Annotated in this window: 49 protein-coding genes and 1 pseudogene (1 of these 50 running past the window's edge); 4 read left to right on the forward strand and 46 right to left on the reverse strand. The window is 46.1% G+C overall.

The window, feature by feature from the left end:
* Nucleotides 1–49: 49 nt before the first annotated feature.
* From ACESZH_RS18270 to galE, 15 genes are all read right to left on the reverse strand, one after another.
* Nucleotides 50–592 carry a hypothetical protein gene (locus tag ACESZH_RS18270; protein ID WP_373218253.1) on the reverse strand — a complete coding sequence of 181 codons (543 nt, stop codon included), beginning with the start codon at nucleotides 590–592 and terminating at the stop codon, nucleotides 50–52.
* A 151-nt stretch (nucleotides 593–743) separates the two neighbouring features.
* Nucleotides 744–1430, reverse strand: coding sequence for a D-lyxose/D-mannose family sugar isomerase (locus ACESZH_RS18275; RefSeq protein ID WP_373218251.1), 687 nt, complete (start codon nucleotides 1428–1430; stop codon nucleotides 744–746).
* Nucleotides 1431–1445: 15 nt separating this feature from the next.
* Nucleotides 1446–2591 carry an ROK family protein gene (locus tag ACESZH_RS18280; protein WP_373218249.1) on the reverse strand — a complete coding sequence of 382 codons (1146 nt, stop codon included), beginning with the start codon at nucleotides 2589–2591 and terminating at the stop codon, nucleotides 1446–1448.
* 2 nt (nucleotides 2592–2593) lie between these two features.
* Entirely contained in the window at nucleotides 2594–5722 is a 3129-nt protein-coding gene (locus tag ACESZH_RS18285) for an alpha-mannosidase (RefSeq protein ID WP_373218247.1), read from the reverse strand.
* A gap of 20 nt (nucleotides 5723–5742) precedes the next feature.
* Nucleotides 5743–6597, reverse strand: coding sequence for a carbohydrate ABC transporter permease (locus tag ACESZH_RS18290; RefSeq protein WP_373218245.1), 855 nt, complete (start codon nucleotides 6595–6597; stop codon nucleotides 5743–5745).
* A 9-nt stretch (nucleotides 6598–6606) separates the two neighbouring features.
* A complete protein-coding gene (locus ACESZH_RS18295; protein WP_373218243.1) occupies nucleotides 6607–7503 on the reverse strand; it encodes a carbohydrate ABC transporter permease in 897 nt (298 codons plus the stop codon).
* A 74-nt stretch (nucleotides 7504–7577) separates the two neighbouring features.
* Entirely contained in the window at nucleotides 7578–8891 is a 1314-nt protein-coding gene (locus tag ACESZH_RS18300; RefSeq protein WP_373218242.1) for a sugar ABC transporter substrate-binding protein, read from the reverse strand.
* A gap of 198 nt (nucleotides 8892–9089) precedes the next feature.
* Nucleotides 9090–10574, reverse strand: a complete 1485-nt coding sequence (locus ACESZH_RS18305; protein ID WP_373218240.1) for a C69 family dipeptidase — start codon at nucleotides 10572–10574, stop codon at nucleotides 9090–9092.
* 99 nt (nucleotides 10575–10673) lie between these two features.
* Complete coding sequence (locus tag ACESZH_RS18310) at nucleotides 10674–11510, reverse strand: hypothetical protein (protein WP_373218238.1); 837 nt, start codon at nucleotides 11508–11510, stop codon at nucleotides 10674–10676.
* Nucleotides 11511–11866: 356 nt separating this feature from the next.
* Nucleotides 11867–12259: an RNHCP domain-containing protein gene (locus ACESZH_RS18315; protein WP_373218237.1), complete on the reverse strand. Its 393-nt coding sequence runs from the start codon at nucleotides 12257–12259 to the stop codon at nucleotides 11867–11869.
* A gap of 207 nt (nucleotides 12260–12466) precedes the next feature.
* Nucleotides 12467–12925 carry a GNAT family N-acetyltransferase gene (locus tag ACESZH_RS18320; protein WP_373218235.1) on the reverse strand — a complete coding sequence of 153 codons (459 nt, stop codon included), beginning with the start codon at nucleotides 12923–12925 and terminating at the stop codon, nucleotides 12467–12469.
* A 49-nt stretch (nucleotides 12926–12974) separates the two neighbouring features.
* Nucleotides 12975–13244 carry a CD3324 family protein gene (locus ACESZH_RS18325; protein WP_373218233.1) on the reverse strand — a complete coding sequence of 90 codons (270 nt, stop codon included), beginning with the start codon at nucleotides 13242–13244 and terminating at the stop codon, nucleotides 12975–12977.
* A 291-nt stretch (nucleotides 13245–13535) separates the two neighbouring features.
* On the reverse strand, nucleotides 13536–14900 hold the full coding sequence (locus ACESZH_RS18330) for an MATE family efflux transporter (RefSeq protein WP_373218231.1): 1365 nt from the start codon (nucleotides 14898–14900) through the stop codon (nucleotides 13536–13538).
* 29 nt (nucleotides 14901–14929) lie between these two features.
* The gene (locus tag ACESZH_RS18335) at nucleotides 14930–15643 is read right to left on the reverse strand and encodes a tetratricopeptide repeat protein (RefSeq protein WP_373218230.1); all 714 of its coding nucleotides are present in this window, start codon (nucleotides 15641–15643) and stop codon (nucleotides 14930–14932) included.
* 201 nt (nucleotides 15644–15844) lie between these two features.
* Entirely contained in the window at nucleotides 15845–16861 is a 1017-nt protein-coding gene (gene galE / locus ACESZH_RS18340; protein ID WP_373218228.1) for a UDP-glucose 4-epimerase GalE, read from the reverse strand.
* A 166-nt stretch (nucleotides 16862–17027) separates the two neighbouring features.
* Between galE and ACESZH_RS18345 the strand changes: the two genes are divergently transcribed.
* The gene (locus ACESZH_RS18345) at nucleotides 17028–17912 is read left to right on the forward strand and encodes a helix-turn-helix domain-containing protein (RefSeq protein WP_373218227.1); all 885 of its coding nucleotides are present in this window, start codon (nucleotides 17028–17030) and stop codon (nucleotides 17910–17912) included.
* Here ACESZH_RS18345 and ACESZH_RS18350 read toward each other — a convergent pair.
* From ACESZH_RS18350 to ACESZH_RS18430, 17 genes and pseudogenes are all read right to left on the reverse strand, one after another.
* Nucleotides 17910–18098: pseudogene (locus tag ACESZH_RS18350) on the reverse strand (type II toxin-antitoxin system HicB family antitoxin); the annotation flags it as partial. The gene ACESZH_RS18345 and the pseudogene ACESZH_RS18350 overlap by 3 nt on opposite strands.
* A 223-nt stretch (nucleotides 18099–18321) precedes the next feature.
* Complete coding sequence (locus tag ACESZH_RS18355) at nucleotides 18322–19713, reverse strand: GH32 C-terminal domain-containing protein (RefSeq protein ID WP_373218225.1); 1392 nt, start codon at nucleotides 19711–19713, stop codon at nucleotides 18322–18324.
* Nucleotides 19714–19737: 24 nt separating this feature from the next.
* Nucleotides 19738–20577, reverse strand: a complete 840-nt coding sequence (locus ACESZH_RS18360) for a carbohydrate ABC transporter permease (RefSeq protein ID WP_373218224.1) — start codon at nucleotides 20575–20577, stop codon at nucleotides 19738–19740.
* Nucleotides 20577–21458, reverse strand: a complete 882-nt coding sequence (locus tag ACESZH_RS18365; RefSeq protein ID WP_373218222.1) for a carbohydrate ABC transporter permease — start codon at nucleotides 21456–21458, stop codon at nucleotides 20577–20579. The genes ACESZH_RS18360 and ACESZH_RS18365 overlap by 1 nt, the downstream gene beginning before the upstream one ends.
* A gap of 95 nt (nucleotides 21459–21553) precedes the next feature.
* Nucleotides 21554–22834 (reverse strand): ABC transporter substrate-binding protein, encoded by a 1281-nt coding sequence (locus tag ACESZH_RS18370; RefSeq protein WP_373218220.1) that lies wholly within the window; start codon nucleotides 22832–22834, stop codon nucleotides 21554–21556.
* Between the two features lie 162 nt (nucleotides 22835–22996).
* Complete coding sequence (locus ACESZH_RS18375; protein WP_373218218.1) at nucleotides 22997–24610, reverse strand: response regulator; 1614 nt, start codon at nucleotides 24608–24610, stop codon at nucleotides 22997–22999.
* Nucleotides 24582–26387 (reverse strand): sensor histidine kinase, encoded by a 1806-nt coding sequence (locus tag ACESZH_RS18380; protein ID WP_373218216.1) that lies wholly within the window; start codon nucleotides 26385–26387, stop codon nucleotides 24582–24584. The genes ACESZH_RS18375 and ACESZH_RS18380 overlap by 29 nt, the downstream gene beginning before the upstream one ends.
* 16 nt (nucleotides 26388–26403) lie before the next feature.
* Nucleotides 26404–27321 carry a substrate-binding domain-containing protein gene (locus ACESZH_RS18385; protein WP_373218214.1) on the reverse strand — a complete coding sequence of 306 codons (918 nt, stop codon included), beginning with the start codon at nucleotides 27319–27321 and terminating at the stop codon, nucleotides 26404–26406.
* A 28-nt stretch (nucleotides 27322–27349) separates the two neighbouring features.
* Entirely contained in the window at nucleotides 27350–28564 is a 1215-nt protein-coding gene (locus ACESZH_RS18390) for a response regulator (protein ID WP_373218212.1), read from the reverse strand.
* A gap of 8 nt (nucleotides 28565–28572) precedes the next feature.
* Complete coding sequence (locus ACESZH_RS18395; protein ID WP_373218210.1) at nucleotides 28573–30354, reverse strand: sensor histidine kinase; 1782 nt, start codon at nucleotides 30352–30354, stop codon at nucleotides 28573–28575.
* A 122-nt stretch (nucleotides 30355–30476) separates the two neighbouring features.
* Nucleotides 30477–31466: a substrate-binding domain-containing protein gene (locus tag ACESZH_RS18400; protein ID WP_373218208.1), complete on the reverse strand. Its 990-nt coding sequence runs from the start codon at nucleotides 31464–31466 to the stop codon at nucleotides 30477–30479.
* A gap of 145 nt (nucleotides 31467–31611) precedes the next feature.
* A complete protein-coding gene (locus ACESZH_RS18405; RefSeq protein ID WP_373218206.1) occupies nucleotides 31612–32595 on the reverse strand; it encodes an ABC transporter permease in 984 nt (327 codons plus the stop codon).
* A 13-nt stretch (nucleotides 32596–32608) separates the two neighbouring features.
* The gene (locus tag ACESZH_RS18410; protein WP_373218204.1) at nucleotides 32609–34114 is read right to left on the reverse strand and encodes a sugar ABC transporter ATP-binding protein; all 1506 of its coding nucleotides are present in this window, start codon (nucleotides 34112–34114) and stop codon (nucleotides 32609–32611) included.
* 251 nt (nucleotides 34115–34365) lie between these two features.
* Nucleotides 34366–35253 carry a MetQ/NlpA family ABC transporter substrate-binding protein gene (locus tag ACESZH_RS18415; RefSeq protein WP_373218203.1) on the reverse strand — a complete coding sequence of 296 codons (888 nt, stop codon included), beginning with the start codon at nucleotides 35251–35253 and terminating at the stop codon, nucleotides 34366–34368.
* A 98-nt stretch (nucleotides 35254–35351) separates the two neighbouring features.
* A complete protein-coding gene (locus ACESZH_RS18420) occupies nucleotides 35352–36014 on the reverse strand; it encodes a methionine ABC transporter permease (protein WP_373218201.1) in 663 nt (220 codons plus the stop codon).
* A 1-nt stretch (nucleotide 36015) separates the two neighbouring features.
* Nucleotides 36016–37038 carry a methionine ABC transporter ATP-binding protein gene (locus ACESZH_RS18425; protein ID WP_373218200.1) on the reverse strand — a complete coding sequence of 341 codons (1023 nt, stop codon included), beginning with the start codon at nucleotides 37036–37038 and terminating at the stop codon, nucleotides 36016–36018.
* Between the two features lie 154 nt (nucleotides 37039–37192).
* On the reverse strand, nucleotides 37193–38104 hold the full coding sequence (locus tag ACESZH_RS18430) for a LysR family transcriptional regulator (protein ID WP_373218198.1): 912 nt from the start codon (nucleotides 38102–38104) through the stop codon (nucleotides 37193–37195).
* Between the two features lie 218 nt (nucleotides 38105–38322).
* On the opposite strand from ACESZH_RS18430, the gene ACESZH_RS18435 reads away from it, so the two are divergent.
* Together ACESZH_RS18435 and ACESZH_RS18440 are read left to right on the forward strand one after the other, a co-directional pair.
* Nucleotides 38323–38967 (forward strand): phosphoribosyltransferase, encoded by a 645-nt coding sequence (locus ACESZH_RS18435; protein WP_373218195.1) that lies wholly within the window; start codon nucleotides 38323–38325, stop codon nucleotides 38965–38967.
* A 1-nt stretch (nucleotide 38968) separates the two neighbouring features.
* On the forward strand, nucleotides 38969–39970 hold the full coding sequence (locus tag ACESZH_RS18440) for an asparaginase (protein WP_373218193.1): 1002 nt from the start codon (nucleotides 38969–38971) through the stop codon (nucleotides 39968–39970).
* A 48-nt stretch (nucleotides 39971–40018) separates the two neighbouring features.
* On the opposite strand, the gene ACESZH_RS18445 is transcribed toward ACESZH_RS18440, so the two are convergent.
* The 7 genes from ACESZH_RS18445 to ACESZH_RS18475 all read right to left on the reverse strand — a co-directional run bounded on the left by ACESZH_RS18445 (nucleotide 40019) and on the right by ACESZH_RS18475 (nucleotide 49510).
* Nucleotides 40019–41089 (reverse strand): galactose ABC transporter substrate-binding protein, encoded by a 1071-nt coding sequence (locus tag ACESZH_RS18445; protein ID WP_373218191.1) that lies wholly within the window; start codon nucleotides 41087–41089, stop codon nucleotides 40019–40021.
* A gap of 15 nt (nucleotides 41090–41104) precedes the next feature.
* The gene (locus ACESZH_RS18450) at nucleotides 41105–42103 is read right to left on the reverse strand and encodes a substrate-binding domain-containing protein (protein WP_373218189.1); all 999 of its coding nucleotides are present in this window, start codon (nucleotides 42101–42103) and stop codon (nucleotides 41105–41107) included.
* Complete coding sequence (locus ACESZH_RS18455; protein WP_373218188.1) at nucleotides 42103–43923, reverse strand: sensor histidine kinase; 1821 nt, start codon at nucleotides 43921–43923, stop codon at nucleotides 42103–42105. Before ACESZH_RS18455 ends, ACESZH_RS18450 begins: the two co-directional genes overlap by 1 nt.
* Before the next feature lie 5 nt (nucleotides 43924–43928).
* On the reverse strand, nucleotides 43929–45584 hold the full coding sequence (locus ACESZH_RS18460) for a response regulator (RefSeq protein ID WP_373218187.1): 1656 nt from the start codon (nucleotides 45582–45584) through the stop codon (nucleotides 43929–43931).
* A gap of 242 nt (nucleotides 45585–45826) precedes the next feature.
* Nucleotides 45827–46816 carry a beta-methylgalactoside transporter gene (locus ACESZH_RS18465; RefSeq protein ID WP_373218185.1) on the reverse strand — a complete coding sequence of 330 codons (990 nt, stop codon included), beginning with the start codon at nucleotides 46814–46816 and terminating at the stop codon, nucleotides 45827–45829.
* An 18-nt stretch (nucleotides 46817–46834) separates the two neighbouring features.
* Nucleotides 46835–48340: a sugar ABC transporter ATP-binding protein gene (locus ACESZH_RS18470; protein WP_373218183.1), complete on the reverse strand. Its 1506-nt coding sequence runs from the start codon at nucleotides 48338–48340 to the stop codon at nucleotides 46835–46837.
* A gap of 108 nt (nucleotides 48341–48448) precedes the next feature.
* The gene (locus ACESZH_RS18475; RefSeq protein WP_373218181.1) at nucleotides 48449–49510 is read right to left on the reverse strand and encodes a substrate-binding domain-containing protein; all 1062 of its coding nucleotides are present in this window, start codon (nucleotides 49508–49510) and stop codon (nucleotides 48449–48451) included.
* 307 nt (nucleotides 49511–49817) lie between these two features.
* Between ACESZH_RS18475 and ACESZH_RS18480 the strand changes: the two genes are divergently transcribed.
* Nucleotides 49818–50996 (forward strand): DUF4317 domain-containing protein, encoded by a 1179-nt coding sequence (locus tag ACESZH_RS18480; protein WP_373218179.1) that lies wholly within the window; start codon nucleotides 49818–49820, stop codon nucleotides 50994–50996.
* 430 nt (nucleotides 50997–51426) lie between these two features.
* Here the strand turns inward: ACESZH_RS18480 and ACESZH_RS18485 are convergent, their stop codons facing one another.
* From ACESZH_RS18485 to ACESZH_RS18515, 7 genes are all read right to left on the reverse strand, one after another.
* Nucleotides 51427–52335, reverse strand: a complete 909-nt coding sequence (locus ACESZH_RS18485) for a dihydrodipicolinate synthase family protein (protein ID WP_373218177.1) — start codon at nucleotides 52333–52335, stop codon at nucleotides 51427–51429.
* Between the two features lie 4 nt (nucleotides 52336–52339).
* On the reverse strand, nucleotides 52340–53065 hold the full coding sequence (locus ACESZH_RS18490) for an N-acyl homoserine lactonase family protein (RefSeq protein WP_373218176.1): 726 nt from the start codon (nucleotides 53063–53065) through the stop codon (nucleotides 52340–52342).
* A gap of 17 nt (nucleotides 53066–53082) precedes the next feature.
* Nucleotides 53083–54258 carry a mandelate racemase/muconate lactonizing enzyme family protein gene (locus ACESZH_RS18495; protein ID WP_373218174.1) on the reverse strand — a complete coding sequence of 392 codons (1176 nt, stop codon included), beginning with the start codon at nucleotides 54256–54258 and terminating at the stop codon, nucleotides 53083–53085.
* Complete coding sequence (locus ACESZH_RS18500) at nucleotides 54255–55232, reverse strand: Gfo/Idh/MocA family protein (protein ID WP_373218172.1); 978 nt, start codon at nucleotides 55230–55232, stop codon at nucleotides 54255–54257. The genes ACESZH_RS18495 and ACESZH_RS18500 overlap by 4 nt, the downstream gene beginning before the upstream one ends.
* Nucleotides 55233–55235: 3 nt before the next feature.
* Nucleotides 55236–56078 (reverse strand): carbohydrate ABC transporter permease, encoded by an 843-nt coding sequence (locus tag ACESZH_RS18505; RefSeq protein WP_373218171.1) that lies wholly within the window; start codon nucleotides 56076–56078, stop codon nucleotides 55236–55238.
* Between the two features lie 6 nt (nucleotides 56079–56084).
* Nucleotides 56085–56960, reverse strand: a complete 876-nt coding sequence (locus ACESZH_RS18510) for a carbohydrate ABC transporter permease (RefSeq protein WP_373218169.1) — start codon at nucleotides 56958–56960, stop codon at nucleotides 56085–56087.
* Between the two features lie 65 nt (nucleotides 56961–57025).
* Nucleotides 57026–57671, reverse strand: the end of a protein-coding gene (locus tag ACESZH_RS18515) for a sugar ABC transporter substrate-binding protein (protein WP_373218167.1). Its footprint extends 677 nt past the window's final position; the window shows 646 of its 1323 coding nt (coding positions 678–1323); the start codon falls outside the window, past its right edge — the gene reads right to left on this strand; it ends in the stop codon at nucleotides 57026–57028.

Below are 57671 nucleotides of genomic sequence, written 5' to 3' on the forward strand. Positions count from 1 at the left end.
TTCTTTTAATTATTCCATATATTAGAAATATTTTCCATAGAAATATTACTCAAAAATTAATGCAATTTTGTACTAGTGCCGATTTGCAATTTGTAAAATAACCCGGATTGGAAGAAATGATTTCCTTCAAGTATTCTGATTCATGTTTTAACAGGTTCTGGTTCTGCTCACGGTAAATCCCCGGCACCATATCATAGATCCAGTTTCCATGGCCTCTGTAAACACATTTATGGTCTTCCACCGGGTCGATCTTAAGAATAATGTCCATAAATTCCGCCAGCGTTTTCGCTGCGTATACTCGGACTTCATTCAATCTCTTTTTGCTGTCCTCCTGTCTGTATACAGTTAATATCCGGTCACCAGTAAGCTTGATTCTTTTGCTCCCGTATGTTATCTGTGCGTTTCTGAAATCCTCATCCTCGCTCATGTACTCCTCAAGCTTAGCTGAAAAACCCGGGAAAACATACTTGCTTTCATCCACCACACAAATTTTATTATTAAATATCCTCCCTGCAAATATCTCAATAGATCTGTAAAATTTTTCTTCTTGTTCCTGATAGTATTTTTCCAGTTCATCATAGCCTACATTCATAATTTTACTCCTTATTCATGCTGTCCATGTACGCTTCCTCATCTTTTTAAGTATATCACACTATCCTCAGATTGAATACCTGTCTCATAAAATTGCAGCGGCAGGATCCTTATCTCAAAAGTAATCCTGCCGCTGCAATTTTTCGCTCATATTATTCTTCCGGTGCCGGGGGATATTCGTTGCAAAGCAAACGATAAGGCGGTTCATCCTCTTCTATTGCCGGAAATCTTCCCATTTCCTCATAGAAACGGTTATCCGTATTGTCATCATTGCACTGGGACACCTCGCCGATCAGCACATCTCCGGTGCCCGGCTTTACGTCAAAATCATGATACTGGTGAGGCCATATGGTAATGCTCTCTCCGGGCTTTAATTCCACACCGGTTCCAGCCGGAACATAGTAGGATCTCCCGTCGGAGTTTACCAATACATCCGTATCCGCCAGTTTTCCCTCTCCATCGTCATTATATACGTGGATGATCAGAGTGCCTCCGCCCCGGTTAATAATATCTTCACTTTTTACCCAGTGGAAGTGCATAGGGGAATGCTGACCTTCCTTCAGCATCAGATACTTCTCCGCATAGACCTTTTTATATTTTTCCATATGCTGATTGCCGTTACGCAGGGTGATCAGCGCAAAGCCAAGCTTTTCCCAGTTTCCCAGTCCGTAATCCGTAATATCCCAGCCAAGCATATTGTCACGGATCTCATCGTATTCGTGACCTTTTGTCTTCCATTCCTCCGGAGTCCAGTTACAGAAGGGTGGCAGTTGTCCGCCAAGTTCCCTGATCAGATTTTCCATATATTTGATGCAATTGTTAATTTCAGATCTTTTCATGTGATCGCCTCCTCTTTAATTTTTCAGCCACTTCGCTACCAGCAATTCCGCCCCTGCCAAGACATTGGCCCTCTCAGGCAGGGCAGATGCCAGTATCTCAATCTCTCTCTTTTTAAATACACGTTTACTGATGATATCTTTCATTTTCTCTGCCAAATACTCAAAACGATACGCCAGGCTTCCGGATAATACCACTGCGTCAAATCCCACAACATTCGCAGCCGATACAATAGCTTCCGCCAGATATTCTGCTTCCTCCTCAAGTACTCTGGAAGCAGTCGGCTCCTTCAAAGCTGCCATATCCACGATCTTTTTCCAACTGTCAAGCTGTATATTTTCCCTTTTGGCCCGGTCTACGATGTTTTCAATAGCCGCAAAAAGCTCCACGCACCCACGGTTTCCGCATTGGCACAAAGGGCCGTGTATATCAATGGAAATATGTCCGAATCCGTTCATATCCCGGAAGCGTTGTCCCTGGTGGATCAGCCCGCTTCCCAAACCGCAGTCCGCACAAACCTCCAAAAAGCTGTCATATTTTCCGCGGATACCATAAACATTTTCCGCCAATGCCAGAGCAATAATATCGTTTTCAAGAAGTACCTGACATCCAAATTTATTTTTTAATCTTTCCACAATGGGAACATTTTGAAACCTGCTGAAATTGGGCGGATTCAAGATTATCCCCTCTTCTGAATCAAGCGGTCCGGGCGCAGAGATCCCAATTCCCAAAAATTCTCCCGGCATAGGAGTGTCCTCCATTATTTTCCCGATGCACTCCTCCATTACCTCCATCGCCCCGTCTGTTTCCCTGGGCATTGCTTCCATCCAAAATTCCCGGTATCCGAAAATCTGACCTTTCAGATCCATCATGCCCATTCGCAGGCAATCTCGCTTTAAGGAAATGCCCAGGGCATATGCAGCATCCGGATTTATCTCAATCGCAATCGACGGACGTCCCCCTCGTGCTGCCTGATGCGCACCTTCACGAAGGATCCCATCCTCGATCAATTGATTGATAATAATAGAAATACTTGCCCTGGTAAGCCCCATCCTCCTGGAAAGCTCTATCCTTGAGCAGGCTTCCAGATGCAGCATTTGGAGTATCTGGCTCCGGTTGCTCATTTTTACTTCATTTGCATTCAGACCGCTGATCTTAACCATAATTATATTGAATCTCCAATTCGGAATAATAATGTAATAACTTCATAAGGATGAATGGTAAGCCGAATGTCCTTTTCCTTACAAAATTCTCCGACCGGTTCTTCCATCAGATTGGCTTCAGCCCACTCCTGGTACCCGAATCCTGCTTTGACCACCAAAGCTGTCTGTGCTCCGGCAAATTCATGGAAACGCATTACCAGGTATTGTCCATCCTCAGAACATTTTACGGCATCTACAGACACTGTTTCAACATTGAATTTTACAAAATATGGCAAATTCAGCATTCCTTTTACACAGTGGAGAGGGTTATTCAGATAAAAGGCACTTTTCTCCGTATCACTGTGTGCCACATCGCCTCTGTGGGGATACAGAGAGTAGGTAAACTCATGTCTTCCCTGATCCTGAAGATAGTCTGGATTCGTAGCTGTTTTGATTAATGTCAGGCGTATCTGATCATCTTTCACATCACATCCGTATTTGGAATCATTTAAGAGTGCCACACCATAATTTGCGTCTGATAAATCCACCCATTTGTGCAAACAGGTTTCAAATTTAGCAATATCCCAGGAAGTATTCCAATTGTTCGCCCTGCGCACATTTCCGTATTGGATATCATAGGTAGCATAGGTGGTCCTGATGTCTGCCGGGAATGCCACTTTCAGCAATTGGTGCGTCTCGTGCATATCCACAACTGTCCCGAAATCAATTCTCCGGTCTTTCGCATACACCTGCAGATCCTGCCAGATACACGAATCTCCGTATTTCCAGACCAGCTGGAGCACTGCGCTCAAAGGCCCGTTTTCTGTCATCTTCATTTCAACCAGGTCTTCCACCTCGTGGACCTTCTCCTGGTAAAACAAATTGATGTTCCACGCGTCGCAGATCACCGGCTTGTCCTCAAAGAACTGCAGTACATTTGCCCTGTGTCCCGGTTTCACCACCTGCCGCTGGTTCTCCAAGTCATAAAGCGCTTCGATCTGCCCCTTTTTGTTCAGATAGATTTCATAATACGGCGTATGCAAAACAGAGCCATCCCAGCTAAAGGGTACTTCTGTCTCCTGTGCTGGCTCTCCCAGCCTCCGTTTTTCAACTGGTGTAATACTCATTGGTTCTGTTTTTGCCCATATGTATGTCTTATTGCCAATAACCTGCGTCTGACATTTCTCCCCGCCGATGTAATAGGCTTCTCCCTCTTCCAGAGCTTCCGCTTCCGCAAGCCCTTCATATACCCAGGAGCCGTTATTGATCACAGAAATGCCCTCGCCCTCTGACATAGCTGCAATTGCATTCTGCTCTACTGTCTTTGCAATCTCTTCCGCCTGCTGGTATTCCTTTTGAGAATCCTCATAAACCTCGCGGATCGCAGAGCCCGGTATCACATCATGAAACTGGTTGCATAGGATCAGCTTCCAGCCTTCCGTCAAATCTTCCTGCCACTTCCTTGCCAGCGCACCTTTTTTCAATGCCGCCATGCTGGCAATCCATTCGCTCTCCCTGTAAAGGAATTCCAGATATCGGTTCATCCGTTTATTATAGGCATGGCTTGTATAGGTACCGCGATGATTTTCCAGATAAAGCTCTCCGTCCCATTCAGGGAAATAATTACGGGTCCCATCCACCCTCTCCTGAAGCCGCTCAAAATAGTCCCCCACATTCCCATGCTGAATATGCGGCAGCCCCGGAATACGGTCTATGATCCTCCTCTGTTCCAGCTCCTCGCGGTTTACGCCGCCTCCTCCATCGCCGTAGCCATACGCCATCAGCAATTCATTTGTCAGGCCTTTGTTCCGGTAATTATTCCAGATCCCATTTACGGAACCGGGCACCATCTCTCCATTATATGTGTAATACCAGCTTCCCTGTTCTTCCGCCGCCGCAGGCGTAGTAATGAAATGCGTCAGGATCTTTGTCCCGTCAATACCCACCCAGCAGAAGGTATCATATGGCATCTGATTACATTCATTCCAGCTTATCTTTGTGGTAACAAAGGTATCTAAATTACTTTTTTTCAGGATCTGAGGCAGCGCCCAGGAATATCCGAATACATCCGGCAGCCAGAGGTACCGCATGGTTTTGCCGAATTCTTTTTTCGTAAAAGCATTTCCCAGCAAGATCTGTCTTGTCAAAGATTCACCGCTTGGAATATTGCAGTCCGCCTCGATCCACATACCGCCGTCAATCTCCCAGCGCCCCTCCTTGACTCTCTGACGGATACCCTCGTAGATTTCAGGAAAATCCTTTTTCAGCCACTCGTAAAGCTGAGGCTGCGACTGCAGAAAGGTGTATTCCGGGTACATTTCCATCAGCCTGAGTACCGTAGAAAATGATCTGGCACATTTTTCCCGTGTGTGCTTATAACGCCAAAGCCATGCCACATCAATATGTGTATGGCCAATACAGATCAGATCCACTAACGCTTTTCCATCCATTCCGGCAAGCGCCTCATCCAACTGCTTCCAGGCATCCGCAACAGAATCATAGAATGCTTCGCTGCCTTCTCTTCTCCAGTCAATGAGCAGAAATGTCTGATCCAGAATACTGAGAAGCCTGCTTCTTTGAGGATCATTTGCAGACAGAAGAGGTATTGTTTCCAGGATCATTTTTCCGGTATAATACAGACCGTCCACTGCTTCATCCATCCATGCACTGTAAGCGGTTTTAAACTGGTGGGTCAGTTCACGGGGCACACCGCCGCCTTCCAGCCCTGACCATAGGCGAAAGATCAATGAAACCGTCTTTCCTGCATATTCTTTTGGAAAGAAAACTTCCTGATGGTGGGTATCAACGCCCTGATATGGCTGTCCCTCTACATACAAAAGCGCTTCAAATCCATAGTTGGAGCATGGACCTGTCAGTCCAAAATCAAATACTCCCACCAACGGATGCTCCTTCCATTCCTCTGGAAAAGAAAGCTCACATCTCAGCCACAGATACCTGTCACGTCCTGTCCATGTCTGGCCCAGAGATGCCGTTTTCCAATTTTCTTCTTCTCCGGGAAGGGGAGGACGGATCTCATCCGGCGCACATTCCAGGATCCTGAGATTTTCCGCCTGCCTCGCCTCTCTCATTCGGAATTCTCCCAGAGCCTCCACGCGGCTTTTCAGCTTATCTTCTTCAAAAAAAATATTCATGTTTCCTCCTATTGGCCGCCCTAACCTTTCACAGCTCCTGCGCTTAATCCTTCTACCATGTATTTCTGCGCAAACGAAAACAGGAAGATGGTCGGAATCAATGCCAGTATAGAGCCTGCTGCCATCTCGCCCCATTTTACATCGTATTTCAGGATCAGGGAATTCAAGCCTACCGTGATAGTCTTATACTTTTCTTCGTCAATATAGTACGTTGCCATAAAGAGTTCGTTCCAACTGTTGATAAAATCAAAGATCAGCGTTGCTGCAATTCCAGGCTTCATCAGTGGAAGGGAAATCTTCCAGATTGCCTGCAGCCGGTTGCAGCCATCTATCCTTGCCGCCTCTTCCAGCGAATACGGCACTCCCGCAAAAAATCCCCTCAGTGTCACCACAGAAAATGGAATACACATATTCACATACAGCACAGGCAATACAAAATAGGTGTTGCGCAAATGCAGCTTTGTCAGGATCTGGTACATAGGCGCCAGAGTGGTAAAAATGGGGATCATCTGTGTTACCAGGAAGAAAACAAGAATCAGATTTTTCCCTTTAAAGTCATATCTTGCAAGAATATATGCCGCCCCAAGGGCGATAATTACAGCTACAAAGCTTGCCGCGGCAGAATAGAAAAACGAGTTTTTCACATAAGTGATAAAATTACCTTTCCACAAAACCTCAATATAATTTACCAGACTTGCCTTTTGGGGCCAGTAAGTAACCGGAAAGGCATAGATATCGGTCATGGAATCCTTTAATGAAGTGTTCAGCATCCAGTAAAAGGGAAACATTACAACGATCAGATAGCAAAGCAGAAAAATCCCTTTTACAAATCCGTTTCTTTTTTCCCGCGCACGACGTTTGCTCAAAGTATTCATATCTGCCTCCTATTCTGTGTCACTCAGGTTCAGCCTGCTTACATAAACCGCCGCAAATACGGTAAGGATCACAACGCAGACAACGCCTGTTGCACTTGCCATTCCATAGTCATAGGAGTCTATGTATTTCAGCATCAACGTGGTAATGATCTCCGTTGACCCGGATGGTCCTCCTTTTGTCATGGTATAAATGATCTCCGCAAAATTAAAGATCCAGATCACACGCAAAAGAAGAGTCAGCTTCAAGACTGACGAAATGCTCGGAACCGTAATGCTCCGGAACTTCTGAAACGCAGTAGCGCCGTCCACATCCGCCGCTTCATATAAGTTCTTATCGATCCCGCGCAGGGCCGCAGAAATCATGATCGTAAAGTAAGGAACCCCATACCAGATATTTGTCACAATACAGCACGCCATTGCCGTCTCTTTCTGTGCAAGCCAGCCTACAGGTTCGCTGATCATTCCGATCCTCATAAGAATATCGTTGAATACTCCGGAGGTACCATTGAACATCCATCTCCACATAAGCGCGATAACAAATCCCGAAACTGCCCACGGAAAGAAGATCAATCCCTGATAAAGGGAGCTTCCGAAAAATTTTTTACGGAGCACAAGCGCAAGCCCGAATCCGATGACAAACTGGAACAGCAAAGAAATCGCCACCCATTTCAGGGTATTTCCGGCTGTTGTGTAAAACTCATTTGTCAGCGATCTTTTAAACAGCTTTGTAAAATTTGCAAAATTGTTCCAGTAAATATTGTTGATATTGGTCAGTTTGTAGTTTTGAAATGCCATGCCAATGCCTTTCAGCATGGGATAATAGGTAAGGCACAGCGGGATGAGCAGCGCCGGCAAAAGCATCAGTATGATAAATTTTCTGCTCTTTCTCTTGTATTTATTTCCCATCGTCCACACTCCTTTTCCTGAGGCACAAGTTTAAATAAGGGAGCAGAACCGCTCTGGCCCTGCTCCCTGCCTCATTACCAGATCTTTCCTTCTGCCTCAAAGGCTTCTGTCCAAAATTCATCCAGCCATCCAAGAAGGTCGTCTGCAGAAATCTCATCGCTTAAATATTTCTGAAGAACTGTATCAACCTCTGATTTGTAGGTTGCATATGCTTCATAATCCATACATGGATATACGAAATGGTATGTGTCGTCTTCTGCATATTTCAGATAAGTCTGGTATTCATCACCCTGGAAATAATCAGAAGACTCAAATGCTGTTGTATGAATGGGAAGTGTACCATTCTGTGCCGCGAACTCGGTGTTATTTTCCGCACTGCTCAGGAACATGATAAAATCTGCAGCTTCGTCAGGATGCTCGCTGTTTGTGGTAAGTCCCCAGCCGCCATATCCGTTGGGGAGGCATACATCGCCAGCGTCTCCCGCAGGAAGCGGAATGACATCCCACTGGTCATCTTCCAGGTCACTTACCATCGTAGGAACAGCATCGGAATCCTGAAGAAGGATGGCTGCTGTACCGCTGATGAAGCCCTGCACCTGCTCTGAGAATCCCCATGCAATGGAGTCTGCAGGAGATGCGTTCTGGAACAGCTCTTTAAAATCTTCTACTGCTGCCTTGGCTTCCGGAAGTGTAAAGATCGTGGTTCCTTCATCATCAATAAAATATCCTGCATTGTCGCTGATAATCTTATCATGGCCTACGGCTGCGTAGATCATCAAGTTCATGTTCTCATAGCATCCGCTAACTCCGCGGAAAGAAAATCCATATTTGCTGCTGGCAGAATCGGTAAGCTGTGTCGCAGCATCGATCAGTTCTCTCCAGGTAGTAGGATACTCGATCCCTGCCTCCTCAAAAATATCCTGACGAATGAACACTGCTCTTTCATAAAATCCAAAAGGCATATAGTACGGTTCGTCATCACAAATTACCATAGCTGCATTGGCTGCACCGCTTAAGGTATCCTTTTCATCCCATGCGTCAATGTAATCCTGAAGGTTTACCAGCCAACCGTTTGTAACATAGGTTCTCAGCGTATGATCCCGTATTTCAATAATATCCACGGCATCTCCGCCTGAAAGCATCTGTGCGATCTTGGAATCAGCAGATTCCTGTGCCGGTGAAATGATGTTGATCTTCGTATTGGGATTTAATTCCTCATATTTGTCAGCCATGGAACGAAGCAGCTCCGTACGCTCCGGGCTTGTCAGGGATTCTACCATAGTAATGGTAATCTCTTCCTCAGCAGCAGATGCTGTCACAGGCATGGATACAGCTCCAACCAACATTGCTCCGGCGAGCAGCCCCGATAACACTTTCTTTCCTTTCATAGTGAACCTCCTTTTCTTCTGTGATTTGGTTAATTTGCACATGTTTTCTGTTTTTATGTCTATTATCATATCAGAAATCATCATCTTTGTCAGTTTAATTAACAAAGTATATTATAAAAAATATACAATTTCGTCCAATAAAGTCAAAAAAAGCAGGCCAGGATTTTCTCCTGACCTGTTTTTTGACTATCTAAGACATCACGCATCTGACCTGGAATATGCGTTTTTCATCTGGCAGCTCAGCTCGAACAGAACCTTGTCCAGGGTGTCCAGTGCAGCTTCCTTTACCATATCTGCGATCTTCTGATTAGCCTCTTTTCTCAGCGCCATACGCTTCTGTGCATCCTGCTCCTGCAGAAGTAATTTGTCATAACGATCGATCAGTTCATGTCCCTTTGACATTACCCATTCCTGATATCGCTCGATATGGAAAATCGAGCTGCGGTATGACGCGTCTGCCATGGCTGCGATCATACGGCTGCACCAGTAAAAGTTTTCTGTAGACACGGTTTCCGTAGTGTTGGAAAGATACTCCGGTGTCTCATCCACATCCCCATAAAAGGGCACTAACGCATTGAACGCATTGGAAGCAAAAGCTACCCATTCAATAGCGCAGGTATCCTTTTCATGCTCCGGGCGCATCTGGATCACGGAGACAAAATCATTCCGGTTTATGCCGATGGAACGGTACGCTCCTTGCATGGATTTATCCCCATAAGCCCCGTACGGGTCATAGGGAGTTCCCTGGAAATGTGAGGAAAGAACATATTTCACATCCTCCACAGTAATCTTCTTCTCCGGAACCATACACCACGGCAGATCATCTGAGCCAGGGGTAAATTCTGCCTGGGGACCATCCCAAACCTTTGTCCTGGGGTTTAAGCACCGCAGCATATACCATGCACGCGGCGTATTATACACATGGTCCGAATCATCGTGGCTTCCGAACGCATCCCGTGGATTTATTTTTCCGTCCAGTGACAGATCCAGATGATACTCCCGGATAAATTCCCTCATGTCCGGGGAACACATATATTCCTTCTGCTCCGTCAGAGCATCGTCAAGGTCAAAGCGATCCAGACCAAGCTGATTCGGCATCACCACATAAGCCTCATCCGGCACACGTCTGGCGATCCAGTGGTGCCCGCCAATAGTCTCCAGCCACCAGATCTCATCCACATCCTGAAAAGCGATGCCGTTCATCTCGTAGGTCCCGTATTTTTCCAAAAGGCTTCCCAGCCTCTGTACTCCTTCCCTGGCGCTGTGGATATAGGGAAGCACTATGTATACAATATCTTCTTCGCCAATTCCTCCGGGGATTTCTGCTTTTCCATCTTTTCCCGGCTTGTAAACCTTTAGCGGATCTGCGCCCAGCACACGGGGATTGGAGGTAATGGTCTCTGTTGCAGTCATAGCCACCTGCGCCTCATTGATACCGCTTGCCGCCCAGACTCCTTCTCCCGCTACCGCATTGGGCATCGCCGTATACCGCATGGGGTTATCCGGAAGCTCAATTTCCACATGGGAAAGTACAGATTTATAGTGTTTCGGCTGCTCCTCCGGCTGGATCACCACAAATTTCTTCGCCGTAAAATGCCCGGAAGCGGAATCATCGTTCCGCGCAATCATGGTAGACCCGTCATAAGATGCTTTTTTTCCAACAAGAATCGTAGTGCATGCCATAGTTAATTATTCTCCTTTGTATTCATTTTGGTGTCCTTGAAAATTCTGATTCCAAACGCCGATGCTTTCTTCAATGTGGATCGTGCCCTTGGTGTCAAATCAAAGCCCGTACTCTTCCAAAAGCTTTTTCCGAAGCCTCTCATCTAAAATTGACCGGATAAGCTCTTCATGTCGTCCATCCTCCACAAGGAGCCTATTCAGCGTATTAATCCGTTTTTCCCCTGCCTCCATACCATCCTCAAATCCTTCTCTTCGAAGTGTTCTCTCATGCAGTTCCGCGTCATAATCCTCCAAAAACATCGCACTTACCTCCTTACGGTGCACCCTCAGGATGTCAGCCAGGATTCCTTCCGCAATACATTCGTCTGTGGCAAGCTCTACTGCTTCCTCCGGCTTATGACCTTCCCGGATTTTCTCGCGGATTCGGTGGATGAACATGGAATATTCCAACAGCGGCCTGCATCCTTCCAGAAATTCCCGGTTCTTTCCATAGTTGATGTTTAGGATCAGGACTTCGCATTCCAACGCAGGCAGCGGCACGGTTTTGGAGCCGTAGATATCATATCCCTTTTTCTCCACGTATTCCCGGTAAAGCCGTGCAAAATACAGTACACCCCGTAAGGGCATGTTTCCGTTCCAGCTTCCCTGATGCTCTACCAGATACAGGTTCATATCTACCAGAAAGGATATATCATTTTTATATCCCAGATACACCACATTTTCCAAAGTGGTAACCGCCAGCCCGTCTGCATCCCGGTAATCTGACTGGTTGAGGGCATTATATAGTTGTAACAGTTTTTCCTTGTCCCGGAATATAAACCGGAACAGCGTATCTTTATGTGTCCTCTGCACCGCAGTGCCTTTATCTGAAGTAGGGGAAGCCTGACTGGTAACGGGCTTCCGTTTTCCATGGTTCTTATTATTTCTCTTTCCCATGACTACCTCCATTATAATCGAATATCCTGTAATTTCAAACCAAAATCACTCTAAATAGACAAAAAACCAGACACGGGCACCACCTCTTTCTGAAATTAAAGTATAAAACTGGAAATTTTTTTGGCGAACACCAATGAGAATCAAAGAAATTAATTTGATATTTTCAAAATAACATATTTCATTATAAATGTCACATTAAAATTCTCTAAAATCATGTTCTGCGCAATACTGCCTTATATCATACAATCAGATTTGTTTTTCAAACATTACCATCACGTGGGAACAGCATCGGAGCTTCCTTTCTCATGTCTGGCAACACAAATGCAGCCCGGCCTAAGCCGGGCTGCACCTGATCGTTATAGTTCTTCCATTCTTTCCACCGGAAACGGCGGCATTGCTATGGGACGCATGGCAATGGACATCAGCTTCACAGGGTTGTCATCTGCGGCAATGCGATTTGAACTGAAGGCCCCGCATCTGCTGCATCGGTGTATGATTGCCCATTCCCTGTTCTTTTTCACCCATACCGCCACAGGTTCCATGTGACCGCCGCAGTCAGAGGCTCTGTCTCCCGGCTCAATGTCAACATGAAGACTGGTCAGGCAGTTGGGGCAATGGTTGCGGTGACTGCTTCCTGCTCCCGCCGGAACTACCAGACGTCCGCAGGATTTGCATGTAAATGTCTCATTGCAGGCATGATTTTTATAGTATCCCTTTTCAAAAGATTTTCTTTTATTTTCTCTGTTCATTTAATTTTCCTCCTGATAGGTTTCTGTTATCACCCCATTGGGAGGAGGTGTGATCTGTCCGACACCAGCCTCCCGGCTATCGTGCGGACTCCACATAATGATTATTCTTCATAAAACAATTCTCCTTCTTTATCAATTTTATAGCGGTTCAGCGCCTTACGAATACACCTCAAACCACATGTAAAACCACCTCATACCGTGATCTTGTCATGATCTGTGGATATACATTCTCGATGCTTCCGGTTCGCCCTCTCCCTGGACCATACACAAAAATTCCCATCCATACCGTTCATAAAAGGATGTGTGATCCGTCACCAGGTACAAGGTGCTGATTCCCTTTTCCTTCATATCATCGCAGACAACAGCCAGCATTTTTCCCGCAATTCCCTGGCAGCGGTATGCTTCTTCCACATAAACTGCGCACACATTCGGCGTCAGGTCCTTTCGGTCATGGAAATCATTTTCAATTACGCCTAAACCACCAATGATCCTGTTCCCATCCAAAGTAACATACCACTGCGGTACGGCACTCATTCCTTGCATACATTCTTCCATACTTTCTGCATAAGCTTCCAGCGGAATATTCCATTTCTCATGAAACCACAAAGCAGCATGCCCTTTCAGTTCCTTTTTTTCCGATATTTTTAAAATCTTATATTCGCTCACTCCATTTACCGAAAACCGATATCCGCCCATCTGCAGATATCAGTTTTTGTCACTTCCTATATGTTCTGATGATTCTTTGTATACTTTTTTCCGTCAGGCAATAGCTTTCCGCCAGCTCCTTAACAGTATCTCCGGACTGGTATGCAGTATATATCTGCTCATTCCGGCATTCCAGATCCTTTTTCGTATCCGTCCCGGATCCCCAGGAACGCTGACAGCCCTCTTTTCTTGGAATATAGATGGTCTGTCCGTCCACATATTGCTGGATCAAAGCCAGCACTTCCTTTGGCAGAACCTCTTCTGCCCTCAAATAGCCCATGGTCATCCTCCTGAATTTTATTCTTTCGGATCCGCAACGGCTATTACAACTTATCTTGTGTCTGCAATAGCCATTGCTATGCAACCACTGCATATCTTTTCATATGACAACCTCCTTATTAATCAACTTTATTGTAACAAAGGAAAGCGTTTCTGCCAACCGCATGATTAGTTCGAATTATTTATGTTCCCGGATTTCGTTATTCCACTCCGTTCACATAGAACACCTGCGCAGCACACCTTCGGTGTCACAGAATATCTCCAGTGAACAGTAGCGAATGGCTCTTTTTTTTCAATTCCTACGATCCTGTAAACTGCTGAACATCCTTTTCAGCACCAGCACTGCGGCGATGGCCAGTATCACCTCCGCCAGAGGCTGGGCATAGGCCAGACCGTACAGCGGGAAGAAATGATTCAAGACCACAAGTGCCGGGATTTCCAGCACGATCTTACGGAGTATGGCAAAAATCAGAGATTTCTTTCCCATACCGCAAGCCTGGAATACACTCACGGCAATAAAATCCATGCAGAGGAAGGGAAGTGTCAGACACAGCCCTCTCAGGAAACGGCTGCCATATGCAATGATGGCTTCGTTTTTCATAAACAGGGAAATTAAAGTTCCCGCGCACAAATAGTAACCCAGCGTAATAACTACCAGGAAGGAAAGCGACAGTTTCACGGTGAAAAGAATCGTATCCTTCATTCTTCTGCGGTTTCCGCTGGCATAATTATAGCTGACCAGCGGCATGATCCCCTGCGCAATACCAAGCGCAACCTGTAATGGCACCATATTGATCTTCTGCGCAATCCCCATAGCTGCCACTGCATCAGAACCAAAGGCAGAAGTAAAGTTATTCAGCACCGTCATTCCTGTAACGTTCAGAAGATTCTGGATGGAAGCAGGGATGCCGACCGCACATACCCCCACAACGATCGCTCTGCCAAAACCAAACTGTTTCGGATTAATACAAACATAAGTCCTGCCTCTTTTTACAAACAACAGCACAAAGAAATAGATGCAGGCTGCACAGTTGGAAAGAAAGGTTGCCAGACCTGCCCCTGCCGCCCCCATATTCAGACCCCATGGCATAATAAAGATGGGGTCCAGAACAATATTTAAAAGACATCCGCTCATTGTTCCGATACTTGCATGAAGGGATGCACCTTCCGCCCGTACCAGATACGCCATCACCACATTCAAAATCGCAGGCGCAGCTCCGCAGGTAACAGTCCATTTCAGATATTCCCCTGTGGCGCCGGCAGTTTCCGCATTCGCTCCCATCATACTTAAAAGCGGCGTATGGAACACAGTATAAAACAGAGAAAACAGCAGGCCGCAGATCAGGGCGCAGTAAAATCCAAAGGCAGAGCTTTTGTAAACCTTATCGTAATCCTTCTGTCCAAGAGCGCGGCTCATCATGCTGGAGCTTCCCACACCGAAAAGATTGTTCACCGCATTAAAGGCCAGCAGTACCGGAGCTGCCAGTGTCACGGCTGCATTTTGCACCGGGTCATTGATCATTCCAACAAAATACGTGTCTGCCAGATTATATATAACCATAACAAGAGAACTGATGACCGTCGGAACCGCCAGATTCATAACTGCCTTTGGAATCGGCATCCGTTCAAACAGTTCAGTTTTCTTTATATCTTCCAATTAAATCCCTCCATCTCACTGCCATTTTTTCAGTTAAACGGCAGTTCTTCATCATCTATGTCCTCAAAATTGAAGTCTTCATCTGCTCCTATTTCGTTGAAATATTCCTCCAGCTCCCTGTCATACTTTTCCAATGCTTTTGTAATACGTTTTTCTGCCTTTTTATCGCCTTTTACCTTATACAGAATTTCTGCCGCGATAAAAATAACATCATTATCCTCAGAACATTCCGTATCCTGGGAAATGTATTTTTTCACCACTGCTTCTGCCCCGTTCAGATCCTTCATTCCCATTCTGGCATAAATAAGAGCTGCCGCTGCCTGAATGCTCTCCGGTTCTTTTCCGTACCAATCCTCGCAAAACTCCAGGGCCTCCTTATTTTTTCCCAGACATCCCAGGCTCGATGCTATGCGGAAATACAGATCAGAAGGGCTGTCCTCTTTCCACTGAAACAGAGCCAGAAGCTTCTTGCATACCTCTATAAGCTTTTCATATTCCTGACGCATATCAAGCTCATCAAGATAATCCTCTGTCCAGCCGCATACATCGTGTTCAAAATCTGTGCTGTCATCCAAATCCACAAGCTCCCTTGCAAAATCCGGATCATTCCCCCGTCCGTCGCTGATAATATCCAACAATACGGCAAAGGCTTCGTTCCAGACCTCGAAGCCTTCTCCCGCTCCAACCATGTTACTGTAACTCTTACCTGTCAGCACATCGAATTTTTTCCACAGTTTATTCATGAACTCTTCCTCCCGTTAGACTTTATGATGGTCGCTTTAATCTTTTTTTAAATTCTAACACCCCTCGCATATTTGCGCAATCCGAAATGTATTACAAGCTTAAAAATACGATAAAAACCGCACCATCCAACGAATCCTATCGCCAAGATGATGCGGTTTCAATTTTACCATGATATCACGCCAGCCCGCCGGAAATCACCCTCACTCCTCATATCCGTTCGGATTATGGGACTGCCAGTTCCAGGAGTCTGCGCACATATCCTTAATGTCATACTCCGCTGTCCAGCCAAGCTCCTTCTCTGCCTTGGACGCATCGGAATAGCAGGTCGCGATGTCTCCAGGACGGCGTGCCTTGATCACATATGGGATTTTTACACCTGTAGCGGCCTCGAAATTCTTCACAATATCCAGTACGCTATAGCCCTTTCCGGTTCCCAGATTATAGATGCTTAAGCCTGATTTATCCTCAATCTTCTTCAGCGCTTTCACATGACCCTTTGCAAGATCCACTACATGGATATAATCTCTTACTCCTGTTCCATCCGGAGTATCATAATCATTTCCGAATACGCCCAGCTCTTTCAGCTTGCCCACGGCTACCTGTGTGATGTACGGCATCAGATTGTTAGGGATACCGTTGGGATTCTCACCGATGGTGCCGCTCTTGTGAGCGCCGATCGGATTAAAGTAACGAAGAAGCACTACATTCCATTCCGGGTCTGCTTTCTGGATATCCGTCAGGATCTGTTCCAGCATGGATTTTGTCCAGCCGTATGGATTGGTACACTGGCCCTTCGGGCATTCCTCTGTGATCGGGATAATAGCCGGATCACCGTATACGGTTGCGGAAGAGGAAAAGATGATATTCTTCACGCCGTGTTTTCTCATTACATCTACCAGAGTCAACGTTCCGGCTATATTATTCTCATAATATTCCCATGGTTTTGCCACGGATTCACCTACTGCCTTTAAGCCTGCGAAATGAATGCAGGAATCAATCTGCTCTTTTTCAAAAATATCGTTCAGCGCATCTCTGTCCAGGATATCGGCTTTGTAGAATTTTACAGGCTTTCCTGTGATCTTCTCTACGCGCTCCAGGGATTTCTCGCTGGCATTACTTAAGTTATCCAGTACCACCACATCATATCCTGCACTCTGCAGCTCTACTACTGTGTGACTTCCGATGTAACCTGCCCCGCCTGTTACTAAAATTGCCATGATTTTTTACTCCTTCTGCATGCTTGACTTTGTTTCTGTTCGTATTATAATGAGATAAAAGGGGTATTTCAACGGATATATTGCACAATACTATAAATATATTGAGGTTTAACAACCATTTAGCAGTTGCACAACTGTGAAGATGCCAAACCACTGAGAGGTTTTTATGCAGATACGGACGGATCGGAATCAAAAAGAGATAAAGGCGCACGGCACCTATGAATTTCCTGTGAGAGTCAGCCACGAATGGCTGTCCAGCTTTGAGCGCCGCTCCTTCATGTGGCACTGGCATCCTGAGCTGGAATGGACTTTTGTTATGGAAGGGGAAATCGAATATCAGATCAACGACCAGGTTCATCGCTTAAAGCCCGGCGACGGAATTCTTTGCAATTCCAGTATGCCCCACACCGGCCGCCCGGTAAATGACAAGGACTGCCATTACATCTCCACCACCTTTCATCCCCGCCTTTTAGAAGGCTATAAAGACAGCTTCCTGAAAGAAAAATATGTAGATCCCCTTGTGGGAAATCCCTCCCTTCCATGTCTGATGCTCTCCCCGGATGTTCCATGGCAGGCGGAAATACTGGATAAGCTGCGGGAGATCAAGTATCTGTACCTGGATACGGAACAAAAGGATGACTATGATTTCCGGATCTATCTTTTGCTGCTGGAGATTTGGATGACAGTATGCCGCCATGCCCCCAGCTTTCCGGAAAATCAGATATCCTCCCTGTATGTGACCCGCTTAAAGCAGATCCTCTCATATATCCACACCCATTATGCAGAAAAAATAACCCTGGAGGATATCTCCCAGCAGGTCAATATATGTCCCAGCGAATGCTGCCGTTTTTTCAAAAAGAACATGCGGGAATCCCTGTTTGACTATCTTCTGAACTACCGGATCGAGCAGAGTCTTTCCCTCCTTGGAAAGGAGCTGCCCATCACTGAGGTCGCCTCCCTGTGCGGCTTTTCCAGCCCCTCCTATTTCTCAAAGGAGTTTCGAAAACGCATGGGAAGTACGCCCAGGGAGTATAGGAGACTGCTTTCCTGACCCCGGCTCATGGATCTCAATTCCCTGTTCCAGTGCAGCTTCAAGCCATCTTTTTTTCGCATCCAATGCGTTTGCTGCCGCAGTTTCTATGGTTTCACCACATGTCATACACCCTGGAAGATCAGGATAAGAAACTACAAATCCGCCCTCATCCTTATCTTCTATAATCTCCATACGGTATGGCATTCGATAGGTGCATAATGCCGGCGGGCGTGTTCCTGGTGTCGAATTTGTTTCCCATACCAAATGTAAAACAATCCAGAGCTGAAAGCTAAGATAACTTTCAACTCTGGATTGTCATTCGTCCGCTCTATATAAGCTGCGGAATTACTGCAATTTTCCGCAATGCATCTGCTGCGCTGCCCAAATCGCAATACGGCAGACTGCATCCCCTAAAAATCAAATATTTTTATTTCTTCAATCCTCTTGCAATACTGCAGTTCGTCACCTTCAGGCTTCCTTCGGATGCAAACAGGGACAGGGATTCACCCATTCTCTTATAGGCTCTTACGTTCAGTGCAACGCCGTTCACGTAGAGAGTAGCAACGGTATCATCTACGATCATACGGATATTATATTTCTTTCCCGGTTCCAGGCGGATGGGGCGCTCCAGGCCGATGTTCTGGTTTGCGGGCCATGGCCAGTTGGGGCATTTCTCGAATACGAACCGGTTTTCCGGAACATGGAACATATACTGGTAGGATTCCGCATTTTCCTCGTTCTCATAAAAACGCACGCCGAATGCCCTTGTTCCCTCGGTAAATTCCACATCAGCCTCGAATTTGAAAATGTCTCCGCTATCTCTGGCGATCACCTCTTCGGACCGCTTAGCTGGCGTATCGATGACAAAATCCTCAACCTTTTCTTCTTTGTCAAAGGCGTTCCATACCGTTTCCGGGATTCTCACTCCAAGGGTTCCGTCCTCTCTCTGATAAACCTCATGCGCCATAAAGGTGCCTGCCCAGATAAAGTTCTTGTCATCGTCATCCTCGTCCTTTGTTGCCACCCAGCCGAAAAGGATTCTCTGACCGTTCAGGCAGAAGGTACGTCCGGCATAGTATGCCCTTCCGTCAAAAGCATCGTCCTCCGGTGCGATCCACGGTCCATCCAGGCTCTTGCTCATACGGTAGACCATTTTGCTTCTGTCACTGTACTCCGTCACGATGTGATACCACCAGTCACCCATTTTGAAAAGGTCTGGCATCTCGTGCATGGTGTAAAGATCCGGTGCCCAGAAATCCCCTTCAAATTTCCAGTTTTTCAGATCTTTTGAAGTAAATTTCACGGTTCTTCCGGTCTGTCTCGTCTTTGGTCCTTTCAGTCTTGCACCCAATATCAAAAGGTACTGGTCATTTTCCTCATCCCTGATCACCCACGGATCTCTCCAGTCATCCGGATCATAACCCTCCTGTGGGGTAAAGGTCAGGGTATCCTGGGTTTTATGCCAATGAATCAGGTCATCGCTGTAAGCGTGCATCAGAACCTGGGACGGCTTTCCCAGCGCCGGATAGTCCCGGTTATAGCCTGTATAGAAAATATGATACTGACCCTCTCCTTCAAAAACGCTTCCTGCAAAAATAAACTGATCCTGCTCTTCGTCTGTTCCTCTGGGCACAGCTACGCCTCTGTCCTCATAGTGAACAAAATCCTTCGTAGTTGCCAGATCCCATCCGAATGGCTCTCCAAAAGGCCCCGGCTTTCTGGTATCTCTCTGATGGTAAAGGTAAAATTCATCTCCATGTCCGAATGGCATACAATCTCCAAACCATGTGTTTGGGAACTGATAATATAATTTATTCATTGTCTGACCTCCTGTGAATTAATATCATCCCTTTACAGCCCCTGCTGTAAGTCCTGCCAGCATCTTTTTGCTGCATAAGAAATAGAAAATGAAAACCGGAATTACGGTTACCGTGATCGCTGCAAAGGTTGCACCCCAGTCCGTAAGTCCCATGCTTCCTACGTAGTCATTCAAGCCCAAAGTTACAGTTTTCATGTCCGTAGATCTGGTAAAAGTATACGCATTAATATACTCATTCCAACAGAATACTGCCTGCATGGTTGCCACCGTAATAATGGAATTCAGTGACATTGGCATTACCATTTTAAAGAAGCATCCGATTGGCGAACATCCGTCTATGATCGCTGCTTCCAGCATCTCCTCCGGGAAAAACTTGCTGAAGGAATAAAATAACTGGATAGAATAAGACAGTGAAAATGCTATCTGCGGAAGTATAATAGCCGCATAAGTATTGATTAATCCTAACTTATTAAATATGGTAAAAAGCGGAATCAGCGCTACCTGCATAGGAAGCATCAGCCCCAGCAGGAAGTAGTTCAACAGGAGCTTTTTACCTTTAAATTTAATCTTGCTTAAAGCAAATCCTGCCATTAAAGCAATCAAAAGCAGCGGGATCAGCACGCCTACCAGAACAATAATACTGTTCTTAAAGTAGGTCGGCATATGGCTTTTTGTAAAAACGGTAATGTAGTTATCCAGGTTCAGAGCAGACGGCAGTGCGTATGCAGGCAGCTTTCTGAAATCATCCAGCGACTTAAAACTGGAGGTAAACACATACAAAAACGGATATACCTGGATGATCACAAGCAAAATCGCCAGAACCCATTTGACGATGCTGCCCGCAGTAACTTTTTGCTTTCTCATCAGTCGTCCTCCTCCCCTGTCAGTTTACGGAATACCATTCCCACTACCAGACATATGATCACGATCATGATCGCTACAGAGCTTCCGTATCCATACTTCATGCTGGTAAATGCCTGTTTATACATATAAGTTGTCATCAGTTCTGAGGCATTTCCCGGACCGCCGTGAGTCAAAAGATAAGAGAACTCAAAGGATCTTAAGGAACCGTTCAATACCAGCAGACAGTTGGCAATAATAACCGGTTTAATATAGGGAACCTTCACATAATAATACTCCTGGAAGGTGGAAGCCCCGTCAATCAGCGCTGCTTCTCCAAGCTCACTGGGTACACCGATCAGCGCCGCATAGAAAATAACCATGTATAATCCAAGGTACTTATATGCCTCTACAAAAGCTGTTACATACAGAGAAATCTGTGGATTGGAAATCCACTCCATCAGCTTAAGAGACGGATCAATAAGCGATAACACCTGATTTACAATACCCGTAGGTGTAACGGATAATAATTTCGTAAAGATCTGGCAAATTGCCACGGAGGAGATGACTACAGGTATGTAATATAAAGTCTGCAATGCAACTCTTCCCTTTTTGATCCTGCTTAACAGGATTGCAAACAAAAGTCCGCCGAATACCTGAATCGCAACGTTGATCACTGTATAGATCAATGTATGCCACACTGTAGACCGGAACACCTCATCCTGTGTAAGAAGCTCAATATAGTTCTTCAGGCCCACAAAAATTTTTTCACCTACACCGCTCCAGTCAAAAAAGCTATAATATCCTGCCCAGATAATCGAAACAATTACAAGTGCGGTATAGATCAGAAAGGCAGGAAATATGAATAAAAATATTATGGATTTCTTTCCGAATGCCTTCTGCACAACGTCCCTCCTCTCTCTTTAAAAGAGACTGGCGAAAAACCCTCCAGCCTCCTTTACTGCCTCCTTTTCAGAGACAAACTACTGAATTTTTCCTTTTATTTCGTAACAAAAGTATCACAAGTTTCAATAAATTCTTCCGGCGTGGTAATGCCCTGAGCCAGCTTCTGCTGCTCGTCTACAATCTTTGTAAGAACATCGGAATCCAGCTTGTCATCCCAGGAAGTCCATGCTGTATCTGCTTCTGCAAACATTGGATGGGTGTCATAGTAAAGCTGTGGAAGTCCCTCTGGCAGTTCCTCGTTAAATGGTGAGAAAATCTGCGCATTGTTATAGCATGCGTCAGAGAAATTCTCGCACATATAATCGAAGAATTCCTGCATTGTCTCGTCATAAGTAGCCTTGTTAAAGCCCTCTGCAAAGCCTGCATGAATCGGAACATTTGTTGCCATATTGTCCATTCCTTCTGTGTCAGGAACCGGGAAGAATCCAAGCTGGCCTTCATCATACATCTCTTCTGCGAGGCCGATATTACCGGAACCGGAGTAGAAAATCGCTCCTGTGCCTCCGAAGAACAGGTTGCATGCAGATGTATAATCTACGCTTGCAAAGCCAGGCTCAAAGTATCCTTTTGTACCAAGGTCAGCAAGAAGATTTACTGCATACTGTGCAGATTCATTTTCGCTGAAGTAGTCTGTTCCTGCCTGGTAATTCATGATAAAGTCAGCGCCAGTTACTCTCCACGGCGAGAAGGAAAGGTATCTCATTAACTGCCATGCGTCAGAACCGCCTACGATTACCGGAATTTCACCGATATCTGCGATCTTCTGGCATGCTTCTTCGAATTCAGCCCATGTTGTCGGCGCTTCTGTAATGCCGGCTTGCTCAAAGATATCGGTTCTGTACATAAAGTATTCGCAATACAGACCCTGTGGGAAAAGGTACAGGTTTCCATCGTTTGCATCGGTAAGGAAGTCACGGACAGCACCGTTTAATTTTTCTGCATATCCGTTTCTCTCCAGCTCAGCGCCTACGTCAACCAGTGCATCAATATCGAGGCATGCCTGGGAAAGTGTTCCGTTGGGACATCCGAAGATGTCCGGAAGGGTGTTGCTGTTGATATACATCTGAAGCTTTGTGAAATAGTCCTGCATATCGTTTACCAGCTCAATCTCGTAATCCAGATCCTTTTCCTCACAAAACTCGCTTAACAGACGGTCAAAAACCTGGAACTGCTCTGTAGATTCCGTACCCTTTAACAGTGCGGTAATTTTTGTTCTCTCCTCTGCTGCGGATGCGTTCACAGCGCTTCCTGCCATAAGCCCTGCTGTTACGGCTGCGGTCATCAGCAAAGATACGGCTTTTTTCATTTTTCTCATTCTCTTTTTCCTCCTTTTTGGATTGCTTCGTTCTTTGTGACTTTATTGTATCGTCTGCACCCTTCTTAAACAATTGGAAATAAACGTCAAAATGGGAGATTTGTGCACAGTTTTCCTTTTGTACACAAATCTCCCATTACGGCGCTCGCTTTCGGGTATCGCTTATATATGCTTTCGGAATTCGTTTGGGGTGATTCCGTAACGCTTTTTAAACACCTTGATATAGTAACCGAAATCCTTATATCCAACCATCTCAGCAATCTCATACTGCTTATATTTATTATCCGTGATCAGCTTTTCCACGTGGCGGAAACGGACGTCTGTCAGGTATTCCAGAAAGCTTTGGCCCGAATATTTTTTCAGCAGACGGCTGATATAAGTGCGGCTTACATGAAACCTATCCGTCAGATCATCCATAGACAGGTCGCTGGCATAATTCTTTTCAATATAGGACTGAATACTGCGCACCAGCTTCAGATTACGCTCATCCGCACTCTCCGTATTCTGCTTGATCAGAGTTGCAAAATCCTTAAGCAGGCACTCTATAACCTCTTCCGTGATCTGGCACTCCGCAATTCTTTTTATTCCGTCCCGAAGCACGGAAACATTCCAGTTTTTATTCTGTATATCGCTCTCCACTGCACAGGTATAAGGGAATTTCATACAGCTTATCAACAGATCCATAGCAGCAAATTTTATGTCAGATGTCTCCTGGGAAGGACTTTCAAACATCTGCCGCAGCTCCTCCTCCACATGCTCAAAATCGCCCTGAAAAAGTGTCATCATAAAATGGCTCTTTTCCCCTGTTGTGATCACAAATTCTGCCTGCTCGTCCATGCGCAGTTCATCGTATTTCAAAATAATATTTGTCCCCAGGTAGACACACTGGCGGCAGGCTTTCTGGGCTTTGCGGTACTGTGTACTGACCTGGTAGCTGTCCTCGTCCACATCGCTGAGTCCGAAATTCATATACACATTGCAGTATTTTACAACCTCCTCCTGAATCTTTCCGCATGCCGTCAACGCCATTTCCATGCAGCGGTCCTTCTCCTCCTCTTTTCCGAAAAGAAGCACAAAATTATACTCCATTGTGGCGGTATTATAGTCACTCAAAACACGGATACCATAGCTGTCAAAGATTTCCTCAAAGATATTAATATAGGCAAATTCCTCTATCCACTTATCACCCTCGTTGATTCTTCCCTGTCCTGTCAGCTTCCACCCTACGCATACAATGTATTTCTCAATGCACAGGTCCAGGGACTCTAACTGGGCCTTCATCTCTTCTTTTCCCTGGATTCTTCCCTGCAGGATATTGGATGTAAATCTTGCCCGAAGCTGAGGCAGTGAGCTGTTAAAGTGTCTTTGCAGATCATAAAAATGCTGCTGCCTGCTTTTTCTCTCCCTGATCTCCTCTGCCACCCTGCCGATTGTTTTCTTCATCTCATCATAATCAATGGGCTTTAACAGATACTCCTCCACACCGATGCTGATTGCCTTTTTTGCATACTCAAAGCTGTCATATCCGGTCAGGATAATGATAGTCACATCAGGATACATTTCCCGGGCTTTTGCAGAAAATTCCAGCCCATCCATACCGGGCATTTTCACATCGCTTAAGATCAGATCCACCTGAGTATCCGGAAGCTTCTCCACACCTTCCAGACCGTTTTTTGCCGTTGCTGCCACTTTACATCCGAACTCCTCCCATGGGAAGGAGCAAAGCCCGTCCAGAATGATGTACTCGTCATCCAATATCATTACCTGAAGTTCCATCAATTACAAATCTCCTTATCTCTTTTAACGGTATCTTTAAGATTACTTCTGTTCCTTTTCCTTCTTCGGAGAAAATGTTCATCTCTGCCGTACCGTCATACACATAATCCAACCGTTTTCTCACCGCATATATTCCAAGCCTGGTATGTGCTTTTCCATCTCCCGGCTTTTGCTCTCCCCAGTCCGTTTCCGGATTTGTAAGGCGTTCCAGTTTTGCCGCTGGAATTCCCACTCCGTTGTCCCTGACCCTGATGACAGCCATATCTCCCACACGCTCTCCGATCACTGACAAAAAACAGTCCCAGGTAGCATTTTCCACGCCGTGGACTACCGCGTTTTCTGCCAGGGTCTGTATGGTCATTTTGGGAATCAAAATGTCATCCAGCTCCTCATCTACTTCCAGATAAGAAGTAAATTTATCCCCATACCTGGTTTCCTGAATGTAAATATAATCCTGAACGTATTTTATTTCCTCCCGAATACTTACCATGCTTTTTTTATTGCTGATGGTTCCCCGCATCAGGTTACTGATCGCGGTAACCATATGGCAGATATTTTCTTCGCCCTTTTTCCTCGCCATCCAGTTGATGGTATCCAGCACATTGTAAAGAAAATGCGGATTGATCTGCGCCTGCAAAGCCTGAAATTCTATGTCTTTGTTTGCAGTTTCCATTTCCACCACTTTTTTCAGCAGGGCTTCCACATCCTCTATGGTTCGGTTAAACACAGAGTTCATGTTTCCAATCTCGTCAGTTCTGCCTTCCGGCAGCCGTACCGTAAAATCTCCCCCTGCAAACTGGTTCATAGCGCTGCTAGTCCGTTCGATTGGCCCTGCAATTCCTCTGGCAAGGTAGGAAGTCAGCACCGCGCACAACACTACGCTGAACAATACCAGAAGTATGGCTGTCTTTTGAAGTTCTCTTGCCGCCTTCCGCAGAAAACTCATGGGCGCCATGCCGGCAAGAGTAAAGCCAGTGCGGGAACTTTTCCGGTAAACACAGTCATAGGTCTGGCTCTCTGTTTTTTCCAGAAAGCTGCCTTTCACACCGCTAAACTGATCTGTCAGTTCTTCCACATCATATCCCATGCTTTTTAATACGGTTCCATTGTTTTCATCCAACAGAAATACCTCTGCATTAAAGGATTCCTGCACGGTTTCCGTTAATTTTTCCAGATAGCTGACCTTGATGGATGCCCTGAGAAGCCCCAGAGGTTCCATAGTAAGGGAATCCTTTATCTGCTTTGCCACATAGATAAGCCCTTCCTCCTCCGCTACATTGCAGTACACGCAACTGCCTTTCGCCTCCTCGGCTTTTTCGAGCACTGCCTCCTCCTGGCTTACTGCCATGTTTTGTCCATTGTAGAGAAGATGGTTTGCTCCATTATACCCATATAGCTGAATATCATTCATATAAACGCTGGTATAGCCCCGCAGAAGCAGCCGCCGGATCTGGCCCGTCGTAGAATAATAGGTGTAACCTTCCTCACCGTCAGAGCGGTAAGGTGAATCGGATTTCAATTCTTCCTGGACAATATTGTTATTTGCGATATAGTTAAAGGAATGTTCTACCAATTCAAAATAATGATCCAGATTTTTAGCCAGCTCATCCACAACTCCTTCAAACTGCTGTTCCGTCTGCTCCATGACCATACGGGAGGCCACTGTGTACAGGGAAATGCCTGCCGCAAGCAGCACCACCATGGTGATTCCCAGCGCAAAGTATAAAAGCTTTTTCTGAATTCTTAAGTTCATAAACCAGTTCTTTAAGCGCTTCATTTAATGCCATACTCCTCTATTCCGTAATCAGCCGCGGAACCACCGTATTATTCCGCTTAACCTCTTTTCCATTTAAAATATCCAGGGCCGTGTCATAGGCCAGGGCACCGAAATCCGGGCTTTGGATGGTGGCATCCAGAATTCCTCTTTCCACCAGGTTCAGTCCGGCGCTTTCTCCCTCGAAACCGTCCACGCCCAGCAGTACCGATGAATTCTTGACGCGGAGCTGCTGGCAGGCCACATAAGCTCCGTATGCCATCTCATCGTTGAAGGCAAAAATAATATCTGCCTTGTCGTTTACCACCAGGAAATCCTTCATTCTGACTTCTGCCACATCCCGCAGCCATTCGCCATAGTAATAGTATATCTGTTCCTCCGGGATTTTCCCCGATACGGCTTCCTGAAAGCCAGCCAGTCTTTTGCTGGAAATAGGGGAAGCGGAAACACCCTCGATTACCACCACGTTATTTCCCGGCTCATACAGATTTTCCAGGATATATTCGCCCGCCATTCTTCCGATGCCCTCGTCATCCGCCTGGATCAGCGTGGTGTAGGCATCTGTATCCGGCTCCACGCCTACCACTACAATGGGTATCTGTTCAAAAACTTTTTCCATAGTTTTGCTCAGGGCATCTCCGGCATCCGGGCTGACGATCAAAAGGTCAATGCCGCAGTCCATCAATGCTTCAATATCATTGATCTGCTTTTCCTCGCTTCCGGCAGCATCACGGAAGATGAGGCTGACTTCACGCCCGTCCTCCGCTTTTTCCGTGATCACCTGGACCAGATTGCTCAGCCATGGTTCCATCACGTTCGTAAGGCTGACCCCGATCACATATTCATATCCATCGGTGCGTATGATTTCCTTTTCCCCGCAGCCTGCCAGCATTGCCAAACAAAGAGCTGCACATGCGATCCCTGCTTTTTTCCCCATAGCCTTAAACCTCTTAATCCAGTTGTTACTATTCACAGCCAACGGGCCGTTCCACACTTCTTCTGTATTCCGACGGAGATACTCCCTGACAGTTTTTAAACGCTGCTGAAAAATAGTGCTGGTTGCTGTAGCCAACCTTTTCTGCAATCTGATTCAGGGAAAGTCCTCTGTCCCTCATAAGATTTTTTGCCTGCCGGATCCTCAGCATTGTGAGATAATCCTTAAAGGAAATCCCAAGCTCCTGCTTCATGGTTCTGCTTAAGTAAGAAGGATTGCACCCGATATTCGCCGCAACCTGTGTCAGATCCAGGTCGCGCTCAGCATAATGGGCATAAATGTACTGCCTTGCCTGCGCCACAATAGGACGGCATTCCATGATCCTCCGTGCACTTGCCTCCATCTCTTCGTAAATAGCCGGGATATCTTCCCGCCTGCAGTTTTTTACCTGGATATAATATTTTCCCTCTGCGATCCGGTCTGTGTCCTGAGAAAGCTCCTGGCGGAGTTTATCCGTATTTGTACTATACCCTTCCAGAATTCCGGTTACATCCTGGCTGCGGCCCATGAACACATATAAAGATCTGTCATCTCCCGCAACCTCTCGAACACTTCTTTCCATCACAGACTTATACAGCTCCTCCTGTTGTGTACCGTCTATAGTACTTCCCTCTAAATCCGTTCTCACAGACAAAAGAAGCATGGTCACCTCTTCGGAAAGCCTGATATCCAGAAATTCTCTCTGAACTCTCTGTTCCGCCTCATCAAGCTTTCCGTCAAGCCAGTTCTGAAAAAATGTATCCCTTAAATATGGGCTGTTTTTATTGATCTGCTGCTTCATCAAAGCGTGGTATTTCCTGTCCTTTCGCTCATTCTCCAGACCTTTCATCACGCTTTCCAGTTCAGCCTTCAGCTCCTCCTCGGGAATAGGCTTTAAAAGATAGCTGGACACGCCCAGAGAAATGGCCTGCTGTGCATAGGAAAACTCATTAAAACCTGATATGATAATCATTTTGCAGTCAAGCTCCAGCTTTTTGACCTCCTGCAAAAACTGGATGCCGCTGAGCTTGGGCATGCAAATATCCACCAGAAGGATATCCGGACGGGTCTCCTCTGCCTTTTTCAAAGCCTCCACACCATTTTTGGCTTCGCCGCATACCTGAATAGGCAGCCCGAAGGTTTCCAATGCATTTTTTAAGCCCTGACGAATTTTCGGCTCATCGTCTGCAATCAATACTTTCCACATAGCTCCTCCTAACGCATCCGTTTTATACGCATTTCCGCAATTACTCCGCCGCCGGGACGCAGCTCGTAATGCAGTCCGTATTCCTCACCGTATGCGATTTTGATTCTGTCATTTACGTTCAGGCTTCCAAATGCCTCCGTGCCTTCTGCCCTCTCTTTTTCCTTCAACCAGACGTTCAGCTTTTCACACCATTCCGGACTCATACCCGCCCCGTTGTCCTCCACCCGAAGTACGATGGTATCTCCCTCGGCGTATCCCTTGATCCAGATGGTTCCTTTTTCCAGATCCGACTCCTTTATGCCGTGGTAAAGGGCGTTCTCAACCAAAGGCTGCAGGGAAAGCTTTAATACCTTACACTTCATGATCTCCGGATCAAATTCTGTTTCGTATTCAAAAAGCTCCTCATAACGGAATTTCTGGATGTCCAGATAGCTTTTTACCATGGCGGATTCCTGTTCCAGAGTAATGTATTCCTTTCCCTGGCTGAGACTGATCCTGAAAAAGTTTGACAATGCCAGGACGATATCCACAATATCCTGCGCATGATAGCTCTTTGCCATCCACTGGATCGTATCCAGGGTATTATACAGGAAATGGGGCTTGATCTGCTCGTGAAGGATTTTCAGCTCGGCCTCCCTTTTCTTTTTCTGCTCCTCATACACTAGCTTTAACAGGCCGTTTATGTTATCCACCAGGGCATTGAAGGCATCTCCAAGCTGATGGATTTCTCCTTTGTAGGGATTGTCAAAATGGACGGTAAAATCTCCGGTCTTTGCCCGTTTCATCAGCTTTGAAAGCCTGGAAATGGGCTTGGTGATGGATGCGGCAAAGGAAATGGTGCATATTGCCGCAAAAATGGCAATGGCAACCGCCACCAAAATGGACGCCTTCCGCACATGAGCAACGCCCTGGATGGTTTTTCCCCAGTCAAAAACTCCCACAGCCGTGAGATTCGTGTAGGAGGAATGGCTGTAAATGACATTGTACTGCTTCCCCTTGATCTTACAGCGCACCTGTCCGCTTTCTTCACCCTGGAACCATTCAGGATTCATTCTGTACACGATCTCATTTTTAGGGGTATAGATGACCTTTCCCTGGCTGTCCTGGATGTATCCGAAACCGGTCTGACCCATGGTGATATCCTCTACCAGATTTTGGATGCTGCGGATGTCCAGGTCCACCAGGATGACGCCTGCAGGCTCGTTTGTGATAGAGCTGCGCACCATCTTAGCTGCGCTGATGTAGCTATCCGTACTGTAGTTTTTCCAGCTTCTTAGATTTCTCCCAAAGCTTGTGCTGTTGATCACCAGATTGCCGTCCGCTGCCACGGCTTTCTGGTACCAGTCCTCGCGGCTTAAAGGCAGCTTTTTGATCCGGAAGGAGTCATTGGAGAGGTACTGACCCTTTTCGCTGGCAATTACGATGCTCAGGTAGTCCTCATAATTTTCTGAATATCTGAGAAGCAGCCGTCTCACACGGCTTTCAAAGTCAACGCGCAGTGCCTGCTCTTTTTCGTCATCCACCTCCAGGTAGCTCTGTACGTCCGGTTCCCGTCCCAGGATTTCCATGTTGTCTGACAGGGATTGAAAAACAAGGTCAAGGGATTTTAATACCTGGTTCTGGATCTCCATAGTGTTTGCAAAGGAGTGCTCTTCGATAGAGTCCTGATAGATGGCATTTCCCACTGCAGTGAGCACTACGGTCACGAGAACCAGGATGCCGCAGTTCAGCGCCACCATACGAAACATCATGCTGTCCGGGTCTAAATATTGCTTCCATTTTCTCAGCATCCTACTCCTCCGCACTCCTTATATTTACCCAAAAGTATACCGTATTTTTCCCCAAAAGAAAAGAGCTGCCGCAGCAGCCCTTTTCCTATTTTTATCCTTTCGCCCTACGGCTCGGTTATTCTTTATTCTTCTGCAGCCTCGTCTGCGGAACCGCCGTATTTTGCGAGCAGCTCTTCTGCGTTGTCAGGTGTAACGATCTCGGAGGTAAGGGTCAGAGTCTTGTCAAGCTCTTTGCCTTCAACCAGGAGCTGGTATGCGCTCTCGATAGCCTCTGCGCCGCCGGTCGGATAAACCTGGGTCATGCTCAGTCTGCCGTCCATAACGCTGCGGATACCGCCGTCAGGAGTAGGAAGTCCGTCAAATCCTACGAAGAGGATGTCGCCTTCTCTGCCTGCATTCTTAGCTGCGATATAAGCGCCTTCTGCCATCGGGTCATTTAATGCCAGGAACAGATCGATCTCATCGTTTGTCTGAAGCATTTCTTCTGCAACTGTGATTGCTTTCTCACGAAGCCAGTCAGCATTGTTTACAGCTACGATCTCAACATTCTCGTTTTTGGTGATGCCTTCACGGAATCCGTTATCTCTGTCAATACCGCCGGAGGTTCCCTCAAGACCTTTGATTTCACAAACCTTGCCGCCGTCCGGAAGGAGTGTATCTGCTACATATTCGCCTGCGATGCGTCCCATGTCAACATTGTCAGCACCGATGAACTGTGTGTATTTGTCTCCGTCAATCTTTCTGTCAAGAAGGATTACAGGAATTCCTGCATCATAAGCTGCGCTGACTGCGTTTGTCAAAGGAGTAGCCTCGTTAGGAGAAGTAATGATCAGATCAACACCCATCTGTACAAAATTCTCGATATCCGCGATCTGCTTGGAGTTGTCCTGTGCAGCGTCTGCAAAGATAACCTCGAATTCCGGATATTTCTCTGCTGCCATTGCAATCTGGTCGTTCATAGCAACACGCCATGGCTCACCAAGATTACACTGTGACATACCAATTACATATTTGTCCTTCTTCTCTTCCGCATGGACACTTGCTGCACCTACTGCTAAACTGGATGCAACGATAGCTGTTGTCAACACGATACTGATGGCTCTCTTTTTCATATAGACCTTCTTTCTCCGGCAGACCTCTTTTAATTTATTTTTTCTTCCGCTTCGCCCTGCCGGTGGTCGGGCGGAATTTAATTCACAAAAGTGTGCGTTCTTGCGCGCAGTGCGCATCCCCTGATATTAAAAAACCAAACCTGTATCAGTCTTTTACTTTGTCCGCCTGCATAAATACAGCAATAATGATCAGGAAACCTTTTACCATCAACTGAAGGTTAGAGTTTACACCCTTCAGGCCAAGTACGTTATCCAGCATACCCAGGATCAATGCACCGATCAGGGTACCTATGATCGTTCCCTTTCCGCCTGCAAGACTTGTTCCGCCGATGGCACAGGCAGCAACCGCGTTCAGCTCATAGCCCTGGCCTTCGTTTGGGCCGCCCTGGCTGATCTGTGCAGCGTGAATCATAGCTGCTACAGAAGAAAGCATTGCACAAAGCATGAATGCGTAGGTTTTAATCCTGTCTACCTTAATGCCCGCCAGATATGCAGCCTGCCGGTTACCGCCGATGGCGTAGATCTGACGTCCGAATCTTGTTTTGCTCAGAATAAGCTGGAATATGATCAGCAATACAATAAAGATAATTGCCGGAACAGGAACCAATCCGCCGATTCGCATCTGAAGGACTTCAAATGCCGGAGGTGCCATTCCCTCACCTTCACCGTATGCCAGCGGGATTCCGATACCGTTTGCCCAAAACCTTGCAAGACCTCTGGCAATATTCATGGATGCCAGGGTTACGATGAATGCCTGCAGCTTCAGCTTGGTGACGCAAAGTCCGTTGAACAGACCGAACAATCCGCCGATCAAAAGGCTTACCAGCACTGCGGGAACAAATCCCAGCCCGCTTTTTACCATCAGGTAAGCACAGCCTGTGGAGATCAATCCCACTACGGAACCTACAGAAAGGTCAATGTCACCAAGGATCAATATCAGCGTCATACCGATTGCAATAATACCGTTTTCAGACACAGCTCTCAGTACGTTCATCAGGTTACGGACATCTAAGAATGTGTTTTTTCCATCCTTTACGCAGATGATAGATGCTACCACGAATATGATGATCAGTGCGATAACACTCTGCATCTGCTTCAGCATTACTTTCATTTTTTCTTTATTCTGCATCTCTCTACCTCCCTTATTTCGTCGCACTCTGGAGCAGCACTTCCTGGGTTGCCTCTTCCTGTTTGAATTCACCTGTCAGTTCTCCTTCGCAGAAGGTCACAATTCTGTCGGAGATACCGATTACCTCAGGCAATTCGGAAGATACCACGATGATCGCCATTCCCTGTTTTGCTAGATTATTAATAAGCTGGTAAATTTCTGCCTTTGCGCCTACATCGATTCCTCGGGTAGGCTCGTCAAGAAGCAGGATTTTCGGCTCTGTCATCAGCCATTTTGCAAGAACCACCTTCTGCTGGTTTCCTCCTGAAAGAGAGCTTGCCAGTGTTTTGAAGCTGGGCGCTTTTACTCTCAGGGCATCCATCTGCTTCTGCCAGATATCCTTTTCCTCTCCATTCTTCATAAAGAATGCGGGGCTGAATTTTTTCAGCAATGGAAGGGACATGTTTTCTCCAATGGATCTCTGGAGCACCAGACCGGTTCCTTTTCTATCCTCTGTTGCAAAGGAGATTCCGGCGGCAATGGCATCTGCCGGGGATTTGATCTGAACGTTTTTGCCGTCCACAATGATCTCTCCTGTTGTCTCTCCGTGATGGACTCCTGCCAGACATTCAAAGAATTCTGAACGTCCCGCACCTGCCAGACCTGCAATTCCCAGTACCTCGCCTCTGCGTACCTTCAGGGAAATATTTTTCAGGGACCTGCGGAAGCTTCCTGTGGGCGGGGTGTAGGTGAGGTTTTTCACCTCAAGCATAACCTCCCCTTTCTCCGTAGGATCTTTTGGGTACTGTTCACTCATATCACGGCCAACCATCATTTTGATGATCTCGTCTTTGCTGGTTTCCGCCGCATTCACGGTTCCTATGTATTGACCGTCACGCATAACGGTCAGCCTGTCTGCAATTTTAAATACCTCTTCCATTCGGTGGGTGATGTAGATAATTCCTTTGCCTTCGCTTCTTAAACGCCGGATAATCACAAAGAGCTTTTCCGCTTCTTTTTCACTGATAGCGGATGTGGGCTCATCCATGACAATGATCTCGGAATTCAGTGAAATTGCCTTGGCAATCTCGACAAGCTGCTGTTCCCCGATACGCAGGTCTTTTAATTTTTTAGCAGGGTCAACCTTTACCTCCAGCATGTCCAGGTATTTCTGCGCCTCTGTCTTCATGGTCTTGAAATCAACTGCAGGGCCGCTTGTTTTCCATCTTCCCAGGAAAATGTTCTCCGCTACGCTTAATTCCGGCACCACCTGTAACTCCTGATGTATTTTGGCAATTCCAAGCTTTTTTGCCGTAATGGGATCGGAAACCGTAACCTTTTCGCCTTTCAGATAGATTTCTCCGGCAGTTGGCTGCAGGGAGCCGCTCAAAATATTCATCAGAGTAGATTTACCTGCTCCGTTTTCTCCCATCAGAGCCAGCACCTCGCCTGCATAGAGGTCCAGGGAAACACCTTTTAAAGCCTGCACTTTTCCAAAGGTTTTACTAATATTCCGCATATCCAGTAATTTCTTTTCCATAGCTCCTCCTTTTTTCTCTCTCACTTTTTATACATTATACATAAATCACCTTGATTTGTATTTCCAATTATCGGCGTTATTTTTATGATTTTTTTACCTTTCTTTTATTTTATTGTGCATTTTGCGCATAGTTCCAAAGAAAAAGCAGCAGGTCTTTTACACTCTGCTGCTGATGGTCTTGCCCAAAAACAGGGGGCACTTCCGAAAAAGCGTCCCCTGGACTGTTTCTGCGATATTCTCTTTCCTGCAGATTACTCTGCTTCTTCTGCTTCAGCGTCAGCCTCTGTCTCCTCGGCTGCCTCGTCAGCTGCTGCTTCTTCGTCAGCCTCATCAAATGGGATTACGGCTCCGTCATAAGTCTCGTTGATGTAGTTCTTGATATCATCAGATTTTAATACGTCAACAAGTGCCTGGATCTTCTCGTTGTTCTCGTTGCCTTCTTTTACTGCGATTACGTTTACGTAAGTCTTTGCAGCTTCGGAGTCAGATTTCTCATATGCCAGTGCATCTTTTGCTACTGAGAAGCCTGCCTGCAAAGCGTAATTTCCGTTAAGAACTACGTATGCGGTTTCTTCTGCAACACGTGCAACCTGTGCAGCTTCCAGCTCAACGATTTCTACATTGTAAGGATTCTCAGCAATGTCATTTACAGTTGCTTCCAGACCAACACCGTCCTTCAGAGTGATGATGCCGTTGTCCTGAAGAAGCAGTAAAGCTCTTGCCTCATTTGTGGTATCGTTAGGAACTGCAATATTGTCCCCATCTTCGATGTCATCCAGGCTTGTTTTTGTTCCCGGATAGATTCCGAACGGCTCATAATGGATGCCGCCAGCGTTTACAAGGTGGGTTCCTTTTTCCTCATTAAAGCTGTTCAGATATGGAATGTGCTGGAAGTAGTTTGCATCGAAATCGCCGCTCTCTACTACTTCATTTGGCTGTACATAATCATCAAATACCGTAATTTCCAGCTCGTAACCCTGCTCCTCCAGGATTGGTTTTGCCTGCTCCAGGATCTCTGCATGAGGTGTAGCGGATGCTGCTACGGTAATTGTCTTGTCATCCTCTGCAAATACGGTTGCTGTACCGATGGTTCCCAGTACTAATGCGCCTGTAAGAGCTGCTGCCACTAATTTTTTCATAATTTCTTTCCTCCATTTTCTTTTTATAATTTATTGGACTTTCGGATATTCCTTAAGTCACTCAGCAGGCTTTCGTCTGCTTATTCACTTTGTTTTATTCAGACCTTTCTCTTATCCAGCCTGTTGGCAATGAGCATTCCCACGGACTGGAAAATCTGAACCAGCAGGACCAACAGAATAACTGTCACAGTCATAATGTCGAACTGCCATCTGTTATAACCATAGCGGATGGCGATAGCGCCAAGTCCGCCGCCGCCTACAGCTCCCGCCATTGCAGAATATCCCAGGATCGTTCCTGTAGCGATAGTCGCTCCGGAAATCAGGGATGTTCTTGCCTCTACCAGCATAACCTTGATCACGACCCGCAGATTGCTTGCTCCCATGGAACGGGCTGCCTCAATGACACCTGCATCCACCTCGTTCAGAGAGGATTCTACCATTCTGCCGATAAACGGGATTGCCGCAATGGTCAGAGGTACAATGGTAGCGGTCGTTCCGTAGCTTTTTCCTACCAGGAACCGCGTAAATGGAATCAAAAGGATCAGCAGGATCAGGAACGGAATGCTTCGGAAAATGTTTGCGATTACATCCATAACCTTATATAGCGGTGCATTCGGCTTCAGTCCCTCTTTGTCAGATACATTTAAAAGGATTCCCAGGGGAAGTCCAAAAATATAGCCTACCAGGGTAGATACCAGAGTCATATAAACCGTTTCCCACACACCGGTAATGATCATATCAATAACTTCTTTACTCCACATATCAGTCAACCTCCCCTACTGCAAGTCCGTGCTCAACCAGATAAGCTTTCATGGCTTCCGCGTTCGTGCTTCCGCTCATAAACTGGAGAATCATCTCTCCTTTGGCAACGCCGCCTACATTCTTCGTGTCGGCCTTCAGGATGTTGACCGGTTCATGGAAGGTCAGTACCAGATTGGCTATGACTGGCTCAAAAGCAGAGTTTGCGGAAAATACGATCCTGATTTTCTCGCCGCTCTGAATCTCCGGCTGGACAGCCTTCGGACTGCTTTCCACATCGGAGCCTGTGTCCTTCAGAATCAGCTCCTTTGCCACCTGGGATTTAGGGTTCTCAAAGATTTCGGACACAAGGCCCTTTTCCTTTACCTCTCCCTCTTTCATAATGGCTACGTGGGTACAGATTTCCCTCACTACCGACATCTGGTGGGTGATGATAACAATGGTAATATTGAATTTTGTATTGATTTCCTTCAGCAGCTCCAGGATGGAAGAGGTAGTCTGCGGGTCAAGGGCGCTTGTGGCCTCATCGCAGAGAAGGATCTTCGGGTCGGATGCAAGTGCTCTGGCAATCGCCACTCTCTGCTTCTGACCGCCGGAAAGCTGTGCCGGATAAGCCTTCGCCTTATCGCTCAGACCTACGATCTCAAGCAGCTCTGCTGCTCTTTTCCTTGCCTCTGGTTTCTTTTTTCCTTGGATATATAAAGGAAAGCACACATTTTCCAAAACTGATTTCTGCATCAGCAGGTTAAAATGCTGAAAGATCATACCAATACTTTCCCGCTGTTTGCGGAGTTCCTTTTCGGAAAAATCCCCGAGGGATTTTCCGTCTATAAGTACCCGGCCCTCAGACGGCGTTTCCAGGAAGTTCATGCAGCGTACCAGGGTACTTTTTCCTGCACCGGACATTCCGATGATGCCGTAAATATCGCCGGATTCTATGGACAAATTCACATTTTTCAGTGCTTCCACCGTTCCGTCTTTGGTGACGAAGGTTTTGCACACATTTTCAATCAGGATTGCAGACATGTCTATTTTTGTTCCCTTTCTCTTTCATTCATCGTCGATAAACACACTATAACACCTTTTGAAAAAAAGTGTTAATTCCTAAATTTTAGTACCTGTTATAGGATTATCCTATAACTACACAGGTGTACAATTGTGCGCCGTACATTGACATTCTTTACCGCAGCACCCGGTCCTTGTATTTGGAGATTTCCTCCAGATACTTCTGTCCCAAAGGGCTTATGGTAACACCCTTCCGCGCCAGATAGCCGATTGTCATGATCTCTTCCGAATCCAGCTTCACAGCGCAGTAATCCGAGCCATTCAGCTCCTCGCAGATAATGCCGGAACACAAGGTGTAACCGTTCAATCCCACCATCAGGTTCAGCAAAGTAGCACGGTCATCTGCTTTTATCAGCCTTTTATATTCGTAGGTGCTCAACACCTCCTCCGCAAAATAAAAGGAATTATATGTACCTTGCTCAAAGGACAAACAGGGATACTCCCGCAGATCCTCCAGTGTGACTATTTCCCGGTCTGCCAGGGGATGCCCTTTCCACATATACACATAAATGCTGCACTCCAGGATAGGATGAAACTCCAGGCCCGATTCATGGAAAAGCTTGGTAAGCACATTCCTGTTAAAATCATTGATGTAGAGAATCCCGATCTCGCTCTTAAAATTTCTAACATCCGAGATCACATCATAGGTTCTTGTCTCATGGACAGCAAACTCATACTCATCCATACCGAACTGCTTTACAAGCTGGACAAAGGCGCTGACAGCAAAGGTATAATGCTGCATGGAAACACTGAATTTCTTTTTAGTCTGCTCTTTCGACACATATTTGGATTCGATCAGGGCATACTGCTCAACTACCTGCCGGGCATAGCCTAGAAACTCCTCTCCCTCCGGGGTTACGCAGATTCCGCGGTTTGTCCGCCTGAAAAGCTCCACGCCAATCTCCTCCTCCAATTCTTTCACTGCAGTGGAAAGGCTTGGCTGTGAAATAAACAGAGTTCTGGCTGCCTCATTCATAGAGCTGGAATTGGCAACCGTTATGACATATCGAAGCTGTGTCAGCGTCATGGTTCTCACCTCCGTCTTTTTGCGCTTTCTCAGTATAACATCTTCTTTGAGAAAATGACAGCCCCGGTTGATTTTTTCCAAAAAAAGTTATATTTCTGTTTCCAAATCCCCTCCCTGGATGGTATACTTATTGTATCAAGTAGGCAGACTTCCTGGTAGCAGCATCCAAACGCCCAGGTGGAGTCTGCCTTATTTCTTTCGAAAAAGGAGGTTGTCTTATGGAAACAAAAATGTTTAAGATCTACGCCCGCAATGATGAACGGATCCAGTTGAAAATTTATCCGGGGCATTTCGCAACGCCTCAGTCCCACATCACGCACTATCTGGATATGACCACTATGAAATCCCGCTGCTCCGAAGCCCAGCATATTGCCAGGGCGCTTTCCGCGAACTACGAGACCTCAATCCCCATTGATACGATCGTCTGCATGGACGGATTGGAGATCATCGGCGCGTATCTTGCAGAAGAGCTGACTAAAGTAGGCGTTCTCTCCATGAATGCCCATCAGACGATTTACATTACCTCCCCGGAATACAACAGTGTGGGACAAATGATCTTCCGCGACAATGTACAGATGATGCTCCGCGGCAAAAACATCCTGATCCTCAATGGTTCTGTCACCACAGGCGGTACCCTGAACCGCGCCATTGACAGCATCCTGTATTACGGCGGAAAAATCCGCGGCATCGCAGCCATTTTCAGCGCCATCAACAAAATCGCCGATATGCCTGTCCACGCTATTTTCCATCAAAAGGACATCCCCAACTACGGCACCTACAGCAGCCAGGAATGCCCTCTTTGCAAAAACCGCCAGAAGATTGATGCTATTGTTAGCAGCTATGGATACTCTAAATTAAACTGACATGAAAAAAATACTATTAATCGCCACAGGAGGCACCATTGCCTCAAAATACACACAGGAAGGGCTTTCTCCTCAGATCTCGGCGGATGAACTTTTGGAATACATTCCGGCGGCAGCGGAGTTCTGCACCATCGACACGGTACAGCCCTTCTCCCTGGACAGCACCAACATCTGTGCGCCCCACTGGCTGCAGCTTGCCAGGCTTATTGAGAAAAAATATGAATTTTATGATGGGTTTGTTATATGCCATGGTACGGACACCATGGCATATACTGCCGCCGCCCTTTCCTACCTGATCCAGAATAACCGGCGCCCTATTGTGATCACCGGAGCACAGAAGCCTATTGATCTGGCGATCACGGATGCACGTTCCAATCTGCTGGACAGTCTCCGTTTCGCCTCCCACGACAGGGCACACGGCGTGTCCATCGTGTTCGGTGGGAAGGTCATTGCAGGAACCAGGGCAAAAAAAGAATTTTCCAAAAGCTACAATGCCTTTTCCAGCATTAATTATCCCGATATTGCTTCTATTCACGATGATAGGATCATCTTCTATATTGACGACAAGGATCATTCCACAAAGCCGTTGAAATTTTATCATGAAATGAATGAGCGGATCTTTCTGCTGAAGCTGATTCCCGGCATTGACGGCAAGGTACTGGATGCGCTGTTTGCCTCCTACGATGGTCTGATTATAGAATCCTTCGGCGTAGGCGGATTGCCAAGCTATGGAAACGACCGCTTTCTGGAAGCCCTGGACCACTGGGTCTCCGCCGGAAAGCCGGTGTGCATGGCGACCCAGGTCACTCACGAGGGCAGCGACATGGATGTGTACCAGGTCGGAAAAGTGATCAAAGAGCGTTTTCCTGTTCTGGAATCTTACGATATGACTCTGGAAGCGTCTGTCACCAAAATGATGTGGGCCCTGGCCCAGAGCAAGGATATGAGCAAATGCAGGGAACTGTTTTATATGACTGTCAATCATGATCTGCTGTTTGTGTAAACTCTGTGAAAGCAGAAGAATGCGATGGAAAAAATCCACCGCACTCTTCTACTTCATAAGTTTCATCTGAATCTCCCCCAGATTGTCCACCGTGACGATCTGGTAGGGCATACGGATATACTTTCCGTCCAGCAGCTCAAACTCCTCCGGCAGGCTGTTTTCGGAAACAATGGAATATGCCAGCTCCAGCATTCCGCGCGCCTGGCCTTTGGCATCGTTCAGAACTGTGCCAAGCATTTTCCCGTCCTCCACCGCTTCCAGGCCGACTGTTGTTCCGTCGATTCCCAGAACCACGGGCCAATTCTCATCCTTAGTGGACAGTCCCGCCGCCGTCAGAGCGTCAATGGCTCCCAGCGCCATATCGTCATTATTCGCCAGCACCACTTCAATCTCATCGTCAAACTTTTCCATAAACTGCTTCATTTTATTTGCAGCCTGATCCCGATTCCAGTTGGCGATCTCATCCGAAAGCTTCTCCACCAGATAACCTCTGTCCGTAATCTCACTGATAACCGACATACTTCGCACCATAGAATCATTGTGGCCTGCTTCGCCTTCCAACATAACATACTGTAAAATGCCATCGCCGTTTTTATCTATTTTGGAAAAATTCTTCTTGCACTCTTCCACAAGGATCTCTCCCTGCATCTTTCCCGACTCAAAGGCATCTGCACCTACATAATACAACTGATCCCATCGCTCCAGATCTTCCTCCACCAGTTCCCGGTTAAAGAAGATCACCGGAACATTGCTTGCCTGTGCTTTCTCTACAATAGTGGACGCATCCGTCCTGTCCACCAGATTAATACATGCAATATCCATATCATCCCGGATAAAACCATCCATCTGATCATTCTGGATCATCTGGCTTCCATTGGCATTTTCCACATCCAATGTAATAGAGATCCCCCAGTCCTTTTCTTTTTCCTTTGCATATGCCTGCAGATAGGACACGATCTCGGACACAAAGGTATCATACTGATCATAAACACTGATTCCGATTTTCAGTTTTTTGATTTCCTTTTGTCCCCCGTCCTCAGACCCGCAGCCTGCCAGCAGCAAAGCCGCTCCCAATGTCAGCGCAGCAGCACTGCAGATCTTCTTTTTTATCTTTTTCATCACAAATCCTCCGCTTTAAACGTTTGGGAACAGCAAACGTTCATTTTCCGGCTCATATAAGGTATCCCGCGTCACGATCTTATACCGGATGTCAAACTCGTCAGGAAAATACCCTTTTTTTTCCTTCTCCGCCAATGCCCGGATCCCCTCGTACCCCATGTTAAACTCATTCTGAAAGACAAGAGCCCGAATCCTTTCATTATCCAGGTCATTTACTGTCTGTGCCGTATTGCCGATCCCGTAGATCTTGGCAGAATATCCGTTTGACTCAAAATCAGCCTTCTTGCTTTCCCAAGCAGCGGCAGCCGATTCCGTGCAGAATTTATCCAAAGCCGCTATATACGGACTGCTGAAATGGAAGGATGCGCCGATGAGAAGGCTTAAATTAAAATCGCCTTCCGATCTGGAAATGAAATCCACCTTTATCTCCTCTTCACAATCCTCCAGCGCGTCCATAAGCCCCTGAAAACGCAGTCTTACACTATCCCGCTCCATATATTCCCTTATCACAGTTACAGCCCGCGGACCATCATCCTCCGCAATATCACCCAGAATGATCTCACCCAGAGCATACCCCATCTCATAATCATTTGCCGCGATCCTGGCATAGCTTTCTCCGGATGACTCCACCCCTGTTTCCACAGTGATAACAGGAACCTGCGGATTCAGTTCTTCCAGCAGTTCACCTGTCTTTTCACTGTCCGTTGCTGCCAGGATAATTCCATCCACACCATTATCAGCTTCTCTCTTCAGAATTTCCATCTGTTCCTCAGGTGTGGCGCCAGCCCCCATGGTGATGTAATTCACATTTACCTTATAATCCTCTTCTGCCTGCCCGACTCCCTCTAAAAGGGTAGCCCATTCATTATCCATATTCTGGTACAGGATCACAGAATAGGATGCAGGTTCCCTGTCTGATTCCTCCCGCACCGCGCCATAATAATAGGCTACCGCCAGGACAATCACCGCTAGAAAGATAATAAGCCATATAATCCATCCCTTTTTCTTCGGCATTATACACCCTCCTTATTTTCCGCAGCAACTTCTTCTGTCTTTGGCAAATGAATCTGCACCATTGTTCCCTCATCCGGTTCACTGACAATCTTCAAACCGTATTCCCTGCCAAAATAAAGCTGGATTCGCTGATGAACATTTTTGATTCCTATGCCTGAGCCTTTGCTACGGCTTCTGGTTCCATCGGTCAAAAGGTGTTCTACCTGCTCACTGGGCATGCCAGGGCCGTTATCCTCCACCTCCACAAAAAGATCTTCTCCCTTTGTGTATGCGCGGATGTAGATCTCGCCATCTCCATCCATATATTCCATGCCGTAATAGATGGCATTTTCAATAAGGGGCTGGATGATCAGCTTGATCGTCTTGTATTTTTCTATTCCTTCTTCCACTTCGAAATAGGATGTAAATTTATTTTTATAACGATATTTCTGGATATCCAGATAACTTCTGGCGTGCTGAAGCTCGTCTCCCACTGTTATAATGTTTTTTCCCTTGGAAAGACTGATACGGAAAAGCCGCCCAAGAGCCTGGACCATGGAGATAGCATCCTCGTACTGCTCCGATTCCACCATCCACATGATAGAATCCAGCGTATTATAGAGAAAGTGCGGATTGATCTGGGACTGTAAGGCATCCAGCTCACTCTTTCTCTTTTCCTCCTGTTCCCGAACAATATCGTCTGTCAGCTTACGGAGCTGTTCCACCATTGAACGGATCGTTTCTCCCAAATGCTGGATCTCCGGCGAACCTCCGATATAAATCTGCGGCTCCTGCCCCACGCTCATATACTCCTGATCCACACCGATCCCTTTCAGGGAATCTTCCAGATTTTTCAGCGGCTGGACCACGCGCACCGCCACAAACTGGTTTGCAAAGACCATAACCAGAATCGAGAGGATAATGATCATCACTGCCATCACTCTGGTCCGCCCGAAATTTTTATAAAAGCTTTCTCTTGGAGTTACGCTGACAATTTTCCAGCCCGTATAACCCACGGTTTTCACCGTGACCATACGGCCCTCACCCTGAAACACTTCTTTGTGAAGACCATCCCCGTAAGTGGCAGCTATTTCATTATTTTCCTGTATCATATTGGAAAAGATCAGGTTCTGTTTCGGATGATAAATGATTTTCCCATCGCTGTTTATCAGATACACATATCCCAGATCCAGGTTATTTACCTTGGTAAAAAGCTGCCGGATACCGCTGAAATCCATATCTACCAGCATAATTCCGCCGGACATTTTTCCGCTGCTGGTCAGCTCTACACCCCGGCTCAGTGAGATCACCCAATAATAACGATTGCTGCTGTTTTCAAAAATATTCTGAACATGAAGCTCGGAAAAATGCAGGTTCTCCATCTTATCTGCCGCACTTGTAAACCAGTTCTGGGCAGTAATGTCCGTATTCTTTTTCATCATTCCCACAGGCGCGGAACCGATCAGCTCTCCATCCTCGCTGAAGCAGGCAAGGCTCACCAGGTTGTCCTTATTCACCTCGTAAAGAAGGTTCAGCTCCTGGCTCATATCATCCTCATCCAGATCGATATTTTTGATCACATTGTAATACAGCGCATCGGAAATACGCATCATATTTCTCAGATAAGTATTCAGGTTCATCTCCACCTGGTTCAAAAGCTGCTGGGTATCATTGATCACAATGTCCTCTGATGCTCTTCCATAGCTCTGATAAAGGAACACGCCGATAAAACCCATTCCCACTAAAGCTACCAGGGTGAAGGAAATGGATATCAGAAACTGCATTCCTCTGTTGTTTATGGCGGAAACAATGCTGCGCCATGCTTTTCGTACAGGCTTCATATATTTTACCCGTTTTCCTGATTCTCTTTTCCCTTGTCCTGCGCCAGAAGGTTTGCCCTGTACTTGGACGGGGATATTCCATACTGCTTCTTGAATACGTAGCTGAAATAATTCGGCTCCGTGTAGCCCACCTCATTGGCAATGACGTAGGTTTTGTCCTCTGTAGTGCGCAAAAGCTCCACAGCGTGTTCCAGGCGTATTTTGGTGAGATAAGCAACAAAGCTTAAGCCGACCTCTTTTTTAAAGATCGTAGAAAAATACGCGGCGCTTACATTCAGATAACGGCACAGAGTCTCAGCAGACAGATCGTTTTCCTTATAGTGCTCCTCAATGTATGCCTTCGCCTGTTCCGTAAGCTTCAGCGTGGAGTCCGTACGCTCATGGCGAAGCGTATGCCGGAGGTTTGTACAGATTTCCTGAAGCCAGCTTTCCAGCTCGTCCACGGAAAGGTGCTTGTAAATTTCCTGCCAGGGAATGTGGTTTCCCTCACCAAAAATCTGCTTTGTGCGCAGCTTATAGGAACGCCCGATCTTCATCAGCTCTGTAGACAGCTCCATACAGATAAGCTGGTACTGGTTAGGTGTGAGAGAAAAGCCCTTGATATTTTCGATGAACTGTTTTATAGCAGCATCCGTCTCATCCCTGTCTCCAAGCTTAACTGCTCTTACCAGATTCTGGAAATCATATTCCATAAAGGACACGGAATCCTTGGGACTTGGCTCAATGTCACGGATATAAAGCACCTGGTTCATTCCCATAATAGTGCGGTATTCCATAGCATTTCCAGCCTCCTGATAGGAGGTGGTGAGGGAATCCAGGGAATCACAGGGCTGTCCCACTGCCGCTGTCACCGATGCTTTCAGCACGCGGCTTCCCATTTTACAGACCTGGTCCAGATGATAGAGAACGGTATCCATGTCTTCTTTTTTATCCAGCATGAAAAGAATGATCACTTCCTCCAGATAGATCACGCTGTAAAACTTCATCCGCCCATTCAGGTAATCCTGCGCAATATCCTTCAGCGAAAGAGTGAGAAGCTGCCCCGCCCGGATCGGGATAGCCTTTTCCTGTATATCCCGGTTCATTGCCTCTGTATAAAGAACAGCAACTGCATAACAGGGTGCATCCAGCTTCATCTCATAAGTGTCCAGCATGGCTTTCGCCCGGTCGCCTGTCACTTTTCCCTCCAGAATGCTCATAAAAAGCTGCTCCTGCATAGCAGGAAGGCTCTTTTGATAGTATTCGTAAAGCTTGTTCATATTGCGGTGTTCATCAAATTCCTCATCCAGTTTTTTTCTGATCTTAGTGAGTACCTTTTCCATATCCTTGGAGCTGATAGGCTTCAAAAGATACTCCTCCGCCTCCAGATGCACTGCTTCCCTGGCAAACTCAAAATCATCAAAGCCTGAGTAGATGACCACCTTCATATTCCGGTAGTTTTCCTTTAACTTTTTGCAAAGGGTCAGACCGTCCATATACGGCATCTTGATATCTGTCATAACTACATCTATATGAAGCTGTTCCGCCATTTCCAGCGCCTCCTGCCCATTCTCCGCAGTCCCCGCCAGACAAAACCCCATAGCTTCCCAGTCAATCTTTTTCTTCATCGCCTGAAGCACGTCCGCTTCATCATCCACCAAAAGTATATTGTATAATTCCATATTCAGACCCTTTCCATAATTGTTGCCGTTCCTTCACTCCGAGTATATCACAAACATATATCTTTCATCCATACCCGATGACGAATAATATTCCCTTCTACCCAAAAAGAAGCAGCCCCTCATTCCAGGCTGCTCCTTTTTCCACCATCACTCCCTCCCGTCCGCAAAAAGCGGGCCCACAAGGGGGGAGTCTGAGGGGGACATGCGGGCTTCGCAACTCTGAGCTTGTCCCCCTTAGGGTTTTATTTCTTAGCAATGTATTTACGAATATCAAGTGCGATAGCAACTACGATAACGACACCCTGTGCAATAAACTGATAGTTTGTGTTAACTCCCAGGAACTGCAGTGCGGATTTCAGAAGCTCGAATACGGCAACACCGATGATAACACCGGAAACCTTACCGATACCACCGTTTACAGATACACCACCGATGGTACAAGCTGCGATTGCTTCAAGCTCCCAGCCCTGACCCATGTTTACACCGCCGCCGCCGGATTTACCTACTACCAGGAAACCGCCGATTGCATACATGCAGGCTGCTGTGATATAAATAATAATTTTTGTTTTCTTAACATTAACACCGGAAACCTCTGCTGCAACTTCGTTTCCACCGATTGCATACATATATTTTCCGTGACGTGTGTAATTATATACAAACCAGAAAGCTGCTGCTGCAATGATCAGATAAATAAACTGATAGGAAATTCCACCAATCTTACCCTGTGTTGCATTAATGAAATCCTGACGGAAACCGCCAATCGGCACTGCATTGGTAATAACCAGCGCAAGACCGTAAACAATAAGCTGCATACCCAGAGTACCGATAAATGCCGGTACATTCAGGTAAGAAATTACAATACCATTGATCAGACCGAGAACCGCACAAATTGCCATAACGATCAGAAGAACCAGCCACACGTTTAACTGCGGGAAGTTCGGCCAGATTTTACCGGGTGCATCCGGTTTCTGCAGCATGATACCGCAAAGGCAGGCGCTAAGACCAACCATACGTCCTGCGGAAAGGTCAGTACCCTTTGTGATCAGACATCCGCTGACACCAAGTGCGATGATAACACGGGGAGCAGAGTTAATTGCCAGGTTCATAATATTTCTAAAGCTTCTGAATGTAGGTACGGTAATACTTACATAAATTACAAGAATTGCAAGAAGAACAATGATTCCGTTATCCAACAGAAGTTTCTTAATATCAATTTTGTTTGATTTTTCCATTCTTATATCCTCCTTCACTTAGAACTGTGTCGCATAGTGCATAACATTTTCCTGGGTTGCTTCCTCACCGGAAAGCTCACCTGTGATCTTGCCGTTGCACATAACCATCACACGATTAGAAACACCAAGCAGCTCAGGCATTTCGGAAGAGATCATAATGATTCCCTTACCCTGCTTTGCAAGCTGAATCATAATCTGATAAATCTCATATTTTGCACCTACGTCGATGCCTCGGGTAGGCTCGTCCATAATGAGGACATCCGGATTGTTCGCCAGCCAACGGGAAATAATAACCTTCTGCTGGTTACCACCGGAAAGCGACTGAATCAGTGTCTTACTGTTCGGTGTCTTAATACTCAGTTTTGCCACATTATCCTGAACCAGATCTTCGATTTTTCTCTTATTAAGCTTGATTCCAGCCTCCAGATAATGATTCAGTGAAGCGATAGATACGTTGTCCGCTATGGAAAGACATCCCAGAATACCGGTTCCACGGCGGTCTTCTGTAATCATACCGATACCGTTATTAATCGCATCCTGAGGACGTTTAATATTCAGCGTCTTCCCGTTCAGCTTCACTGTACCACTGGTAATATGACGGATACCGAAAATTGCTTCCATCAGCTCAGTACGCTGTGCGCCTACCAGTCCTCCGAAACCGAGAATTTCACCCTTTCTCAGCTTAAAGGAACAGTCTTTAAAGGAGTTATCATGAATACTTGTAAAGTTTTCCACTTCAAGAAGTACATCACCCGGTGTATTCTCAAGCGGCGGATAAATATTGGTCAGCTCACGTCCAACCATTTGCTTAACGATTTCGTCATCGCTGATATTTTTCATTTCCCATGTGCCTACGTAGGTTCCGTCTCGCATGATCGTAATATCGTCGGAAATCCGACGAAGCTCTGCCATCTTATGGGAAATAAAGACAAAGGATACGCCTCTGTCACGAAGGTCGCGAACAATACGGAACAAAGCCTCTACCTCGACATCAGTCAGGGAGGATGTCGGCTCATCCAGAATGATCAGTTTTGCCTCCTGTGAAACCGCTTTTGCGATTTCTACGGACTGCATCTGGGAAATAGATAAATCTCCTAACTTTTTCTTAGGATCAAAGGGCATCTTAACATTTTCCAGCCACTTTTTCGCTTCCTCATTCATAGTTTTGTGGTCAATTACCTTCAATGGTCCCACAGACTTGGTCGGATAACGTCCCAGATACATATTTTCTGCAATCGTACGCGCCGGAACTGGCTGCAGCTCCTGATGCACCATGGCAAGACCTTTATGTAATGCTTCATCAGGATTGCCGATATTGACCTTTTCTCCATCTACATAGACCTCGCCTTCATCCATGTGATAGATGCCAAACAGACATTTCATGAGGGTGGATTTTCCTGCGCCGTTTTCCCCCATGAGAGCGTGGACCGTGCCCGGGCGGACTTTCAGGTTTACCTGATCCAACGCTTTGACACCCGGGAAGCTTTTGCTTACTCCGCGCATCTCCAATCTATACTCTGCCATCCCACTCTCTCCTTTCTATAGCACTTCCAAATATCTTTTCGCAAAATCGGGTGTGCCCTTTTGACACACCCGAAATTTTTAATAAGCTTTCATCCTGCTCAAATCAGATTATTTGATTTTCTCAAGAATTTCAGCAGCGTTGTCAGCGGTAACTTTTACATAGTCAACCATGTTAACCGGATCAACATCTTCGCCCTTCAGATATTTAACTGCCATGTTAGCAGCGGTCTGAGCCTGGCTGAAGTGATCGTTGAATACAGTACCGGTGAAGTTTCCGTCTACGATGTTCTGAACAGCGTCTGTAAGAGCGTCAACACCTACAAGGTAGATATCCTCATTGATAACTCTGCCTGCTGCCTGGATTGCCTGAAGAGCACCAAGAGCCATAGCGTCGTTGTTACAGAATACAACTTCTACCTGCTCGCCATACTGTGTCAGAGCGTCCTGTACGATCTGCTGGCCTTTAGCCTGATCCCAGTCACCTCTCTGAAGAAGAAGTTCTTCAACTTCTACGCCAGCGTCTGTAAGAGCCTTAACGGAATACTCTGTTCTGTACTGAGCATCGATGTTCTCCGGGTCACCCTGAACCATGATGTAGGAAACTTTGCCATCGCCGTTGATATCTCCGCCGTTAGCGGTCTCAAGGATTTCTTCGCCCTGGAATGTACCGGACTGTCTAGCGTCAGCACCTACGTATGTAGCTTTGATTCCGTCTGCTGCCCATCTGTCAGACTCTGTTTCGTCTGGCTGACGGTTAATATAAACTACAGGGATTCCTGCTTCGTTGCACATATCTGTAACCTGTGGAGCGGAAGAAGACTGAACAAGGTTCAGGATCATAACATCAACCTGGTCTGTGATGAAGTTATTGATCTGGTTTGTCTGCTCTGCCTGGTCATTCTTACCATCCTGAACAACGATGTTGTCAGCATTGAATCCAAGGTCTTCGGTCAGGTAACGAACTAACTCTGTACGATACAGGGTCATAAAGTTATCAGCAAACTGATAAATACTGATACCAATCTTTGTATTCTCGAGATCTACGCCTTCCAGATCAACTGCGGCTTCCTCAGTTGCCTCTGCCTCTTCAGCAAATACTGCTGTGGAGCCGATGATCGTAGTCATACCCATTGCTACACAAAGTAAACTAGCCACTACTTTTTTCTTCATTGAAAACGTCCTCCTTTATTTGCGGTTCTCTTGACCGCTTCATGGGTATATTCTAGCAATTCTTTTTCAAAATTAAAATATGATTTTTTTAGGTCTACCTACAAATTTATTAACAGATTCTACAGTTTTCCAAAAAATCTCAAATTAATTTTGTGCAGATTTTATAATTAAAATCCGCAGTCCAGCTTGTCTGCTCACGATCATTTTACCGTTACAATTCATTGACATCAAAAAATTTCCCTGCTACAATAACATCACGTGTCCAGACACACATTTTGCCGCTGTTATGCGGTATCAGGAGGACGAAATGAATAAAAAAGAGATTTCAGAAATAAAGAAGCAGTTTACTCCTGCCAACTGCGCCATCACCCGTATCTGCGGCTGCTATGTTGACGGAGAAAAGAACAAAAAGACAGAAATAAAGGAAGCTTTTCTCTCTCTTTCTGAGGAGGAAATGTTTAAATACTTTGATATTTTCAAGAAAACCCTTTCCGGAACCCTTGGAAAAAATCTGATGAATATGGAATTTCCGCTGGAGCAGGAAGCGCCAGGTGGCACCCAGGAGTTTCTCATGCAGCTCCGTGCCAGCAAGCTGACAGACGATGAACTTCTGGAGCGCTTCTACGATAAGATCATTGAAAATTATGATTACCCGGAAAATTATTACATTATTCTGATCCATGCTGTTTATGATATCCCGGGAAAAGCGTCAGACGGTACGGAGATGTTCGATGCCTCTGAGGAAATCTATGATCATATCCTCTGCAGCATTTGCCCTGTGAAGCTCTCCAAGGCAGGTCTTTGCTATAATGCGGAGACAAATAATATTGAGGACCGCATCCGTGACTGGATCGTAGAGATGCCGGATGTAGGCTTTTTATTCCCGCAGTTTAATGACCGCAGCACGGATATTCATGGAATGCTGTATTATTCCAAAAATGCAGAGCAGCTTCACGGCGCTTTTATTGATGAGCTGTTTGGCTGCAGCGCTCCCCTTTCCGCAGGAGGGCAGCGTGATTCCTTTAACGCGCTTGTGGAGGAGACTCTTGGCGATGACTGCCAGTACGATACGGTTATCAACATTCATGAAAAGCTTAATGAATTGATTGAGGCACAGAAGGATGAACCGGATCCTGTAGTTCTTACAAAATCTGAGGTGAAACGCCTTTTTGAGGAGTGCGGGGTTGAGGATGAAAAGCTTGAAACCTTTGATGAGCAGTATGAAATGACTGCCGGAGAGAAATCGGCCCTGGTGGCATCCAATATTACCAACACCAGAAAATTCGAGATCAAGACACCGGATGTCGTCATCCATGTGGACCCGGAGCGTGTGGATCTGGTGGAGACAAGGATCATCGATGGCAGAAAGTGTCTGGTGATCCCTATGGAGGATGTGGAAGTGAACGGGATCCGCGTGCGGATGAGCGGAGGTGCCGAAACTGATACTGCTTCCCGCGAGGCTGCTGTGACCGAAGAGTTTATATAATGTTTCTATATTAAAAAAACCTTGAAGCCTGTTACTCCATATGGTATATTATAGATGAGGAACAATCGCCCACAAAGTGGTTGACCTTATAGGTAAGACATAGAAAATGCCACCCATACCTGTCAAAGTATTTGAGGGTGGTTTTTCTATGCCCAAAACAATAATTGCTTAGAACATCAATGACATGTCAGATAAATGAATGTCAGCAATGCTAAAATGAACATACCAAAAGCCATAAGGTCCTGGAAATCATATTGATTATTGTCCATCAGCACCACCCCCATTCTATGTAGAATAGAGGCCAAGCCACCCTGTAACACGATTGTTCCTGATAAAAAGAATAGCACAATCCGTTCTTTTCTGCAATACAAAAGCGGGCAGAGGGATGAAATACATTTTTCCCTCTGCCTTATTTTCCATAACAAATCCTTTATGCGATTCCAAATTCCCTTTTCACATAATCTAAATGCTTATCCAGAAGAGCCATCGTTTCTTTATCCGGATAGTTCGCAGGTTTTCTGCAAACAGAGTTTGTCATGATTCCTCTCTTTTTCAGAATAAGCTTTTCCATGGCTACAAAAGATTCAATATCTCTCTGCATCAGATGAATGTGGGGCAGATAACGATTGAATAACTCAAACGCCTCCTTTTCTTTTCCCTGAGAAAAAGCGTCATAGACCATACGATACGGCTTTATCAATGCCGCTCCCGGCATCACTGCCGCCGCCCCCCGAACCAATGCCTCATACATACATTCTCCGCCATTTCCTACGATGATCTTATACCTGTTTTCTGTTGCCTTTTTCAACGCCGTAATTGCCGGCCCGGTAGGTGATGCCTCCAGCTTGATATAAAGCTCTTGCCGCAAATTGCTGCTGATTCCGGAGAAGGTTTCTGCTGCGATGCTCATTCCGTTTAACGCCGGAGCATACTGGATAATCATGGGAAGCTCTACATTTCTTCCTATCTCCGCCAGATGTCCCGCCACCATATTCTGTGACGGCATGGCAAAACCAGGCGGCATAATATTCAATGCGCTGGCGCCTTTCTTTTCATAATACAGCGCTTCACGGACAGCCAGCGCAGTCGCATGGCTGCTTACCGTCGCAACCAGAGGAAGCCTTCCCCTGTTTGCCTGCACAGCCCGAACAAACAGCTCCTTGCGTTCTTCCATGGAAAGCTTATAAAATTCGGCTCCTGCCGCAAAAAGGCATAAGGCGTGGGCACCGTCCTGAATTGCCATTTCCACCAATTCTTCAAATTTTCCATAATCAACCGATTTCCCATCATCTGTAAATGGTGTAGGAAGTACAGGTATGATTCCTTTTAATTCAGCCATTTTGTCACCTCCCATTCCAAAGACTAAAGTCATGCGAAGGATAAACCCTGGAAGCCCCTGATTCCTTTATTATCTGCAATGCCTGTTCGCATTCTGCCTCATTTACACACAGTCCCACAGGAATCAGCTGCTTAAGATTTCTCTCCGTCATTACCACATCCCCGGCAATGATTTCTGTACCAGAGCATGTTTCTATGAAAATTATTTGAGAACCATACGTGTGTCCGCCCGTATATTGCACTGAAATTCCCGGAATAATCTCTATTCTTCCGTTTCCATCTAAAAGCTCCAGCTTCTCCTTATTGTTTTTCAGGTAAGACAGCCAAAGCGGCGGGTATTCCTGGGGATACGTCTCTGCCCGCATCCATTCTCTCTTTTGACAGTAAAAGATTGCATTTGGAAAATACTCTGCATTCCCTGCATGATCCCAGTGGAGATGCGTGAAAATCACAGTCCTTACATGCTCCCGGATGATTCCAGTCTCCTTCAAAAGCTCTTTGTACGATCCATTTCTTTCCACCAGAAGTCCCAGCTTTTCTGCGCATACATCCGGCTCTGCAAAACCCGTATCCACCACCACCTGATCACGGCCATTCTCTAAGAGAAACAACACCGAAGGAACATATTCCTCTATTTCCGAATCCCCATTCCGGTATTTTATATCATCCCGCACCATTCCAAATTTCCCGGTAAGTACGGGAGTCACGGTCCAAATATCCTCCCTGTTCATTCCTTCTGCTCCTTACGTCAGTAAATCGGAACAAATTCTCCTTTGTTCACTGCATCAATATCATTGTAGGCATATTTCCGGATGGTTTCTTCGCGGAGCTCCACGCCTAATCCCGGAAGATCCTGAATCAGCTCTACATATCCGTCTTTATAGACGATCGGCTTAATTAAAAGCTCTTCCCTGAGCGGATTCAGTGTCTGGTCGTGCTCCATCACAAACGCATCCGGCTCCGATGCCATAAAGTGCATGTTGGCCATAAACCCTACACCGCTTCCAAAAATATGCGGAGCCATTCTCATATGATGCGCCGATGCAATGGCAGCAATTCTTTTGCATTCCGAAATTCCACCGGAACGTGTTACATCCGGTTGGATCATATCCACCGCATGTCCTGTGATCAGCGGTTCAAATCCATATCTGGTAAACTCATTTTCTCCGGCCACTATGGGAATGGAAGTGTTTGCGGTCAAACGTTTAAAGCCCTCTACATCATCGGGATGCAGCGGCTCTTCCAGCCAGAACAGATCACACTCCTCCAGCTTTTTGCATACCCGGACGGCTTTATCGTAAGTCCATGGAAAATTCGTATAGCACTGTCCTGCATCTACAAGGAGAGCCGGTTTAGGTCCTACCCGTTTCCGAAGTTCACGAATCAGCTCAATATCCTCCTCCGAATCTTCATTTCCAATTCGTACTTTAAATCCGAAGTATCCTTTTTCAATATAGCCCAGTGCCTCTTCTGCAAGGTCACCCACAGATTTTGCCATGCCGCCGCTGGCATATGCCTTGAACCTTGTTCTGTATTTTCCGCCAATCAGATCATATACAGGCCGATCCAACACTTTACCCATAATGTCATACAATGCAATATCTATACCGCTTATCACAGTGGCAATGACACCTCTGCGCCCATAGTGTGCAGATTGAATATAAAGCTTACGCCAGATTTTTTCGATATTAAACGGGTCTTCGCCCAAAAGCATGGGTTTAAACCTAGTCTCGATCATGTTTTCCACAGCCCGCGGCAAATATGCAGATTCTCCGATTTCTCCAAGTCCTGTATATTTGTCATCGACAGTTATACGTACCAATACACAGTTTCTCTGCAGCGTTGCTCCACCGGACCACTTCCACGTTTCATCCTGCTCGTACCGATAGCACAATAAAATCGTTTCTACATTTGTAATCTTCAATCTTTATGCACCTCCACAATCTTTTTCTCTTTGACTGCCTCAAGTATCATACCATGCAATCTACACACCCATGCAGCATCCTTCATAGTGGAAAGAGGCTGGTTCCCTTTTCCAATGCATTCTTCTGCAAACCATCTCATCTCCCTGTCAAACATTTCCTGGTAAAGACTCTGGTCATATCCCATCCCCAGGTTTTCTACAAAGTCTCTTCTGGAAAAATGCATACTTCCTTTTGTTCCCAGCATTTTTATCTTAAAGGTCCATGGATCTGACGTGTGGTCTTCCATTGCCCAGCAAACCAGAATCTGCACGATCGCACCATTTTCATATTCAAGCATCACAGCCACCTGCGGTCCCCCCATCTGACCTTCCTGCTCCTGTATCTCCGTGCGAAAAGCACTGATTCTTTTAGGAATCCCCAAGAATGCCAGACTCAGATAAAGCTGGTGGCACAAAACATCCGTTTCCGGTCCCGTATATTTCGCTGATAGTTCATGGTTCATATAATAAGTCTCTGACATATAAAGGTATCCCGGACTGCCTAACCGTCCATCTTTTTGTACCTCTTTCATCCGCATCAGCTCAGGAAGATAAAGATAGCTGTGTCCCGGCATACACACAACACCCTTTTTCTCCGCAGCCGAATCCATTTCCAGAATCTCGTTTACCGAAAAACTGACCGGCTTTTCAACCAACACATGTTTTCCTGCCTGTATTGCCTCCATGGCGTAATCGTAATGATACTGGGGTGGTGTAAGGATACACACACCATCTACCAACCCGGAACCGCAAAGCTCACCGCCCTGCAGAACCGGAACACCCAGCCGTTCTCCCAGTTCTTTTGCATGGCGTCCTCCGGCAACGGCTGTAATTTCCACACTACTGCATCGATTCACTGCCAGTATGTGATTCCCGGCTACCCTGCCGCAGCCCAGCAGCCCGATCCGTATCTTCTTTTTCTTATTTTCTTCCATAACCTACTCCTTGATCGCTCCCATTGTAAAGCCCTGAACCAGATATTTTTCCAGATACGTAAACAGAACCAGTCCGGGAATGCATGCCAGAACAGATCCGGCCATGATCTGTCCCCAATTTACACTTCCATGCTGTCCCTGCATAAGAGCGATTCCTACTGTTATGGTCCGCATCTCCTCCGTTCTTGCAAATGTCAACGCGTACATATACTCCTGCCAAGAAAGGATAAACGCAAACATGGCCACCGTAACGATACCAGGAGCCGCCAACGGCATGATAATCTTGAACAGAATGCGAAGTCGTCCGCATCCATCGATTCTCGCTGCCTCCTCCAGTGAGACTGGAATGGTATCAAAATATCCTTTGATCATCCATGCACAGAAGGGCATGGCAAAGGTGGTATATGCAATCACCATAGATAAATGGGTGTTTAGAAGTCCAAGCTTGCTCATGATAATATACATGGGAATCAAAAGCAGCATAGACGGAAACATCTGCACCACAATCAAGGTCACAGAAAAGAATGTCCTGCCTCTAAACCGAAACCGGGAAATCCCATATCCGGCAAACATCGCAACAATTAATGATATTCCCATAGTACACAAGGAAACGATTATGGAATTCAGGAAATATTGCTTAAAATACCCTCTGTTCCATATTTCTACATAATTATGAAAGCTGAATTTTCTTGGCAGCCATTTGGGGACTTCCTGGAAAACCTCATCTGCCTCCTTAAAGGAGGTGGAAATCATCCACAGGAAAGGGAGGATCAGTACCATGGTCATAGCCAAAATCAATATGGTAAGCCCAAACTTTTTATACTTTTGTTTTTTTGCCCGTGTCATTTCCCATCACTCCTTTAACAGTTTCTTTACATAAATAATACTAGGGATAATCAGTACAAACATCATTAGAACCGCTGCCGCAGAAGCATAGCTTGTCTGGAATGTCTGCATAAACAAGCGGTAAATATATACGGGCAGAGACAGCGTTGCTTCCCCCGGCCCGCCTTTTGTCACTACCTGAATGATCTCCAACTGGTTGAAATTCCAGATAGAGGTCAAAATTGCCGTAATCAGCATGATATTTTTCAACATTGGTATGGTAATAAAACGAAAACACTGGAAATTTCTGGCCCCATCCACCTTTGCTGCCTCGTATAGATCAGCAGAAATTGCCTGAATGCCAGCCAGCAGGGTAATTGCCACAAATGGAATACTTTTCCAAATAACGACCATAACTACGGATATTGCCGCCAGCTTCTCATCAGAGAGCCAGTTCAGATTATGGGAGATCAACCCAATACTCTTTAACAGATAATTCATCATTCCAAAGGATTCATTCAAAAACCATTTCCATATGATTCCGGCAATGGCGTTTGGTATGATCCATGGAATCAGCACAAGGCATCGAAAAAGTTTTTTACAATAGATATCTTTATTCAATATGATTGCAAACAACAGGCCCAATGACATCTCAAATATAAGAATTACAATCGTCCATACCACAGACCGTTTCAGTGCATCCAGAAACATGGTGTCTTCCAGAAGTTTTTGATAATTTTGGATTCCTATAAAAGAAGTGGCTGTAGGCCGTATCAGATTTTCATTAAAAAAGCTGTTGATCAATCCAGAAAAAACCGGATAAATAAGAATCACCAGTATCAAAACTGCGCATGGAAACAAAAAGAAATAGGGCGTCAGCATTGTTTTTATTTTTTTTCTCATAATCTACCTCTCCAAGTCAAGAAAATCTGGGGTGCTCCCTTCAGGCAGCACCCCTGTCCCAGAGCCTATTCTTCTCCGTGCAACTCTTTCAGTTTGCTGTCAAGTGTTTCAATTCCTTCCTCGACAGGCACACTTCCCATCAGCATCTGCTGAACTGTGGAGTTTCCATACATGCTGGTGAGAGACTGCCACTGCGGGTCTAATGGAGGAATCATGCAGTTGTCTACTTCATCCAGAAAAGGCTGAAGCATGTCATCGTAGTTTGCTCTTGCATACTCGATAAAGTCTTCGGAATAAAGCATACCGCCGGCCGCATTACAAAACGCTCCTGCAACAGTAAGCCCCTCTACATCACTTGGGGTGTTATAGAAATAATCCAGGAATTTCCAGGCTTCTTCTTTGTGTGAAGAAGCTTCCATAATATTAAATGTGTTTGGATATCCTCTGTAAGCAGTCTGCACCGGACCGTCAAAGAGAACTGCTGTGCCCCACTTTCCGTCTAAATCCGGGCCTTTTTCTGCTACGGATCCTGTTACCCATGCTCCATTTTGCATCATTGCCACCTCTCCGGCAACAAAAGCGTTCGTTACTGCTTCCCAATCGTAATCCACCGCACTTTCCGGTGTTACCTTATATTTCTGCACCAGATCGACCATGTTTTGGGTTCCCTGTACTGCTGCATCCTCGGAAAGCTTTGATACCCATGCACCA

Source organism: Ruminococcus sp. 5_1_39BFAA (genome assembly GCF_964240875.1).
In the GTDB taxonomy this organism is placed as follows: domain Bacteria; phylum Bacillota; class Clostridia; order Lachnospirales; family Lachnospiraceae; genus Blautia_A.

What these genes read in the sequence shown, in the direction of transcription:
- ACESZH_RS18275 (WP_373218251.1), bottom strand. Translation starts at nt 1,430, where the DNA reads ATGAAAAGATCTGAAATTAACAATTGCATCAAATATATGGAAAATCTG.
- ACESZH_RS18360 (WP_373218224.1), bottom strand. Translation starts at nt 20,577, where the DNA reads ATGAGAAAGCAAAAAGTTACTGCGGGCAGCATCGTCAAATGGGTTCTG.
- ACESZH_RS18355 (WP_373218225.1), bottom strand. Translation starts at nt 19,713, where the DNA reads ATGAATAAATTATATTATCAGTTCCCAAACACATGGTTTGGAGATTGT.
- ACESZH_RS18490 (WP_373218176.1), bottom strand. Translation starts at nt 53,065, where the DNA reads ATGAACAGGGAGGATATTTGGACCGTGACTCCCGTACTTACCGGGAAA.
- ACESZH_RS18335 (WP_373218230.1), bottom strand. Translation starts at nt 15,643, where the DNA reads ATGAATAAACTGTGGAAAAAATTCGATGTGCTGACAGGTAAGAGTTAC.
- ACESZH_RS18325 (WP_373218233.1), bottom strand. Translation starts at nt 13,244, where the DNA reads ATGGGCTATTTGAGGGCAGAAGAGGTTCTGCCAAAGGAAGTGCTGGCT.
- ACESZH_RS18370 (WP_373218220.1), bottom strand. Translation starts at nt 22,834, where the DNA reads ATGAGAAAAATGAAAAAAGCCGTATCTTTGCTGATGACCGCAGCCGTA.
- ACESZH_RS18305 (WP_373218240.1), bottom strand. Translation starts at nt 10,574, where the DNA reads ATGGCATGCACTACGATTCTTGTTGGAAAAAAAGCATCTTATGACGGG.
- ACESZH_RS18485 (WP_373218177.1), bottom strand. Translation starts at nt 52,335, where the DNA reads ATGGCTGAATTAAAAGGAATCATACCTGTACTTCCTACACCATTTACA.
- ACESZH_RS18435 (WP_373218195.1), top strand. Translation starts at nt 38,323, where the DNA reads ATGGAAACAAAAATGTTTAAGATCTACGCCCGCAATGATGAACGGATC.
- ACESZH_RS18315 (WP_373218237.1), bottom strand. Translation starts at nt 12,259, where the DNA reads ATGAACAGAGAAAATAAAAGAAAATCTTTTGAAAAGGGATACTATAAA.
- ACESZH_RS18300 (WP_373218242.1), bottom strand. Translation starts at nt 8,891, where the DNA reads ATGAAAGGAAAGAAAGTGTTATCGGGGCTGCTCGCCGGAGCAATGTTG.
- ACESZH_RS18505 (WP_373218171.1), bottom strand. Translation starts at nt 56,078, where the DNA reads ATGACACGGGCAAAAAAACAAAAGTATAAAAAGTTTGGGCTTACCATA.
- ACESZH_RS18450 (WP_373218189.1), bottom strand. Translation starts at nt 42,103, where the DNA reads ATGCCGAAGAAAAAGGGATGGATTATATGGCTTATTATCTTTCTAGCG.
- ACESZH_RS18310 (WP_373218238.1), bottom strand. Translation starts at nt 11,510, where the DNA reads ATGGGAAAGAGAAATAATAAGAACCATGGAAAACGGAAGCCCGTTACC.
- ACESZH_RS18465 (WP_373218185.1), bottom strand. Translation starts at nt 46,816, where the DNA reads ATGGAAAAATCAAACAAAATTGATATTAAGAAACTTCTGTTGGATAAC.
- ACESZH_RS18400 (WP_373218208.1), bottom strand. Translation starts at nt 31,466, where the DNA reads ATGAAAAAGAGAGCCATCAGTATCGTGTTGACAACAGCTATCGTTGCA.
- ACESZH_RS18510 (WP_373218169.1), bottom strand. Translation starts at nt 56,960, where the DNA reads ATGAGAAAAAAAATAAAAACAATGCTGACGCCCTATTTCTTTTTGTTT.
- ACESZH_RS18285 (WP_373218247.1), bottom strand. Translation starts at nt 5,722, where the DNA reads ATGAATATTTTTTTTGAAGAAGATAAGCTGAAAAGCCGCGTGGAGGCT.
- ACESZH_RS18395 (WP_373218210.1), bottom strand. Translation starts at nt 30,354, where the DNA reads ATGCTGAGAAAATGGAAGCAATATTTAGACCCGGACAGCATGATGTTT.
- ACESZH_RS18430 (WP_373218198.1), bottom strand. Translation starts at nt 38,104, where the DNA reads ATGACGCTGACACAGCTTCGATATGTCATAACGGTTGCCAATTCCAGC.
- ACESZH_RS18410 (WP_373218204.1), bottom strand. Translation starts at nt 34,114, where the DNA reads ATGGAAAAGAAATTACTGGATATGCGGAATATTAGTAAAACCTTTGGA.
- ACESZH_RS18440 (WP_373218193.1), top strand. Translation starts at nt 38,969, where the DNA reads ATGAAAAAAATACTATTAATCGCCACAGGAGGCACCATTGCCTCAAAA.
- ACESZH_RS18455 (WP_373218188.1), bottom strand. Translation starts at nt 43,923, where the DNA reads ATGAAGCCTGTACGAAAAGCATGGCGCAGCATTGTTTCCGCCATAAAC.
- ACESZH_RS18290 (WP_373218245.1), bottom strand. Translation starts at nt 6,597, where the DNA reads ATGAATACTTTGAGCAAACGTCGTGCGCGGGAAAAAAGAAACGGATTT.
- ACESZH_RS18415 (WP_373218203.1), bottom strand. Translation starts at nt 35,253, where the DNA reads ATGAAAAAATTAGTGGCAGCAGCTCTTACAGGCGCATTAGTACTGGGA.
- ACESZH_RS18270 (WP_373218253.1), bottom strand. Translation starts at nt 592, where the DNA reads ATGAATGTAGGCTATGATGAACTGGAAAAATACTATCAGGAACAAGAA.
- ACESZH_RS18405 (WP_373218206.1), bottom strand. Translation starts at nt 32,595, where the DNA reads ATGCAGAATAAAGAAAAAATGAAAGTAATGCTGAAGCAGATGCAGAGT.
- ACESZH_RS18425 (WP_373218200.1), bottom strand. Translation starts at nt 37,038, where the DNA reads ATGTCTGCAATCCTGATTGAAAATGTGTGCAAAACCTTCGTCACCAAA.
- ACESZH_RS18460 (WP_373218187.1), bottom strand. Translation starts at nt 45,584, where the DNA reads ATGGAATTATACAATATACTTTTGGTGGATGATGAAGCGGACGTGCTT.
- ACESZH_RS18390 (WP_373218212.1), bottom strand. Translation starts at nt 28,564, where the DNA reads ATGTGGAAAGTATTGATTGCAGACGATGAGCCGAAAATTCGTCAGGGC.
- ACESZH_RS18295 (WP_373218243.1), bottom strand. Translation starts at nt 7,503, where the DNA reads ATGGGAAATAAATACAAGAGAAAGAGCAGAAAATTTATCATACTGATG.
- ACESZH_RS18345 (WP_373218227.1), top strand. Translation starts at nt 17,028, where the DNA reads ATGCAGATACGGACGGATCGGAATCAAAAAGAGATAAAGGCGCACGGC.
- ACESZH_RS18480 (WP_373218179.1), top strand. Translation starts at nt 49,818, where the DNA reads ATGAATAAAAAAGAGATTTCAGAAATAAAGAAGCAGTTTACTCCTGCC.
- ACESZH_RS18500 (WP_373218172.1), bottom strand. Translation starts at nt 55,232, where the DNA reads ATGGAAGAAAATAAGAAAAAGAAGATACGGATCGGGCTGCTGGGCTGC.
- ACESZH_RS18470 (WP_373218183.1), bottom strand. Translation starts at nt 48,340, where the DNA reads ATGGCAGAGTATAGATTGGAGATGCGCGGAGTAAGCAAAAGCTTCCCG.
- ACESZH_RS18385 (WP_373218214.1), bottom strand. Translation starts at nt 27,321, where the DNA reads ATGGGGAAAAAAGCAGGGATCGCATGTGCAGCTCTTTGTTTGGCAATG.
- ACESZH_RS18475 (WP_373218181.1), bottom strand. Translation starts at nt 49,510, where the DNA reads ATGAAGAAAAAAGTAGTGGCTAGTTTACTTTGTGTAGCAATGGGTATG.
- ACESZH_RS18445 (WP_373218191.1), bottom strand. Translation starts at nt 41,089, where the DNA reads ATGAAAAAGATAAAAAAGAAGATCTGCAGTGCTGCTGCGCTGACATTG.
- ACESZH_RS18375 (WP_373218218.1), bottom strand. Translation starts at nt 24,610, where the DNA reads ATGGAACTTCAGGTAATGATATTGGATGACGAGTACATCATTCTGGAC.
- ACESZH_RS18280 (WP_373218249.1), bottom strand. Translation starts at nt 2,591, where the DNA reads ATGGTTAAGATCAGCGGTCTGAATGCAAATGAAGTAAAAATGAGCAAC.
- galE (WP_373218228.1), bottom strand. Translation starts at nt 16,861, where the DNA reads ATGGCAATTTTAGTAACAGGCGGGGCAGGTTACATCGGAAGTCACACA.
- ACESZH_RS18380 (WP_373218216.1), bottom strand. Translation starts at nt 26,387, where the DNA reads ATGAAGCGCTTAAAGAACTGGTTTATGAACTTAAGAATTCAGAAAAAG.
- ACESZH_RS18420 (WP_373218201.1), bottom strand. Translation starts at nt 36,014, where the DNA reads ATGTGGAGTAAAGAAGTTATTGATATGATCATTACCGGTGTGTGGGAA.